Source organism: Curtobacterium sp. MCPF17_051, assembly GCF_003234595.1.
GTDB classification, from domain to species: Bacteria; Actinomycetota; Actinomycetes; order Actinomycetales; family Microbacteriaceae; genus Curtobacterium; species Curtobacterium flaccumfaciens.
In genome coordinates this window covers 1-54697 of record NZ_QKSE01000009.1, presented here as the reverse complement: position 1 = coordinate 54697, position 54697 = coordinate 1, and the positions used below count along the sequence as shown (strand labels likewise).

The window sequence follows — 54697 nt, the reverse complement described above, 5'->3', positions numbered from 1 at the left end:
GATCATGTCGAGGTACCCCTCGACGTCCTCGCGCGGTGCGAACGGGTGGATGTTCGCGAACTCCGGCCAGGTCACGGCGGCCATCTCGGTCGCCGCGTTGAGCTTCATCGTGCAGCTGCCGAGCGGGATCATGCCGCGGTCGAGCGCGTAGTCCTTGTCGGACAGGTGCTTGAGGTACCGCATCATGCGGGTCTCGCTACGGTGTGCGCTGAAGACGGGGTGCGTCAGGTAGTCGCTCTCGCGCTGCAGGGCGGCCGGGAGGCCCGTGGCCGCGTCGCGCACGGCCGTCTCGGTCGCGGGGACGGTCACGTCCACCGCCCCGAGCACGCCCGCCAGCGCCACGACGTCGTCGGGCGTGGTCGTCTCGTCGACGGACAGCTGGAACGTGTCGGCGTCCACGACGTGCAGCAGGTAGCCGGCGTCCTGCGCTGCCGCGACGATCGGCTCGGCGCGACCGACGGCCCGCAGGGTGAGCGTGTCGAAGAAGGCGTCGTGCACGACCTCGACCCCGGCGTCACGCGCCACGGCGGCGAGCGCACCGGTGGTCCGCGCGACCCGGCCGGCGATGAACCGCAGCCCCTCGGGCCCGTGGTAGACCGCGTACATCGAGGCCATCACGGCGAGCAGGACCTGCGCGGTGCAGATGTTGCTCGTCGCCTTCTCGCGGCGGATGTGCTGCTCGCGGGTCTGCAGGCTGAGGCGGTAGGCCATCGCTCCGTCGGCGTCGAAGGACACCCCGACCAGGCGACCGGGGAGCTGGCGCTCGAGGCCGGCGCGCACCGCGAGGTAGCCGGCGTGCGGGCCACCGAAGCCGAGCGGGACGCCGAAGCGCTGGCTCGTCCCGACGGCCACGTCGGCACCCAGGTCGCCGGGGCTGGCGAGCAGGGTCATCGCGAGCAGGTCGGCTGCGACGACGGCGATGCCACCACCGGCGTGGACCCGCTCGATGACGGACGACGGGTCGACGATGCGGCCCGAGGCGCCCGGGTACTGCAGGACGACGCCGAACGCGCCGTCGAGCTGGTCGTCGCTCGGGCCGTCGGCGGCGTCGAACGCGCGCAGCGTGATGCCCACGGCGTCGGCACGGTGGTCGAGCAGCGCACGGGTCTGCGGCAGCAGGTCGGCGTCGACGAGGAACGCGTCACCCTTGACCTTGGACGCGCGCCGGGCGAGGAGCATGCCCTCGACCACCGCGGTGCCCTCGTCGAGCATCGAGGCGCCGGCGGTGGCCATGCCGGTCAGGTCGGACACCATCGTCTGGAAGTTGATCAGTGCTTCGAGGCGGCCCTGCGAGATCTCCGGCTGGTAGGGCGTGTACGCCGTGTACCAGCTCGGGTTCTCGAGCACGTTCCGCTGGATCACCGCGGGCGTGTGGGTGCCGTGGTAGCCGAGGCCGATCATGGCGCGGCGGACGGTGTTGCGGCCGGCCTTCGCGCGGAGCTCGGCGAGCGCCTCGGTCTCGCCGACGGCGGCCGGGATCACCGAGTCGGCGACGGGGCCGACGTGGATGGACTCCGGGATCGCCGCACGGACCAGGGCGTCGAGCGACGGCTGCCCGACGACGTCGAGCATGGCCTGCTGGTCGGCCGGGGTGGTGCCGATGTGGCGGTCGGCGAAGGTCGTCTGGAGGTTCTCGAACGCGGTCATGCGATGGAGGCCCGGTACGCGTCGTGGTCCATCAGGTCCTCGGGGAACGAGGTGCCGTCGACCTTGATCTTCACGAGCCAGCCGGCACCGAACGGGTCCTGGTTGACGGTGTCGGGGGTGTCGACGACGGCGTCGTTGACCTCGACGACCTCGCCCTCGATCGGGGCGAAGAGCTCGCCGACGCTCTTGGTCGACTCGATCTCGCCGATCTGCTCACCGGCGGTGGTGGCGGTGCCGACGGCGGGGAGCTCGACGTAGACGACGTCACCGAGCTGCTCGGCGGCGTGGTCGGTGATGCCGACGGTGACGGTGTCGCCCTCGACGAGCAGCCACTCGTGGTCGGCCGTGTACTGGAGTGCGGTCTGGTCGGTCATTGGGTCAGCCTTTCGAGGCGCGGCGGTAGAAGGGGAACGCGGAGACCGTGCTGGGGACGGCAGTCCCGCGGACGTCGATGTGGAGGACCTGTGCCCCGTCCGACACGGCGGCGAGCGCGCCCGGGTCGACGAAGGCCATCGCGACCGGGTGTCCGAGCGTCGGTGAGAGCGCGCCCGAGGTCACGGTGCCGACGACCGTGCCGTCGAGCACGACGTCGTAGCCGGCTCGGGGAGCACGGCGGCCCTCGGTCACCAGGCCGACGAGCACCCGGGCGTCCGCGGACGGGGTGACGCCGGCCGCACCGACGAAGTCGCCGTCCTTCGCGACGACACGGCCGAGGCCGGCCTGGGCCGGACGGACGTCGGTGCCGAGCTCGTGCCCGTACAGGGGCATGCCGGCCTCGAGCCGCAGGGTGTCGCGTGCGGCGAGCCCTGCGGGGACGACCCCGCGGTCGGCACCGGCCTCGAGCAGGGCATCCCAGAGCACCGGGGCGGTGTCAGGGTCGGTGTAGACCTCGAAGCCGTCCTCGCCGGTGTACCCGGTGCGCGCGACGAGCACGTCGGCACCGTCGAACAGCGCGTGCAGCACCCGGTAGTAGCCGAGTTCGTCGAGCGGGGTCTCGGGCTGCAGGCGGTCGGCGACCACGAGGGCGTCGAGCGTGCCGGCCGCCGCTGGTCCCTGCACGGCGACGAGGGCTGTGGTGTCGGAGTCGTCGGAGACCTCGATGTCGAACCCGTCGGCCCGCGCGGTGAGCGCACTGACGGCGACATCGCGGTTGGAGGCGTTCGCGACGACGAGGAAGACGTCGTCGTCGGTCCGGTACACGACGAGGTCGTCGAGGATCCCGCCGTCCTCGGCGAGCAGCAGCGAGTACTTGGCGCGGCCGATCGGCATCGTGCCGAAGGACCCGGCGAGCGCGTGGTCGAGGAAGGCGACGGCCTCGGTGCCGGTCACCCCGATCTCGGCCATGTGCGACAGGTCGAAGACCCCGGCGGCCTGGCGCACGGCGTGGTGCTCGGCGAGGTCCGACGAGTAGCGCACGGGCATGCGGTACCCGGCGAAGTCGGTGAAGGTCGCTCCGGCGGCTTCGTGCACGGCTTCGAGCGGCGACGAACGCGGACCCGGCGTGGGCAGTGGGGACGGACTCATGGCGGAGTTCTCCTGGCATCGGCAGGACCCGGCGACGATCGCCGGGTGGAACTCCCCCTCTGTCATGGGCCTGAGAGTTTCACCGCGGCCCGTGAGGTCCGGCGGCTTTCACCGTGGGCGAGACGACCGAGCGTCTGCTTTTCAGAGTGGCCTGTCCGCTGCGGTGTGGGACCTGAGAGATTGACGGGGGGATTGCTCCTTCGGTGCCGTGCGTGCGCCCGGGGGCACGACGTACCCGGAGGTACGTGCACGGCGTCTCCCGCGACGGATGAGCGGCCGGTGTGTTCAGTTGTCCGCCCAGAGCATACCGAGACCGCGTTACGAGCGTGTGTCGTGGTCCAGCCTTCGACATCTCGTAGAATGCGGGGATGGCCGGACAACGATCGCGCCCCCGCGGGCAGCTGGAGCAGGCGGTGCTCGACGCACTCCGCTCCGCCGACGCAGGTCTCACCGCACGCCAGGTGCTCGACGCGTTCCCGGAGCCCCGCCCCGCGCTGACGACCGTCCTCACCGTGCTCGACCGGCTCGGCCGGAAGGGCCAGGTGGAACGGGAACAGCACGACGACGCTCCCCTGACGTTCCGCGCGGTGCACAGTCGCGACGAGCAGACCGCGTCCCTGATGTCGAGCGCGCTGGCCGCGTCGTCCGACCGCGAGGCCGCGCTGCTGCAGTTCACCGGCTCGCTCGCCTCGGACGACCTCGAGGCCCTGCGCCGCGCCCTCGACGCCCGCGCCCGCTCCTGACCGGCTGCGCACCGTGGTCGTCGCCGGCATCACGCTCATCGTCCTCGCACTCGCGGTGGTGGTGTTCGCGCCCCGGGTCCTGACCCGTTCCGCCTGGACGATCGACCTGCCCCGCACCGCGCTGGTCTGCTGGTCGGTCGCTGTCCTGCTCGGCGTCGTCGGCTTCGTGGCCGGCATCACCCTCGTGGTGCTCGCGGACCGTCCGGTCACGGAGCTGTTCGGCGGGGACGGCTCCCCCACGCACGGCTTCAACGTCGGCGTCGCGATGCTCGCGGTCGTCGCGTTCGTCGTCGCGGTCCGGGTGCGCCCCGGCCCGGAACACGAGGCCGTCCGGCAGGCGATGCGTTCCGGCGTGGCCCCGCACCGCGAGATCGACGGCACCCCCGTCGCCGTCGTCGAGGCCGACCACGCACTGGCGTGCGCCGTGCCGGGTCGGAGCGGTGGCGTCCTCGTCAGCACCGGCTTGGCAGACCGGTTGCGCACCGACGAACTGGAGGCCGTGGTCGCCCACGAACGCGCTCACCTGACCCAGCACCACGCGGCTGCGGTCGCGGTCGCGGAATCGATCGAACGTGCGGTGCCGTGGGTGCCCGGTGCGCGCGCCATGGCGCGGTCGACGCGTGTGCTCGTGGAGTTCGCCGCGGACGACGCGGCGGCCCGTCGCGTCGGACGCGACGCCCTGCGCCGGGCGGTGCTGGTGGCGGACGGGAGCAGCGCGCTCGGGGCGATCCGCGCCTCCAGGCTGTCGTAGCGCCCTGTCGGAGGCGAGGAATAGGGTGTCAGCACCGTGAAGCCACTGACCGAAGCCGACATCCGATCGTCGTTCGTGAACGCCACCCCCGACGAGCTCGCACAGCTGCCCATCCCCGGCCTGCACGAGACACTCTGGGACGAACGCGAGTTCCTGGGCTGGCGCGATCCACAGGCCGCCCGCCGCGGCTACATCGTGTCCTGGATCGACGAGCGCCCCGTGGGCATCGTCGTCCGGTCCGCCGGTGGCTCGCTGCGCCCCGGCATCGCCGCGATGTGCTCGTTCTGCCACTCGCCGCAGCCCGCGACCCAGGTCCGGCTGTTCTCCGCCGCACGTGCCGGTGAGTCCGGGCGCAACGGCAACACGATCGGCACGTACATCTGCGAAGACCTCGGGTGCCCGATGCTGATCCGCACCGCGCCCCCGCACCTGAACCCGCCGGCGACGATCGCGATGCGTGGCGCCTCCCTGCTGCAGCGCGTGCAGAACTTCACCGCGGACATCACCAAGACGGCGTGAGCCGGTTCGGCACCGCCCGCTGGGCCGTGGTCGAGGAGCTCGGCGACGGCCGGTGGCGGCTGACGCTGCGGGACGAGGCCGACGACGAACTCGGCGCGTTCGGCCTGGGCGTCGAGGGGCCGTGGGACCCCGACGTCGAGCCGCACGTCGGGTTCGTGCTCGTCCAGCTCGGCCTGACGCTGCGCGGGGCTCGGCCGTGGCGCATCGACGAGCTCGGTGACCACCGGGCGCCCGTCCTGTCGCTCGGCTGAGCGAGGATGCGCGACCGGCGTCCGCTCGCGCGCCCGGTCCGCTCGGTCAGTCCGCGGCGACGAAGTTGCGCAGGATCTCGCGGTCGTCGTCGGCGCGCATCGCCCAGGCGAGCTCGCTGCGGTGGTCGCTGCCCTCGAGCGGCAGGAGCGCCACCGTGTCGGGTGCGGCGAGCGCGGCACTCTCCGGCACCACCGTGACACCGAGGCCCACCCCGACCAGGTGCAGCACGGTCGCCCAGGTCGTGGCCTCCTGCACGACGACGGGCCGGCGGCCGCCGGCGGTGACCGGTGCCAGGTTGCGCTCGGTCGCCAGGCCCCCCGCGACCGCCGGGAAGAACACGAACGGCTCGTCGACCAGCTCGGTGCCGCGGATGCGATCCCGATCCGCCAACCGGTGGCCGCGCGGGACAGCGGCGACGAAGGCCTCGGACCGGAACGGCAGCAGTCGCACGGCGGGGTCAGGGTCGGCATCGCGGACGACGGCGAGGTCGAGCTCGCCGCGGACGATCCGGGCGAGCAGGGTCGACGAGTACCCCTCGGTCAGTTCCACCCGGACCAGCGGGTAGCGTTCCCGGAACGCCTGCACGCGTTCGATCGGACCGAGGGGCAGCGCGGAGACGACGAACCCGACGTCGAGCCGACCGACCTCGCCCCGACCGACCCGCACCGTCTCGTCGAGGTCCCGTCGTACCTGCCCGAGCAACGACCGCGCACGGCCCTGCAGCACCCGGCCGGCGGCGGTCAGGGCCACGCTGCGGCTGGTCCGGATGAACAGGTCGACCTCGAGCGCGCGTTCGGTCCGCCGGATCTGCTGGGACAGCGCGGGCTGGGCGATCCGCAGCTGCTCGGCAGCTCGGCCGAAGTGCAGCTCGTCGGCGACGGCCAGGAACGCCCGCAGCTGCCGGAGGTCGACGTCGGGTTCTCGATCCATGCACCTAGCGTATCGATCAGCGCGAACGAGTATTGGACGTGACTGCATCGTCCATCGAGGATGGTTGCATGCCCGAAGCGACCTCCACCGTCACCATCGCCGACCTCGCCACCCCCGCGGACGCCGAAGCGTTCCGCACGCTCAACGAGGCCTGGATCACCCGGTACTTCACCCTCGAGGACGAGGACCGCGTGTTCCTCTCCGATCCCGTCGGCCGGGTCGTGGAGCGGGGCGGGGCCGTCCTGGTCGCCCGGCTCGACGACCAGGTCATCGGGTGCATCGGGGTCGTGCCCACCACCCCCGGCGTGTTCGAGCTCGTGAAGATGGCTGTCTCCCCCGACCACCAGGGGCACGGCACCGGGCGGAAGCTCATCACCGCGGCACTCGACCGGGCACGCGAACTCGGCGCACGCCGCATCGACCTGGAGAGCAACGCGCAGCTCACCAGCGCCGTGCACCTGTACGAGGCGTTCGGCTTCCGGCACCTGCGCGAGGACGAGATCGCCCCGAGCCCGTACGTGCGGGCCGACGTGCACATGACCCTCGACCTGCACTGACGTTCGGCCTGCACTGACGTTCGGCCTGCGCTGATGTTCGGCCTGCACTGACGGCGGCCCGGTCCCGGTACGCTCGCGGCATGGCGACGTACGAGGTGCAGGCGGTCCGCGAGGCCGGCGCGTGGCAGGTCTTCATCGACGGCTTCATGGTGACCGAGGTGTCCCGGTGGCCGTCCGTCGGGTTCGTGGCCCGCGAGCTCCTCGCGATGGACCGCGACGACGACCTGCGCATCCGCGTCGTCGGCCGCAACCAGTACATCGACTGACGCCGGCGGGCTCGAGTGAGCAGAAGACATCGAGTGTGCGCCGCCGACCCGACGTCTTGTGCTCACTCGGTGCTGCGTAGCCGGCAAACGACGCCGTTCCGCAGGTCAGGCGACGTGCCAGACCAGCCCCTCCTGCGCGCTCGACGGGTACGCCGAGGCGATCCGGAACACGGCCTCGCGCAGGGTCTCCGGTGAGCACGCCAGGTTGAGCCGGACGAACCCGCGCCCCTCGGACCCGAACCCGAGCCCGGAGTTCAGCGCGACGAACGCGTTCTCACGCAGCGGCACCGCGGGGTCGTCGCCGAGGCCGATGCCCCGGAAGTCGAGCCACGCCAGGTACCCGGCGCGCGGCCGCGTGTAGACGACCCCGGGCAGGTGCTCGGCGAGGAGCTTGGCGAGCAGTCGGTCGTTCGCCACGATGCGCGCCACGACGTCGTCGAGCCAGTCCGTCGCCAGGGTGAACGCCGCCAGGTTCGCGTGCAGCCCGAGGATGCTCGTGCGGCAGGCGACCTCCTCCCACAGGGTGTCGAGGAGCGCGGCGGTCCGGGGATCGCCGGCGACGATGACCGAGCACTTCACACCGGCGAGGTTCCACCCCTTGCTCGCCGAGGTCACGCACACGCTGCGGGCACCGAGCGGCTCGGCGACGGCGGCGAACGGGGTGAACTGCACGCCGGGGTGGGTCAGGGGCGCGTGGATCTCGTCGCTGATGACGAGGACGTCGTACTTCGCGGCCAGTTCGGCGATCGCGACGAGGTCGGCCCGGTCGTGCACGAGTCCGACGGGGTTGTGCGGGTTGCAGAGCAGGAAGACGCCGACCCCGTCGGCGAACGCGCGCTCGAGGCCCTCGAGGTCGAGCCGGTACTGCCCCCACTGCTCGAGCAGCGGGACTTCCTCGACCTGACATCGAGCTTCTTCGACGAGCTCGAAGAACGGCGGGTACACCGGCGGCGTGATCGCGACGCGGCCGCCGTCGGGCAGCGCCAGCCGGAGCGACTCGACGATCCCGACGCTGACGTCGGTGGCCAGGTGGATCCGCGACGGGTCGATCTCCCAGCCCCAGCGGTCCAGCGCGAACTGCGCGAAGGCGGGAGCGAGCGGCCCGGGGCCGTCGAGGTACCCGAGGTCGGACTGCGAGACCCGCTCGATCAGGGCCTGCCGGATCGCCGGCGCGACGTCGTGGTCCATCTCGGCGACGAACAGGGGCAGCACGTCGGGCGCGTACCGCGTCCACTTGATGCTCGTCCGGACCCCACGGAGCGTGCCGACCGGGTCCTGCTCGTCGCTCGCCATGCGTCCCAGCATGCCCCTGCCCGGAGGCCCGGCGCGACTCCCGACGTCATCCCACGTCGTCTTCGGGTGGGCTCGCGGCCCGGCGCCGCCCCGTCGGCCTACGCTCGGCAGCATGAGCACGAGCACCGCCGACAAGGCCGTCACCCTCAAGCAACTGCACGAAGCCCCCGAGATCCTGCGCGTCGTGAACGTGTGGGACGCGATCACCGCCAAGGTCGTCAGCGACCTGCCCGGCACGAAGGCGATCGCCACCGCCGGGCACTCGATCGCCGCGTCGTACGGGTACGAGGACGGCGGCATGCCCCTCGACCTCGCGCTGTCCGGGGCGGCGATCGTCGCCGCCGCCACGGACCTGCCGGTCACCGCCGACCTGGATGACGGCTACGAGGATCCCGCCGAGACGATCCGCCGCGCCATCGGCTCGGGCATCGTGGGCGCCAACGTCGAGGACCGGCTTCGACCCTTCGACGAGGCGGTCGCCCGCGTCGCCGCGATCACCGCTGCGGCACAGGCCGAGGGCGTCGACTTCCAGCTGAACGCCCGCACCGACGCGATCGTGCGCGGCGGCGAGCGCCCGATCGACGAGAGCATCGAGGACGCGATCGCCCGCGGCAAGGCGTTCCTGGACAACGGCGCCGCCCTGGTCTTCGTGCCCGGGGCGATCGAGCGTTCCGTGGTCGAGCGACTCGTCGCCGGTCTGGGCCGCGGCAAGCTCTCGGTCATCGGCCTGCCCGGCGCACTGGCCGCCGCGGAGTACGAGGCACTCGGCGTCGCCCGCATCTCGTACGGCCCGCTCACGCAGCGGGTCGCGCTGCGCGCGCTCCGTGACCTGGCGACCGACCTGTACGCCGACGGCGTCGTACCGGAGGACACCCCGGTCCTGAACTGACGGAGCGGACGGACGGGAGGCCCGGTGCCAGCTGGCACCGGGCCTCCTGCGCGTCACGTGGTCGCGATCGCGACCCGCTCAGCTCAACCGAGCGCCGGGTACAGCGCGGGCGCGGTGCGCGCGTGCGTCTCCTGCTCGAAGGCGTAGCCGAGGCCGATGACCGTGCTCTCGTCGAACGAGCGGCCGAGGAACTCCAGGTTCACGCCGGCGCCGGTGATCGTGTTGTCGGCAGCGGTCGCCTGGCCCATCGGGACGGTGATCGCCGGCATGCCGGTGTTCGGGCTGAGGCGCATGTTCGTCGACTGCGTGCTGTACGGCGTTCCCGACGGGTAGACGAGTGCGTCGAGGTCCTGGTCGTCGAGCATCTGCGTCACGAGCTGCTTGCCGGTGGCGAGCTGCGTCGTGTGCGACCCCGTCGGGCCGGCCCACGCCTGGTACTGCGCGTCGGTGATCAGGTCACGCGACTGGTAGGTGCTCTTGCGGCTCGGCACGTACTCGCCCGAGGCCAGGATGCCCTGCAGCGAGCGTGCGGCGACGTCGGGGTCGAGGTGCTTCGCGACGTACTCGTCCAGGTCGTGCTTGAACTCGTTCGTGCTGCCGCTGCCCTCGGACAGGACCCGGTTGAAGGCCGTCGTCGCGGTGATCGGGACGACGGTGGCACCGGCGGCCTGGAGCTTCGCGACGGAGGCGTCGAACAGGCGCTTCGTCGTGGCGTTCGTGCCGACCATGCTCGTCACGTAGCCGATGCGGGCGCCCTGCAGGGAGTCGGCGTCGAGCGACGATGTGTACGACGTCGGCACCTTGCCGGCCTGCGCACTCGTCGCCGGGTCCGCCGCGTCCACGCCGGTCACGGCGTCGAGCGCGACCGCCGCGTCCGTCACCGAGCGGGTGATGGGGCCACCGGTGTCCTGGGACAAGGCGAGCGGGATGATCCCGTCGCGGCTGGTCAGGCCGACCGTGGGCCGGATGCCGACGAGCTGGTTGTACGTCGACGGCACGCGGATCGAGCCGCCCGTGTCCGTGCCGAAGCCGATCCCGGCGAGGTTCGCGGAGATCGCCGCCCCGGTGCCGCCACTCGAGCCGCCGGCCGTCTGCGCCGTGTTGTACGGGCTGGCGACCAGGAGCGACGAGCCGGCGGGCTGGTTCGACGAGAACTCGGAGACGAAGCCGAAGGCGAACTCGTCGAGGCTCGCCTTCGCCAGGATCACGGCGCCGGCGTCGCGCAGGCCGGAGACCATGGCGGCGTCGGTGTCGGTCTGGTTGTCGTCCCAGCAGCCGCAGCCACCGGTGGTCGGCATGTCCTTCGTGTCGTAGTTGTCCTTCACCGCGATCGGCACGCCGAGCAGCATGCTCGTCATCCCGTGCTCGGCGCGCTCGGCGTCCGCGGTCTTCGCGGCGGCCAGGGCGTCGGCGTTCGTGGTGACGATCGAGTTGAGCGGACGCCCGGTCGACGCGGTGTCGACCTTCGTGCGGTCGTACGCGGCAATGCGGTCGAGGTAGTCCTGCGTGATCGCCACCGACGTGGTGACGCCGGCGTTCATCGCGGCCTGCATGTCGATGGTCGACGCCTCGACGAGCTCGAACGGGCCGTCGTCGTAGATCATCCGCTGGGACAACCCGGCCAGGTCGGCGACGGTGATGGTGCCGTCGGCGTCGGTGTCCGCGGCGCTGACCGTCGCCCAGTCCGTGCTCGCGGTCGTCGCACCGAGGTGGTCGGTGAGCACGGCGAGGTCGGCCCGGGTGACCTGGTCGTCGCCGGTCAGGTCGAGGTCCGTGTAGTACGGCGCGAGCATGGCGGCGGGGCTGGCGTCGACGGCCGCGGGTGCTGCGGTGGCCGTGATCGCGGGGGTCGCGGCGAGGACGGTGCCGACGAGGGCGACGAGCGATGCGCCGGCGACGGCGGTGCGCTTCTTGCTGGGGGCCTGCTTGCGGGAGGCCTGCTTCGTGGCGGCCTGCTTCGTGGCGGCCTGCTTCGTGGCGGTCATGCGGAGGCTCCGGTGCGGTCGCGGCGGGCACGACGGGCCCGCAGGGTGATCAGGGTGCCGCCGGCTGCGAGCAGGGCGATGGACGCGGCGATCCACGGCGCGACGTCGGCGCCGGTCCAGGCGAGGTCGCCTCCGGTCGGACGGTCCCCGCCGGCTCCTGCCACGGCGGTGGCGCCGTCGGTCGGGTCGGCGCCCGGTGCGGTCGGGTCGCCGGGGCCGCCGCCCGTGCCGGTGCCGGGCTGCGTGGTCGCTCCCGGGGTCGGCGTGGCGCTCGGGGCGGGCGTCGGAGTGGCCGTTGCGGCCGCCGCGACCACGACGGTGGTGCTCGCCGGGTCGACGAGGGTCGTCGACGTGCCGTCGGAGCCGACGAGGGTGATGCTCGTGACGTCGAGGTCGACGCTGCCGACGGCCGTCGGGGTCAGCGAGATCGAGGTGGCCAGGTCGCCTTCGAGTGCCGGCGAGGTGCCGAGCCGGGTGTGCACGATCGTCAGGGCGCCGCCGTCCTGCTCGACGCTGTCGAAGCCGCCGTCCGGGCCGGTGACGCTGTCGTCCCGGTACTGCACGGAGTCGGCCTCGAGGGTGATCTCGTACGCGTAGACGTCGGCGGTGTCCGGGATCGTCAGGTCGACGTCGAACACCGTGCCGACGGTCACGGTGGCCGGGGCGTCGATGGTGGCGGTGGTCGCGGTGGGTGCTGCCTGGGCCGGAGCGGCCGTCAGGACGGCGAGGCCGAACGCCCCGGCGGCGACGAGCGTCGAGGAGACGATCGTCGCGCGGGGGCGCAGCCGTGGTCGGTGCTGCATGGGCGCAGTTCCTTCGGGTGGGGTGGAGGGGTGCTGAGCGGGTACTCAGTGAACCGAAAGCTAACGTGGCGCTGTTTCCGGTTCTGGCCCGGCACGTTTCCGCCCCGTTACGGCTCGTTCCTGCCGCTACTGTCGTGCCATGTCGCTCGACGTCGAAGCCCTGCTCACCCCGCCCTCCCCCGTAGCTGCGCGCGCACTGGACGTCGTGCGGGCATGGTCCGAACCCGCCCTCGTGCACCACTGCCTGCGCTCGTGGGCCTGGGCCGTCCTGCTCGCCCCGACGGTCGACCTCGAACCGGACCCCGAGCTGCTCTTCGTCGCGACGATGCTGCACGACCTCGGCGTCACCCCGTCGTTCGACGCCCACCGGGTGCCCTTCGAGGACGCCGGCGGCGCCGTGGGTTCGGTCTTCGCGCTCGGTGCCGGGTGGGACGCCGTGCGAGCCCGTCGGGTCGGGGAGATCATCGAGCGGCACATGTGGCGATCCGTCGACCCGGAGCTCGACGCCGAAGGGCACCTGCTCGAGGTGGCGACCTCGCTCGACGTCTCCGGTGTCGGCTTCGACAAGTGGTCGTCGGACGACCTGCGGGACGTCACGGCCGCGCTGCCCCGCCTGGACTTCTCGGCGTCGTTCGACGGGCTGATCCACGAGCAGGCTTCGCGCAAGCCCTCGTCGGCTGCAGCCCGCCTCGACGGCTCGGGCAACGTGGCCGCCGGCGGGGACCGCTGGGCGGCTTTCCTGGCATCCTGACGCTCGGTCCGGTCGCTCGCTGGACTTCTCGGCGGAGTGGGCGTATAGTCTCTGGTTGGTGCACTGCAGCGAACCCATCTGACTCGCGCACACCAATCTCTCGACACCGACTCACCCGAGTCGCATTCCACTCGAGACACCGCTCGATCCGAACGGACGAGCTGCACGTTGAAACTCGACGTGCGCGCCCCGCACTCGATGCGTCGCGCTGGACTGAGACGTCCGCCGACACCGAGTCGCCCTGGCGCCGAATGACCAGGAAGTACAGCACCATGACCAGCAACGAACGAATCACCGTGTTCGGGACCGCACTCGCGGCCCCGACGATCACCCCCGACCGCATCGCCGAGTTCCCGGTGCGCGACGACCGCTCGCAGCGCGAGTACCTCGTGCGCATCGCGGCCGACGACCTGGGGACCTTCGTCACCCGGGGCACCCGGCTCGACGCCGTCGGCGAGGCCGGCTGGACCGTCCCGGGCCGCTCCTGGGCGGGCGAGGCCAGCCGCACCCTGCTGCAGGCACAGTCCGTGCAGGCGGGCGAGATGGCCCTCGCGGCCTAGGTCCCACCAGCACCACCACGAAGCGCCGCCGAGTCCGCTCGGCGGCGCTTCGTCGTTCCCGGGGCAGCCCCGGTGCGACGCGTCAGTACTCGCCCTTGATCACGAAGAACGAGCCGCGGATCGTGCCCGCGAGCTTCGACCGCTGCCGGGCGAACTTGAACTTGTCGGCGAGCTCCTCCGGCACGTCCATGCCGTCGGAGAGCTTGAACCCGACCGCTCGCTTGCCGCCCGGTTCGAGTGTGTAGAGCACGTTGATCACCAGGCCGGACTCGTAGAAGACGTAGGTCCAGCGGACGCCGTCGACCACTGCTTCGGTGGCCTCGAGTGGCGGGGACGCGATCACGAGCCCCCGCTCCTCCACGAGTACGCGGGCGACGTACTCGACCAGCTCGGGAGCCTCGGCGGCAGGACGCGTAGTGAGGTCGTGGTCGTACTTGTTCTTGAAGTAACGGGCCTCGTTCGCACGGAGTCCGGCGAGCGCATCCACCACCGGCGATGTCTCGAGCCCCACCGTGGACACGTTCACGAAGTCGACGACGTACGGCATGGGGGCCTCCTCGGGCACTGGACGAGCCGAATCTAGTCCCCCATGCCACTTCAGCAGCAAGGGCGCGTCCTCTATAGTCGAGAGCTATAGGGAGGTCGTCATGCGGGTCGATCGTGCCGCGGAACTCATCCGCGCTGCCCGCGAGGACCTCGGTCTCTCGCAGACCGGTCTCGCTGCCGCCGCCGGCATGCAGCAGCCCACCATCTCGGCGTACGAGAGCGGACGGAAGCGGCCGCGCCCGGAGTCGCTCCGGCGGATCCTCGAAGCGGCCCACACCCGCCCGAGCATCCCGCTCGCCGTCTACGCCGACGCGATCCTCGACGAGGCGAAGCGCTTCCACCTCGACGACGTCCGCGTCTTCGGCTCCGCGGTCCGCGGGCAGGACACCGAACGCAGTGACATCGACCTGCTGGTCCACCTGACCCCCGCGGCATCGCTGTTCGATCTCGGTGGATTCGCGCACGAGGTCGAGCGCATCACCGGTTTCGAGGTCGACGTCCTCACCGACGACCTCGAAGACGACGAGCACTTCACCCACGTCCTCGACGAAGCCGTGCCGCTGTGATGCCGGCTCCCCGGTTCACGCCTCGGCCCCGCAACGACCGTGACCCTGCTGCCCTCGAAGAGCGGTGGCCGTCGCTGCAGACTAGCTTCCTCGACCTGCTCGCCGAGTGCTCCATGATCGTCGAGCACGGGCGGAGCGAGTTCGACGCGACCCGCAGCCTCACCTACCGAGCAGCCGAAGCGGTCATCATCCACTTCGACGACCTGCTCGGTCGCATCCCCCAGGACCGGGAGGCACGACTCCCGTCCGACCTGTCACTCGCGGCCGTCCGCAAGACCCGCAACATCCTGTCGCACGACTACCGAAAGGCACGGAAGGAGATCGTCTGGGACGCGATCGAGCACCGCATCCCCGCGGTGATTCTGGCGCTCGTCGACTGACCCCACCGGGCGTCCCGACGACTCGGACCGCTCGCCTCAGTTCAGGCGCTCGAAGACCATCGTGGCCTGCACCCGGTCCCCGCCACCGAAGCCAGTGCTCCCCGAGGAAGCCGTCGTGATCGTGTGCAGCCGGTACCCGAGCGCAGCCTGCGCGTTGATCGCCTTCTCGAGCTCGGTGAGGTTGCCCGAACCCGTGCCGAAGAACTTCTCCTTGAGCACCACCTGCAGCACGACGTAGCTCATGCCGTTCTGCGCCGGACGCGGCTGACCACCCGAAGCGGCTTCGGCCTGGATCCGGCCGATCACTCCACCGACACCCGACGCCACGGGTGCCTGCTGCTGCACCTGCTCCGTCCACGCGGAACCGTCCCACCACCGCATGGTGCCGGAGCCGTCGTCGTACCACCCTGCCTGTGCATTCGTCATGCGCTCATCCTGGCGCACGACGAACCACGCCGGCAGATCAGTTGTTGAAGCGGAACTCCACCACATTCCGCGGAACCTGGACATGACAGCCCCCACGCTTGGGCGCGCCGCACCTCCCCCGACCCTGCACTGCTGTAAACATGAGGCCACCACGCTTTGCAGGAGACTTGATGGCCCCGAAGAACTACGTACGACGCACTGTCCAGTACTGGCGTCTGGTCGATGCTCGCACATCGCTGAACGCGCCCGAGGTGGACTGGCACACGGTCATCACCAAACGGCTCTACGGCAAGCGCCACACGTTCGACCTTGAGGGTCGCGAGCACGCCGGGACCGTGATGGCGTTGAACGTCGGTGGTGCCTGGACTGACGCGTTCGACCTCTCCGACGTCCCGAAGGCGCCGCCCCTGCTCGACCCGGAAACCACCTACGGCATCGTCCTTGCGGCAGGCAAGGACTACGTTCCGAACCAAGCGAACGTCTCTGACGGGTCTCAGGCACCGATGAGTCTGAACGGGGACGAGTGGGAGCCGGTCGACAACCTGTTCGTCACGTTTCTCCCCTTCGGCAACTTGATTGGCGTACTCGCGGAGTCGACGTCATCGTCCCGAGCGACGAAGTTCGTCGACTGGCTCAATCGCGCGACAGCCGGGATGTGGGCCGAAACGGACTTTGCTTGGGCGGTACGTCCCGTTGTTGACCCCTCCCGAGCCAATCTGCTCGGCCAGGCGCACGGCCTCAAGTCTGCTGTGTTCGCGGGCGAGCTAGGCAGCCAGGTCAACCCGGCATCTGGCATCCGCGACATCTTCTTCCCAAGCGATGACGACGCCCCGAACGTGCAGCAGATACGCATCGAGGTCAAGGCGAGTGTGGTCAGGGGTAAGAGCGGGCCCGAGGACGAGCAGGCAATCCTCGACTGGTTCAACGACAACTTCGGCTCCCTCGATGGAGCGGTCGACAAGGCTCAGGTCACCATCGCCCCGTCTGATTCCACTGGCCCCACCGAGGTTGACCTGCTTCGACACCGCCTTACGAGGAAGTCGAACGTGATGCTCGCAACGGGAGCATCCAGGGCCTTCGCCGGAAAGACGGCGGTCGAGGCTATCGTCGACGCGTTCGTACTTGACCGAGCTGACCTGCTCCGACTCAGGAACGCGGACATCTGAACCACCGACGAGAGGACACGAGACGATGAAGTCATCGAACAGGTCCCTCATCGTCCTGTTCGTTGCTCTCACGGTGCTCGCAGCCGGAGCAACGTTCGGCATCCGACTGTTGATGGGTGACGTCTGCGACGAGACCGTGAAGGACGCCATGCAGGCTGTCGGGACAACTGGCGGCATCATCAGCGGCTTGTCAGTCAACGGGACTGCGGTGCTTGCTCTCTCTGGCCGCTACCGAGAGGCAGTGCTGACCCGCTGGGGCACCGCGGTCAGAGTCGTGCTGTTCGGTGGCTTCTTCGTAGTCGTATCAGTCTCCCTTGGGGCCGCTATGAGCGTGGTCTGGGTCTCCGAACCTTGGACACGCTGGCTGCTGGCCGCATCTGTACCGCTCTACTTGCTCGTCTTCGTCATGACAGCACTCCTTGTAAGCGCGGCCTTCAAGTGGGAGTCGAAACCAGCGAAGCAGTCCACAAATGACCGACCAAACCCGCTTAAGGGCGACTTGCCCGAAGAGTGAGCGCACCTTCGTGTCAGCCATGAATGGGCACGTGACGAGCGGAAGACCGCCCGGTAAGTCAGAAAGTGCGTGTCGATGGAACAGAAGTCGGCTGGACGTAGCCGATCGAACGACCTCATCGCAAGCCCGGCGCCCCAAACAAAGTCGAGAGCGCTCGCGGCCTTGGGGCACAGTTGAATCCTCGTTGTAGGTTCGACAGCACCGTCACCCCTCGAAGTGGGGGTCTCTCGCAGCCTCGAGTTCACACGGCTGGGGAGATGCTCCGCGCATAGGGACGGCATGACCGTCGAAACGCTCGCCGCCCTCCGTTCCATCGCACACTCCGCTCCCGCGCTGACCCCGACTTCCGCCTCGCGCCTGCGAGCACTCCTGCCCACCCCGACGGCGTCCGAGGTGGCGCTGGCTGCGTAGCACTCGGGTCGCCCGTCGCCATTCTTCGAGGCTGAGACGGCTTTGCGAACCACGACGAAGGGGAGGGACACCTGTCCCTCCCCTTCTCCCACTCGCGTGCCTACTGCGGAGCGACCACTTGCTCGACCTCGACGGAGACGGTGAGGTAGGCGAAGGGCCGACCGGTGAAGTTGTTCACCGAGTCGGCAGTCGCACGGTAGGTGATGGTGGTCTGACCGGAGCCAACGAGGAAGCCGCCGAACTGCAGTTCGGGGAGAGTGGAGGTCGTGCTCGTGATACGGCCCTCGTGACGCTGCCCGTTCACCTGCAGCAGCGCGTCGAAAGCGAACACCGGCTGCCCTCTGTCGTTCACCCGCTGCGTGTTGGACCGCTTGCCGTCCACGTAGGCGTAAAAGGCCTTCGGGTCTGACTTCGGAACAATGAGCACTGCCTGCGTCGCCGCGACGGTCAAGCTGTTGAGGTTCGCCATGTTGTTACTTTCGGATTGAGGGTTACCGGGACCGTTCGCCCGGCACCCATCCCATTCGGCAACGGCTTGAGAACCGTAGTCGTGTTCCCTCTGATTTCTCGAGGTCCGTCGGCAGTCCTGGCGCGGCGGGGCTTCCGCAGCCCCCCGGCACCCCCTGCGCCAGCGCACCGGCGCTGGACCCGGCCCCGCAGCTGGAGGCACGTCAGTCGCGGTTGAGTTACGTTTGGCCTCGTCAGCAGACTTCGGTTCGGTCGGTTTCGCCTCGCTTCGTTGAGATTTTCTATTCCAACTTGAAGAGGCGCTCCGCGCCTGCCCGCGGCCGAGTGCTCCCGTCTTCGTCGCTCCGCTTCGCTACGCTCCGGCGACGTGCGCATCGGACTCGCGGATTGAGGAACCGAACGCTGCATCGAAGGATGCCTCTGCCCAGGCCGCCCGTTCTTCCTTTTCCGCTTGCTTCCTCGCCCACTCGCGCCGACTGTCCCGCTGCTTCGTCCTGTTCAACCCGTCGAAGGCCCAGCCTCTGGACGCCCAGACCTGCTTCTGGCGCAAGCCATAGCGTTCATGCACCTTCGAGGGACAGATAGCCCTGTCAGGACGATACGGAAGTCCACCCGGTATGACCACGCCGTAGCCTGGCTCGCACGGCTCGCCCAACTTGTTCACACGTCCGCATGGCATCAGCACAGCCGCACGGTCCATCCGGTCGGCGTGGGCTCGTCGTTCTTCGCTCTGCCCATCGTGCTCCCTGCCCCAGTCCTTCGCCGCGTACTGCAAAACTTTGCTGATGTATCCCGTTGTCGAGAGACTTCCCTGCGCCGTGTCGTGGGAGCTGATGAGGTGCCCTTCCGCCTGTTCTCCCCACGCCACGAATGTCCCGTCGACGGGGCTTGTGGAGGTCACAGAACGGAGCGTCGCGGCAATGTTTGTGAAGACGTCACCGTCTGCGAGCGGAACGCGCACGACCAAGTGCAGGTGGAGGGCGAGTCGTGCCTGCCACTCCAAGACGCCCACGAACTCCGCGTTGGGGTAGTTGCGCTTCATGCGCTGCCGAGTTGCATTGAACAGGTAGCCAACGTCGCGGTTGAACCGGACGGACCCCGCGTAGTCGTATCCGTGGGGCTGGAGTGGTACGCCTGCAAGCTGTTGGTGCTGATAGCGATGGGTCGTGCCACATCCACAACCACTTCTGGCGCTCTCCGGGTGTTTCGGCACACGGTGGACACGTCCGAAGCTGGGCGCGGTCAGCGTCACCAGACCCCAGAGATAGCCCGTTGCTGGCCCTGTGCGTTCAGTCCCCGGGGGGAAGATGCCCGCACGCATGATGGCCAGCCAGTCGTTGCGGTAGACGGCCGAGCAGTGCTTGCAAACGGCAACGAACCTACTGCCGCAGTTCACGGGCAGGCCGGAGGCTTGGTCAAGGAGCGGTCGCGAGCATGGCACGCACCTCCCAGATGCGGCGCTTTCCCGGACTTCGACTTTTTCGCCGCATGTGGCAGTCCTGTCCCGTTCCCACAACTGCCCAGGAGGCAAACATGGACAACAGACAGCGTGAGCCAGAGGTTCAGCTGCGCTTCCCGACGACGGCTTACGGCCTCCCTTGGCTCGCCAAGCAGTACCGCGACTGCCTGGAAAGTCTGCACGACGACCTCGACTTGTTGGTGACGTCCGCGGAGTTGGAGGACCAAACCCTTCACGCACTCATCTCAACGCTCGCACGTGTCGAGCGGCTCATTGACGCGCCCGGCAACGACGATGAGCCACGACTTCGTTCAGTCGTCGAGGACCTCCGATGGGAGGCCCTCCAGCATCATCCGGAGGCCGTCGACACGAAGCCGGAGCAAGCGCATCTCTCTGCGACCTCATGGCGGGCCTACTCGGCTCTCGTGTACCTGGCACTCATCGTGCGGGCGTCCTAGTCCTGCTTCCACTCGAAGCGGATACTGAAGGGGTCGAAGACGCTACGCTGCTTCGGCCCCTTTCTGCCCGTCTTCAGAAGTACGACGTCACACAACAGACGGACGATGGCCTGCTTCGTTTCGACGCTAGCGTTGTCCCATCGCTCAACCGGGTCCGTTCCGAGAAGAATAGACGCCGCGGTCGGCGCGAGGAGCGCATTCTGCTCGCCATGAAGCTTCTGAAGGTCCGCCTTCGCTCGTTCATCGAGTGAACGGTGGACGGCTGGGTCCATGCGCTCCTCGTATACGTCGTCGAGCCACTTCCGGCGACGGGCCGAAAGTGCCGCAATCTGCTCTCTAACCTTCGTGAGCTGGGGCTTCACATCGGGGCGGTCAGCGAGTGCTTCCAGCACATCCGGACGACTCAGCCGCTCTCGCATCACGAACTCGACAGCCTCGTCAATCTTGGCGCGCGTTCTACTGACATGCCCTCTGCAGTAGTAGACCGTCCCTGTCTGCGTCATTGGACGGCGGCACTCCACCCCGCTCTCGTCCTCTCCACCGCAGAGATAGAGGCCGGCTCCGAGGTGCCGCTTTGCCGTGCCTGTATGAGTCAGGCGCGTCGGGTCCGCTAGCACCGCCTGAACCGCGTCGTAGACGTCCTCATCGACCAGCGCCTCCCACGTAGTCGCGACATCGATTGGCTCCCCGCGATATGCGGTACGGCCTGCGTACCGCGGGTTTGAGAGTATTCCTCGGATGGTACTTGGGCTCCACGGTCCGCCCCGCCGACTCGGTATCCCGTCGCGGTCGAGTTCGCGGCTTATCGAACGGAGGGTCAACCCGGCGGAGAACAGGTCAAACATCCGCATGACCTGCGCAGCCTCGTCCCGGCGAACCGTCACTCCGTCATTCTCGAAGCCATACAGTCGTTTCCCCGAAGGAGGTTTGCCGTTGTGAGCGCGGGCTCGGTTCGCGTCCCGCTGCCGCCGGGCCTTGCCAGCCGTCTCTTGCGCGGAAACAGCCGCCTTCATTCGAGCAAAGAACTGCCCGTTGTCGTGAGAAAGCTCGTAGTCACCGTTCGACGAGGCGATGTGCAGCGGCCGGTTTTCGTCCGTTGCTTCGAGAATCCACTGTTCGAGTTCGGTCCCTTGGCGGGTGAATCGGTCGAGGTCATAGACAACGACCTTCTCGAAATGTCCTGCCGTCCAATCCGCACGCATGCGCTCGTAGTCAGGACGGACGACCTTGCGCTTGGACGCGCTCGCCTCGTCCTTGTAGACGGCGACGACTTCCCAGTTGCGCTTCGCAGCGATGTCCCTGCAGAGCGGTTCTTGCCGCTCCCAGGCCTCGTGCTCTCCTTTCGCATCGCGGGAGATGCGGAGGTAGATGGCTGCCTTTTCCACGTCAGAAGGCTAGCCGACGTCATGTCTAGGAGTGACGGAACTCCACCACGTCGCCGTCCTGCATGACGTAGTCCTTGCCCTCGATGCGGGCCTTGCCGGCAGCGCGGGCCTCGGCGATCGAGCCGGTCGCGACCAGGTCGTCGAACGAGATGACCTCGGCCTTGATGAAGCCCTTCTCGAAGTCGGTGTGGATGACGCCGGCAGCCTGGGGAGCCTTCCACCCCTTGCCGATCGTCCACGCACGGGCTTCCTTCGGACCGGCCGTCAGGTAGGTCTGCAGCCCGAGGGTGTCGAACCCGATTCGGGCGAGCTGGTCGAGGCCCGACTCGGTCTGACCGGTCGACTCGAGCAGTTCGGCGGCGTCGGCCGGGTCGAGGTCGATGAGCTCCGACTCGACCTGGGCGTCGAGGAACACGGCCTGCGCCGGGGCGACGAGCGCGGCCAGTTCGGCCTTGCGGGACTCGTCGGTCAGGATCGCCTCGTCGACGTTGAACACGAAGATGAAGGGCTTGGCACTGAGCAGGCCGAGCTCGGCGATCGGCGACAGGTCGATCTTGGTGGCGGACAGCAGCGTGCCCTGCTCGAGCGCGGCACGGGCCTCGCGAGCGGTCTCGAGCACGATCGGCTCGGCCTGCTTGAGCTTGAGCATCTTCTCGTACCGCGGGAGCGCCTTGTCGATGGTCTCCATGTCGGCGAGGATCAGCTCGGTGTTGATGACCTCGAGGTCGTCCTTCGGGGAGACCTTGTTCGCGACGTGCACGACGTCGTCGTCGGTGAAGCCGCGGACGACCTGCGCGATGGCGTCGGCTTCGCGGATGTTGGCGAGGAACTTGTTGCCCAGGCCTTCGCCCTCGCTCGCGCCCTTGACGATGCCCGCGATGTCGACGAACGACACCGGCGCCGGAACGGTCTTCTCCGAGTGGAAGAGCTCGGCGAGCTGGTCGAGCCGCGAATCGGGCAGGTTCACCACCCCGACGTTCGGCTCGATCGTCGCGAACGGGTAGTTCGCGGCGAGGACCTGGTTCTTGGTCAGGGCGTTGAACAGGGTCGACTTGCCGACGTTCGGGAGACCGACGATTCCGATGGTGAGAGCCACGGGAGCACAGCCTACCGGCGGCGGCCTGTCGGAGCCGACCCGGGCCTCCAGTCCGTCCGTCAGACCAGGGGACGCGACCCGCCCGTCCGGGGCCGCAGGGTCGTGACGCGCCGCTCGACGACGTCGAAGACGTCGGCCTGCAGCCGCTGCGAGCGCCGCCAGTCGCCGGCCACCTGGAGCGAGTGGTCGGCACGGTCGACGGTCTGGAGGCACGCAGCAGTCCCCGAGACCCGCTCGGGGCGCCACATGGTGTCGTCGCCACCCCCGATCGCGACGTGCACGTCGGTCGCGGCGGCGAGTGCTGCCACGACGTCATCGTGGGTGAGGACCGGCGTCAGCCAGACGCCGGGCACCTCGTGGCGGATCGCCCACGGCAGGGCGAAGCAGCCGAACGACTTCGCGACGACGAGGTCGGGCAGCCGGTCCGCCAGCGCCGCGGCGACAGCGGTCTCGACGAACCCGACCGGATCGGCACCGGCAGCGTCGTCGACGTGCCATCGTGGCGCAACGACCTCGCAGCCCGCCGCGGCGGCGATCTCGCTCGTCCACCAGAGCAGCGGCGCCTGCTGCCCGTAGCCGGCACCGGCGAGCACCAGGACGAGCGGACGTCGGTCGGCCTCGTTCCCCATGTGGCGAGGGTAGCCACACGCAACGCCGACGGGAACGGAGGGCGATGTCGGCACCCCGTGCGACGATCGGGACCGTGCCGTTGAACTTCACCGCGATCGACTTCGAGACCGCCAACAGCTCGCCCGCCAGCGCCTGCTCCGTCGGGCTCGTGAAGGTCCGAGCCGGCCGGGTCGTCGATCGGGCGTCGTGGTTCATCCGCCCGCCGTTCGGGCACGACGCGTTCCTGGAGTGGAACACGCGGATCCACGGCATCGTCGCCGAGGACGTCACGCACGCCAAGACGTGGGAGCAGCAGTACCCCGACCTGGTGGCCTTCGCCGAGGGCGACGTCCTGGTGGCGCACAACGCCCGCTTCGACATGGGCGTCATCGCCGGTGGGTGCTCCGCGACGGGGATCGACCTGGCCGAGCACCACTCGCTGTGCTCCCTGGCGGTCGCCCGCAAGACCTACACGCTCGACTCGTACCGCCTGCCGGTCGCCGCGATGGCGGCCGGGTTCGAGGGGTTCCAGCACCACGACGCCGCCGCCGACGCCGAGGCCTGCGCCGCGATCGTCGTGCACGCCGCCGGGCACCACGGCGTCGAGACGGTCGAGGCGCTCGGCGCGGTGACCCGGGTGACGATCGCCCCGGTCCGCGCGCGCGCCGAGAAGCCGAAGGGCGCGAACCAGCCGCGGCTGTCGAACCGACCGATGGTGTTCGCCGACTGACGGTCTGCGCTGACTGACGGTGTTCGCCGACTGACGGTCTGCGCTGACTGACGGTGTTCGCCGACTGACGCAACGCCCGCTGCGCGCGGCCGGGGCGCCACATCCCCGGTGGTATTGTCACGACAATGCCGTCGGCACCGACGCCGGCATCTCCGCACGTGTGAAGGACCGCGATGACCAACGAAGGCCAGCTGCCGTCCGACCTGTTCATGGACCTGGACCGGTCGGGTCCCATGCCCCTCTACTTCCAGGTCGCCTCGCGCATCGAGGAGTCGATCCGCTCCGGCGCGATGCCACCAGGGGCCCGGCTCGAGAACGAGATCGCCCTCGGTGAGCGTCTCGGTCTGTCGCGGCCGACGATCCGTCGCGCGATCCAGGACCTCGTCGACAAGGGTCTGCTGGTGCGCCGCCGCGGCATCGGGACCCAGGTCGTGCACGGGCCGGTGACCCGCAAGGTCGAGTTGACGAGCCTGTACGACGACCTGGCGCAGGGTTCGCAGGCTCCGGCGACGAAGCTCCTGCAGCGCAACGACGTCCCCGCGTCCGACGAGGTCGCCGCGGCACTGAGCATCGAGCCCGGCACGACCGTCGCGCACATCCGGCGGGTGCGGTTCGCCGAGGACGTCCCGATGGCGATCCTCGAGAACTACCTGCCGCCGGAGTTCCTCGACCTGACCGACGAGGACCTGCAGGCGTACGGGCTGTACCAGCTGCTGCGCGGCCGAGGTGTCACGATGCGGGTGGCGAAGCAACGGATCGGGGCCCGTGCGGTCACCGACGAAGAGGCCGGCCTGCTCGAGATCGAGGACGGCGACCCGGTGCTCACGATGAGCCGCACCGCGTACGACGCCTCGGGCCGTGCGGTCGAGTACGGCGTGCACTGCTACCGCCCGGACCGGTACTCGTTCGAGGTCACGCTCGTCGACAAGTAGGCCGACCGGTCACTCGGCCGAGCGGTCACGTTCTGTCGCCCGGGGCTGCTCGGCGAGGGGTCACGACACACTGTCGGCGGTGTGCCGAGTGGTCACGAACTGTCGCCCGGAGGCCCGGCAACCGACAGTTCGTGACCACTCGGCGGAACTGAGCGGGGTGTCGTGACCAACCCGCACCACCCCGCACCCGCACCCGCACCGCGCCCACGCCCGCACCACCTCAACCGAGCGCGGGCACCCCGAGCTCGCCCGTGACGTACTGGGCACGGCCGAAGCCGAACGACCAGTCCTGCGGCCCGTTCTCGACGTAGCCGATGAAGACGTCCTCGGACGCGACACCGATCGCCGCGAGGGCGTCGTGGATCGCCAGGTACAGCGCGGCCTTCGCCTCGTCGGTCCGCCCGCGCTGCGTGAACACCTGGATGACGATGACGCCCTCGGTGCGCTCGAACCCCAGCCCGGCGTCCTCGGCGATGATCTGCTGCGCGGGGTGCTCGGTGATCACCTGGAACCGGTCCCGCACCGGGATCCCGTACACGTCGACGATGGCCTGGTGGATGGCGTCGGCGATGCCACGGACGGCCTCCGGCGTGCGGCCGGTGGCGAGGTCGATACGGACGAGCGGCATGGTGCCTCCTGGTTGCTCGGACTTTGTCCTTACATACTAACAAGCAAGGACGGCCAGGTGTCTAGAACCTCGGCGTCGGCGCCCCGTACGTCAGCGGCCCGTCGACACGAGCGACGTCGTGCCACGAGCCGTCGACCAGCGAGGCCTCCGCGGCCTCGACGATCGACGCGGCAGCCAGCCCGTCGGCGACCGAGGGCGCGAGCTGTTCCCCGCGCTGCACGCTCGCGATGAACTGCGCCGCCTCGATCGTCTTCAGGTCGTCGTAGCCCATCGCGGTGCCGGCGCCCGGCTGGAACCGGGCGAACTCGCCGTCCCCGGGAGCGACGTAGTGCGTCGCGTACCCGTCGGCCTCTTGGCCGTCCAGGTACACCTCGAGCTCGTTGAGGCGCTGGAAGTCCCACCGGACCGAACCGCGGGTGCCGTAGATCTCGAGCGTGTACTCGGCGTGCGGCCCACGCATGACGCGACTCGAGTCCATCGTGCCGACCGCACCGTCCTCGAACCGGAACAGCAGCGCGGCGTAGTCCTCGTTCTCGACGGCACCGAGCTCACCGGTCGCAGCGGCACTGCGGTCGACGATGCCGGCAGCCGGGCGGGGCCGCGACTCGATGAACGTCTCGGCGAGCGCACTGACCGAGGCGATCCGCCCGACCACGTACTGCGCCAGGTCGAGTCCGTGCGACAGCAGGTCGCCGAGGACACCCGATCCGGCGCGCTCACGCTCGAAGCGCCAGGTCAGCGGGGCCGCCGGGTCGGACGAGTAGTCGGCGAGCAACGATCCGCGCACGTTCGTGATCCGGCCGAGCCGCCCGTTGCGGACGAGTTCCCGGGCGCGCTCGATGGCCGGGGCGTGCCGGTAGTTGAAGCCGACGCTCGTGATGACGCCGGCGCGCTGCACCGCTTGGTGGATGGAGCGCGAGTCGCTGGCGTACCGCCCCATCGGCTTCTCGATCCAGAACGGCTTGCCCGCCTCGGCCGCGGCGACGGCCATCTCGCGGTGCAGGAAGTTCGGCGAACAGATCGACACGACCTCGACCGCCGGGTCGGCGAGGACCTCGTGGTAGTCGGCGACGGCACGCTCGTACCCGAGCCGCGTCACCGCCTGGTCGCGTGCCGCCTCGATCGGGTCGGCCGCGACGACGAGCCGCGGCTGAACGCCGAGCTCCGGGAAGTGGTCCGGCAACGCTCGGTAGGCACGCGAGTGCAACCGCCCCATCCAGCCGACCGAGATCAGCCCGACGCCGATGCTGTCCATGGAGAACTCCTTCGTTCAGGTGACGCGCATTGGAGCGCGACAACGAGCGTAGCCGATGCGGCCGACTTTGTCAGCACATGAAGCAACCGCCTGGAGGCCCGGTGCCGGTCTCGGGGACCGGCACCGGGCCTCCAGGCTGGTGCGTCAGCGCGCGGGGCGCGACCCGTCATTCCGACCGCGGATCGCGCCGCGCATCAGGTCCCGTCTCAGACAGCGGGGACGATGATGTCGCGGACCAGTGCGTCGAGCTTCGCGTCGGCGTCCAGGAACTGCCGGAGCGTCGTCACGGTCGCACCGAAGCGGTCGAACTCGTCGATCGTCATGCCGTCCACGTCGTAGCCGCGGGCGAACTCCGGCGTCGCGGCCCGGAGCGCCTCGATGACGTGCACGGGGACCTCGTCGTCGATGGCGTGCGGACGGAACGGGAACGCGTTGTCGTTGATGTCCTTCGTCCACTGGAACGGCGGCGACACGACCAGGTCGCCGCCCTGGAACTCCGACCACTGCAGTGCGTTGCGGAACGCGGCGACCAGCACCCGCGAGCGGAACCCACGCTCCTGGAAGACGCGGTAGGCGTTCTTCACCGCGGCGACACCGGCCCACTCGAGGATGCCCGGGTCCACCATCACGTGGTCGCGCTTGACGACGGTCTTCAGCCAGTCGTCGAAGCGGCCGGCCATCAGGGTGACGACGTGGCCGAACTCCTGCTCCGGCAGGCCCTCGGCAGCACGGCGGTCGAGTGCCCGCTCGATGGCCTCGCCCACGGCGACGACCTGCGGCACGGTGAAGGACACCGTGGCGTTGATCGAGACCCCGCGGTAGGCGGCTTCCTCGATCGCGGCGATGCCGACCTTGGTGGCGGGGATCTTCACGATGATGTTCGGCGCGAGCTGCGAGAACCGGACGGCCTGCTCGACGAGCGCGTCGGCGTCGCGGTGGAACCGGGGGTCGGTCTGCATGGAAAGTCGACCGTTCCGTCCGCCGGACGCCTCGAACGCGGGCAGCAGCTGCGCCGCGGCGGCGATGGAGAGCGCCTCGACGGCCTTCCAGCCGATCCAGGACTCCCCCGCCGTCGGGTGCTCCTCGGCGATCTCGCGGATGCGCGGGACCCAGGTCTCCGGGTCCTGCTGGATGCAGGTGTACGCGATCACCGGGTTGCAGGTCGCACCGACGGCACCGTACTCGTGGATGGCGGTCGACAGTTCGCGCGGGTCGGCGGAGTCGTTCCACAGGGCGGTCGGGGTCTGCTCCGCGGCCTGCAGGGTGACGGGACGGGAGTCGGCGTCGGTGGACGCCTGCGTTTCGAGGGTGGTGGTCATCGGTAGAGCCCCTTCGTGATCGTGTCGAGCTGGAACCGCGACACCGCGTCGGCGTTCTCGTCCTCGGCGAAGACGCTCGAGACCGCGACGGTGTCCTCGCGCGCCGAGAAACCGACCCGGTCGAGCGCCGCCCAGAAGGCGTCGAAGTCGACGTCCGCCTGGCCGACCGGCAGGTGCTGGTGCACGCGGACCGGATTGCCGGGCGGGTTCGTGATGTAGCGCAGGCCGTGTGAGCGACGGTGGTCGTACGCGTCGGCGACGTGGACCAGCTGCAGCGAGTCCCCGGCAGCGTCGATGATCTCGTCCATGTTGCCGCCGTAGTGGAACGTGTGGCACGCGACGTAGACGAAGCCCACGTGCTTCGAGTTCAGGCCGCGGATCACCCGGAGCGCCTCGAGCCCGTCCTCGACGAAGTCGTCGGGGTGCGGGTCGATGAGCACGCGGATGCCGGCGTCCTCGATGATCGGCAGCAGTTCCTCCATCGACCGGTAGAACTGGTCCTCGGACTCCTCAGCGCGCTCGGGGCGGCCGGAGAACTCCGTGTTGATGGTGTCCACGCCGAGGCGCTTCGTGATCTCGATGACCCGCTTCCACTTCCGCACCGCAGCCTGTCGGGCGTCCTCGTCCGGGCCCGACCAGCGCAGCACCGGCAGCACGCTCGCCACCTGGACCCCGGCGTCACGGCAGGCCGCGGCGAACGCGTCGACCAGGTCGTCGTCGGCCTTGGGGTGCCGGTAGAAGGGGATGAAGTCCTTGTGCGGCGTGAGCTGCAGGTACTCGTAGCCGAGCTCCGCGACCTTGCGCGGGAACTCGAGCAGCGACAGGTCGTGGTGGAACGGGGTGGGGTCGAGCGCGATCTTCGGCATCGATCAGGCCCCGGCGAGCGCGGCCGGCGCAGTCGCGTCGCTCGTCTCGTCGTAGAACGCCGGCTTCGTGACCGCGTACTCGACCACTTCGTGCGCGCCGGACTGCTGGGCCCGGACGGCGACCTCGGCGACGACCGAGGCCGTGTAGCCGTCCCAGGCACTCGGCCCGTCGATGCCGCCGGTCCGGGCCGCGTCGACCCAGCGCTGCACCTCTTCGTCGTAGGCGGCGGCGAACCGCTCCTTGAACGAGGGCGTGACGCCCTGCGAGGTCGCCCCGGCTGCGGCGAGCGAGAGCGAGGTGTCGCGGCCGATGTAGGCGACACCGGACTCGAACACGGCGTCGGTGGTGACCTGGTAGCCGAACTGGGCGTTCACGTTGATCTCGACGATCGCCATGGTGCCGGACTCGGTGGTGAACAGGACGAACTGCGGCTCGGGCAGGTCGGCCGGCGCGAGGGAGTTCTTGCGCGGCTTCTTCACCTCGACGCTCGTGATCGCTTCGCCGGTCAGGAACGGGATGATGTCGATCTCGTGGATCACCGAGTCGTGGATGAGCATCGACTCGCTGAAGTTCGGCGGCGTCGTCGGGTTGCGGTGCGCGTGGTGCAGGGCGAGCAAAGCGCCGTTCGCCCCCGACTCGCGCAGGGCCTTGAGCTCCTGGTAGCCCGTGTCGAACCGGCGCATGAAGCCGACCTGGATGACGGGTCGGGCGGCGTGCTGCTGTTCGAGCTCCACGATGCGCAGCGAGTCCTCGGCGCTGGTCGTCAGCGGCTTCTCGCACAGGACGGTGAGCCCGCGCTCGAGCGCCGTCACCAGGATCGGCTCGTGCAGGAAGCCCGGCGTCGCGATGATGACGGCGTCGATCTCGGTCTGCTCGAGTGCCTCGTCGAAGGACGCGGCGGTGATCGCGCCGGGTGCCAGGGCCGCTGCCGCGGCGGCACGGGCCTGGTCGGGCTCGACGACGGCGACGACGTCGGCGTTCGAGATCTTGGCGGTGATGCGGCGGACGTGGTCCGCGCCCATCATGCCGGCGCCGACGACGGCGACGCGGAGGTTCTGCGTGGTGGTCATGGTGGTGTTCTCCTGGGGTTTGTTGACGCTGCGTGGACGGCGCGTCAGGAGGCGCGGGCGGCCGAGGTCGAGCCGAAGATGTGCTGGAAGGTGCGCTCGGCGATCGGGCCGGGGGCGTCGACGGAGCAGCCGTACATGTCCTGCTCGACGATGCCGAAGACGTCCGGGTTGATCGCGGCGACGGCCTCGATGATCGGGGCGAGTTCCGGGGTGCCGTGCGGCGGCTCGGTCATGATGCCCTGCGACACGGCGGTCGCGAACGGCACGTCGTTCTTGAGCACGTCGAACAGCAGGTCGGTGTCGACCTGCTTGAGGTGCAGGTAGCCGATGCGCTCCGGGTGGGCGGCGATGAGCTTGAGGTTGTCGCCGCCGTAGTAGGCGAAGTGGCCGGTGTCGAGGCAGAGGTTGGTGTACTCGGGGTTCGTGACCTCGAGGAACCGCACGGTCTCCTTGTAGGTGCCGACGTGGCTGTCCGCGTGGGTGTGGAACTGCTGGTGGACGCCGTACTCCTCGAGCAGCGCCTTGCCGAGCTGGTCGTGGCCCTTGCCGAGACGCTCCCACTGCTCGTCGGTGAGCGTGCGTGGCTCGAGCACCTCTTCGGTGGCGTCCGAGCGCCACAGGTCGGGGATCGTCACCAGGTGCTCGGCGCCGAGCTTCGCTGCCAGGCCCGCGACCGCGACGGCCTGGTCCCACGCACGCTGGAACTGGTCCTCGCCCTTGTGGAACCCGGTGAAGACCGTGCCCGCCGACAGCTTGAGCCCGCGGGACTCGAGCTCGTCGGACAGCTGGGACGGGTCGGTCGGCAGGTACCCGTACGGGCCGAGCTCGATCCACTCGTACCCGGCGGCGGACGCTTCGTCGAGGAAGCGCTGCCACGGCACCTGCTTCGGGTCGTCCGGGAACCAGACGCCCCACGAGTCCGGGGCGGTGCCGATGCGGATCGAGGCGGGCGCCGCGTCGGTCGCGGGGCTGCCGATGGGGGTGGCGGTGTCGGTCATGACGTCGCTGTCGCTTTCTGTCTCGTGAACGGTTCAGCCGAGCAGCGGACGCTGCGTGGCGACCTGCTGCTCGTACTCGGCGCGGGCGGCCTGGGTGCTGGGGAGGGTGGAGGTCTGCGCGACCGGCACGTCCCACCAACCGTCGCCCTCGGGGGCGTAGACCAGCGGGTCGGAGTTGATGTGCACCAGGGTGGTGTGGTCGTTCGCCTTCGCCTGACGCAGCGCGGCCTTCAGGTCCTCGATGCTGTCCGGGCCGGGCTGCACCTCGATGACGTCGACGCCGTACGAGCGGGCGTTGGCGGCGAGGTCGACGGGCAGCGGCTCGCCGTTCTCGAACGACTCGGTCTCGTCGAGGTAGCGGTACTTCGTGCCGAAGCGCTCCGAGCCGACGGTCTCGGACAGGTGCCCGATCGACGCGTACCCGTGGTTCTGGATGAGCACGACGATGATCTTGATGCCCTCGGCCACGGCCGTGACGAGCTCGGTGTGCAGCATGAGGTAACTGCCGTCACCGACCATCACGATGGCGTCGCGGTCCGGAGCTCCGCGGCGGACCCCGATGCCACCGGCGATCTCGTAGCCCATGCACGAGAACGCGTACTCGACGTGGTACCCGAGCTCGTCACGCACCCGCCAGAGCTTGTGCAGGTCGCCGGGCAGCGAACCCGCCGCCTGGATGACGACGTCTCGGGGATCGGAGACCGACTGCACGGCGCCGATGATCTCGGGCTGGCCGGGCAGGTCTGCGCCGGACGGCGCGAAGGCACCGTCGACCGCAGCGTCCCACGCCGCCTTCAGCGAGGCGATCTCGGAGGCGTAGCCGGGCTCGACGACGTACGCCGCGTCCGAGGTGAGCGACTCGGTCAGGGCGACCAGCGCCTCCTTTGCGTCGGCAATCAGCGGCAGCTGCGAACCGTGCTTGTAGGCGTCGAACGCGGCCACGTTGACGTTGACGAACGTGACGTCCGGGTTCTGGAACGCGGTTCGGGACGCCGTGGTGAAGTCGCTGTAGCGGGTGCCGATCCCGATGACGACGTCGGCCTGGGCGGCGATCGCGTTGGCCGCCGCGGTGCCCGTCGCGCCGATCCCGCCGAGGTACTGCGGGTGGTCCCAGACCAGGGATCCGCCGCCGGCCTGCGACGTGCCGACCGGGATCCCGGTGGCCTCGACGAAGGCGCGGAGCTCGTCGGCGGCGTCGGAGTACAGCACCCCGCCGCCGGCCACGATGACCGGACGCCGGCCGGCACGGATCGCGGCCACGGCACGCTCGAGCGGGCCGCGCTCGGGCAGCGGGCGGCGGATGTGCCACTCGCGCGGCTGCAGGAACGCGACGGGCACGTCGAGCTCCTCGGCCTGGACGTCCTCGGGCAGCGCGATCGTCACCGCACCGGTCTCGGCCGGATCGGTCAGCACCCGCATCGCGGCGAGGGCGATCGAGAACAGCTGCTCCGGACGCTCCACACGGTCGAAGTAGCGCGACAGCGGACGGAACGCGTCGGTGACCTGCAACGACGTGTCGTGCGGCAGCTCGATCTGCTGGAGCACCGGGTCCGTGGTGCGCGTGGCGAAGGTGTCCGACGGCAGCAGCAGTGCCGGCAGCCGGTTCGTGGTGGCGAGTGCCGCGGCGGTCAGCATGTTGGCGGCGCCCGGGCCGACCGACGCCGTCGACGCGTAGGTCGCGCGGCGGCGGTGCATGCGGGCGAAGCCGACGGCCTCGTGCACCATCGCCTGCTCGTTGCGGGCCTGGTGGTACGGCAGCAGACCGGGCTGCTCGACGTGGAGCTGCTTGATGGCCTGACCGACCCCGGCGACGTTGCCGTGCCCGAAGATGCCGAAGATCCCCGGGATGGTGCGTTCGCGGACGTCGCCGTCGACGGTCCACTGGTTGGCCAGGAACTCGACGAGTGCCTGGCCGACCGTCATCTTCCGCGTGGTGGTGGTCACGCCTGCTTCCTTTCGTAGGGCAGTCGTGGGTCGATCGATTCCGATGCCCACGCCTGCCGGACCCACCCGTGGGCCGGGTCGTCGGTGATGTTCCAGACGCGCTCCGGGTCGGGCCCGGCCATCACGTTCAGGTAGTACATGTCGTAGCCCGGAGCGGCGACCGCCGGACCGTGCCAGCCGTAAGGCACCAGGGCGACGTCGCCGGTCCGGACCTGCCGGAACTCGTCGATGGCGCGGTCGTCCGAGGCGTACGTGCGGTGCAGGGCGAACGGGTCGGCGGCCTCGGGCGCGATCGATTCGAGCCCACGGGACACCGCGGCCTCGTAGTAGTAGATCTCCTCGAGGTTCGACTCTGAACCGGGCACGTTCGTGTCGTGCTTGTGGGGCGGGTACGACGACCAGTTGCCGGCCGGCGTGATCACTTCGCACACGATGAACTTGACGGCGTCGAGCGCGGCCGGGGTGCCGAAGTTGTGCACCTGACGGCTTGACTGCCCGGCGCCGCGGAGCTCCACCGGCACGTCCGTCCGGGCCACGTAGGTGGTCGGCTTGACGGTGTCGGTGGGCGCCTCGGCGACGGCCAACCGGCCGCTGCCGGTGATGGTGGCCGCGGAGCCCGAGCCCAGGTACAGGACGTCGGTGGGGCCGTCGAAGACGCTCCTACGACCCTGCAGGGTCTGCTCGCCGTCGCCGGCAGCGCCCGAGTGGGTCACGTGGAACGACCCGGCGAGCGGCACGACGATGCGCTCCACGGCGTCGGCCGGGAGGCGCAGCTCGCCCCCGTCGGTCAGCGCGCCGGTCCGGAGCCCGGTGTGCGCCCACCCCTCGATGCGACCGTCGACCACGTCGGTCCAGCCCGCCTCGGGCCGGGAGCCCGCCGGGATGAACCACTGGTCGTGCTGGTGCTGTTCGTTCGCCATGCTGCGGGTCAGTTGTTCGACGGAAAGCCGAGGTTGATGCCACCGTGCGACGGGTCGAGCCACCGGCTCGTGATCGCCTTCTGACGGGTGAAGAAGCTCACGCCGTCGGCCCCGTACGCCTTGTGGTCGCCGAACAGCGAGTTCTTCCAGCCGCCGAACGAGTAGTAGGCGACGGGCACGGGGATCGGGACGTTGATGCCGATCATGCCGACCTGCACGTCACGCTGGAAGCGTCGAGCGGCGCCACCGTCGTTCGTGAAGATGGCGGTGCCGTTGCCGTACGCGCCGGAGTTGATGAGCTCGAGGCCCTCTTCGTAGGTGGCGACCCGCACGACGCTCAGCACCGGACCGAAGATCTCCTCGGTGTAGACGCGGCTGGTGGTGGGCACCTGGTCGATCAGCGTCGGACCCAGCCAGAAGCCGTTCTCGTCGCCGTCGGGTCGGACGGTGCGGCCGTCCACCACAACCACCGCACCGTCCTGCTCTGCGACCTCGATGTACGAGGCGACCTTGTCACGGTGCTGCTCCGTGACGAGCGGCCCCATGTCGCACCCGCGACGACCGTCGCCGATGCGCAGGGTCGCCGCGCGGTCCTTGATCTTCTGGATGAGCTCGTCCGCCACCGGCTCGACGGCGACGACGACCGAGATCGCCATGCAGCGTTCACCGGCCGAACCGAAGCCGGCGTTGATCGCGTTGTCGGCGACCAGGTCGAGGTCGGCGTCGGGCAGGACCAGCATGTGGTTCTTCGCGCCGCCGAGGGCCTGCACGCGCTTGCCGTGCTTCGTGCCGGTCTCGTAGACGTACTGCGCGATGGGCGTGGAGCCGACGAACGAGATCGACTCGACGTCGTCGCTGGTGAGCAGGCCGTCGACGGACAGCTTGTCGCCGTTGAGCACGTTGAAGACGCCGTCGGGCAGCCCGGCCTCCTTGAACTTCTCGGCGAGCCAGATGGCGGCCGACGGGTCCTTCTCGCTCGGCTTCAGCACGACGGTGTTGCCCGCGGCGATCGCGATCGGCAGGAACCAGAGCGGCACCATCGCCGGGAAGTTGAAGGGGCTGATGATGCCCACGACACCGAGCGGCTGGCGGATCGAGTAGACGTCGATGCCGGTCGAGACCTGGTCGGAGAACTCACCCTTCATCAGGCTCGGGATGTTGGTGGCGAGCTCCACGACCTCTTGACCACGGGCGATCTCACCCAGGGCGTCGTCGATGACCTTGCCGTGCTCGCTCGTGATGATCTCGGCCAGCTCGGCCTTGTCGCGGTTCAGGATCTCGCGGAACGAGAACAGGATCGCCTGGCGCTTGGCCAGCGACAGGTTGCTCCAGCCGGGGAACGCCGCCTTGGCGCTGCCGATGGCCGCCTGGATCTCGGACTCGTCGGCCAGCGCGACCTGCTTGGTCGCGACGCCGAGCGCTGGGTCGTACACGGGGGCGGTGTTGCCCGACGCGGATTCGACGCGCTTGCCGTCGATCCAGTGCCCGACGGTCGTGTTGGTCGTGTCGGTGAGCGTCATGCGTTGCTTCCTTCCGAGATGGACGAGTCCATGGTGGTGGCGCCCGCGAGCCGAGCGGCTGGGTCGTGGGCATCTGTGGAGAACCCGCCCCGGGCCTCCTGGCTGTGGACGAGACCGGCGGCCACGTCCACGGCGGCGGCGACGTCGCCGTCCGAGGGGTAGAGCAGGGTGCGTCCGACGACCAGGCCGCGGACGCCGGGCAGGGCCAGGGCGTCAGCCCACTTGGCGTACGTCTCCAGCGGGCGCGAAGCCGGGTCGCCGCCGAGCAGCAGCGTCGGCAGCGTCGTCGCGGCCATCACGCGCTCCATGTCGTCGACGACGGGGATCTTGAGCCAGCTGTAGGCGCTGGACTCGCCGAGTCCCGCAGCGATCGCCATCGAGGTGATCACGGCGTCGGCCGACAGGTCGTTGACGACCCGGCCGTCCCGCCACTCGGACATGAACGGCTCGAGCATGATCGGCAGCTGGAGCGCAGCGGCCTCGCTGACGGCGCGGGCCGTGGCCTCGAGCGTCGGCGCGGTGCCCGAGTCCTCCAGGGCGATGCGCACCAGCAGCTTGGCGAAGTCGAGCCCGGAGTCCTTGATCGCCTGCGCCGAGTACGCCGTGTACCGGTCGTCCATCTCGAACGTGGCGCCGCGCAGCCCGCCGCGGTTCATCGACCCGACGACGACCTTGCCGTCGAGGGCGCCGAGCAGCGCGAGGTCCTCCAGGATGTCGGGGGTGCCGAGCACCCCGTCGACCCCCGGACGGCCGAGGGCCGTGACGAGCCGCTCGAGCAGGTCGTAGCGGTCCGCCATCGCGGACTCGTCGTCGCGCACGGCCAGCGCACCGCGTGCGGGGTGGTCGGCGGCGACGATGAAGAGCTTGCCGTCGTCGGCGAGCAGGGAGCGCTTGCGGCGGGCGTCGAGCGTGGCACGCACCAGGTCGGGCTGGCCGGCACGGATGTCGCGGAGGCGCTGGAAGTCAGCGGGGCTGAGCTCAGGCATGGGTCTTCTCCTCGGTGTGTGTCTCGCCCGTGTGGTTCGTGCCCTCGGCGGGGTTGTCGGTCAGGAACTGCTCGATCTCGTCGCTCGTCGGCATCGCCGTCGAGCACTCGAACCGCGTCGCGACGATCGCGCCGGCTGCGTTGCAGAACGCCAGGATCCGCTCGAGGCTCCAGCCCTGCAGCAGCCCGTGGGTCAGTGCGCCGCCGAAGCCGTCGCCCGAGCCGAGCCCGTTCACGACGTCGATGTGGTGCGGACGGAACTCGACGAACTCGTCGCGGGTCTTCGCCAGCACGCCCTTCGGTCCCTGCTTGACGATCGCGATCTCGACGCCGCGGTCGAGCAGGGCGTCAGCGGCGCGGACCGGGTCGGTCTCCCCCACCGCCACCTCGCACTCCTCGCGGTTGCCGACGGCGACGGTGGCGTGCTCGAGGGCGATCGCGACCTCGCGGGTCGCGGCCTCGGGGCTCGACCAGAACATGGACCGGTAGTCCAGGTCGAGCACGGTGTGGGTCTTCGTGCTGTTCTGCGCCGCGGACCGTGCTTCGTAGGCGACGTGGTGCGCCTGTCGGCTCGGCTCCTCGCTGAGGCCGGTCACCGTGGTCCAGAAGATCTTCGCGCGCTCGATCTCGTGCAGCGGCAGGGACTTCGCCGTGATCATCAGGTCCGGCGCCTTCGGGGCCCGGTAGAAGTAGAGCGGGAAGTCGTCCGGCGGGAAGATCTCGCAGAAGGCGACGGGGGTGTTCAGCCCCTCCACCGTCTCGACGAAGGCGTTCGCGACGCCGTACTCGGGCAGCGTGCGGGCGATGTACCGGCCGAAGGGGTCGTTGCCCGTCCGGGTGATGACGGCGGCGTCCGCGCCGTGGCGAGCAGCGGCGATGGCGACGTTCGTGGCGCTGCCGCCGACCGACTTCGAGAAGGTCGAGACGTCCTCGAGCGGGCCGGTCTGCTGCGGGTAGATGTCGACGCTGACGCGTCCCATCGTGATCACGTCGTAGGCGTGGGGAGCTTGGTTCGTCATGCGACGCGGTGGACCTTCCGTGCGGCTTCATCGGCGGACGATCACGACTGTACACCCTGTTTGCCCTAATGTCATGACATGGATTCCGAGGTCCGTCACGCTGGTCCGGCGGGTCGCCTCGGGATGCCGGGAGGCGCGGTGTCGGTGGGTTCTGCCAGGGTCGCGACATGCAGATCCTCGCCCTGGTCATCGGTCTCGTGATCGGCATCGCCGTCGGTGCGGTCGTCGCCTGGTCGCTCGCCCGCTCGCGCGCGGGCGTCGACGCCGCGTCGGCCCGCGCCACGGCCGAGGCTCTGCGCGGCCAGCTCGAGGCGGTGCGGCGCGACGCCGAGGAACGCCTCGACGCCCAGGACACGCAGTACCGCCGCCAGGTCGACTCGCTCGAACGGCGCTCCGCCGAGCTCGAGCACCTGGTGCAGCGCATGCACGGCGTCGACGCTGCGCGCAACCAGAACGAGTCGAAGGTGCTCTCCGCGCTCAGCCCCGTGGCGCAGACGCTCGACGTGATGCGCACGAAGATCGCCGAGCTCGAGCAGTCGCGGAGCGAGCAGTACGGCGCGCTGTCGGCGCAGCTCCGGTCGGCCGCCGAGTCGGAAGAGCGCCTGCGCGCCACCGCCGACACCCTGGCCAGCGCCCTGTCGTCGAACAGCACGCGCGGCGTCTGGGGCGAGACGCAGCTGCGCAACGTGGTCGAGGCCGCCGGGCTGCTCGAACGGGTCGACTTCGACGTGCAGTCCTCCGTCACCACCGCCGTCGGCTCCGCCCGGCCGGACATGGTCGTGCACCTGCCCGGCGGCAAGACCATCGCCGTCGACGCCAAGGTGCCGTTCAGCGCCTACCTGCAGGCCGCCGAGATCCCGGCGACCGCCACCGGCGCCGAGGCAGCCCGACGCGACCAGCTCATCGCGCAGCACGTCAAGGCCCTCCGCGCGCACGTCGACGCCCTCGCCGCACGGGAGTACTGGACCGGCTACGACGCCTCACCCGAGCTCACCGTCGCCTTCATCCCGTCCGAGTCGCTCATCTCGAGCGCCCTCGCCGCCGACCCCGGGCTGCTCGACCACGCCTTCCGCAAACGCATCGCCCTCGCCTCACCCGTGACCCTGTGGTCCGTGCTCAAGACCGTGGCGTTCTCGTGGCAGCAGGACGTCGTCTCGCAAGAGGCGCACGAGCTCTTCAAGGTCTCCCGCGAGCTCTACGGCCGGCTGTCCACGATGGCCGGGCACGTCGACAAGCTCGGCAGGTCGATCCGGGGCTCCGTCGTCGACTACAACCGGTTCGTCGGGTCCCTCGAACGCCAGGTGCTGCCGAGCGCCCGTCGGCTGTCGCTGCTCGACGAGTCGAAGGTCATCGCGGACCCGTCCTCGATCGAGGACGAGCCGCGGCTGCTCACGGCGCCGGAGCTCGTCGGGGCGGTCGACGAGGACTGACGGCGGAGCACCGCTCCGCACCGCACCGCACCGCACCGCACCGCTCCGCACCGCACCGCACCGCACAACGAAAACCCGTCCGAACCACGGGATCACGTGGTTCGGACGGGTTTCAGTGGTTCAGCGCGGATCTGCGCCGATCAGGACCGCCTGGGGCTCAGAACCACTTCTCCGCACGGTGGTCCGCCTGGATGCGGCGGATGGTGTTCGAGCGCGAGCGGAGCACGAGCGAGTCCGTGTGGATGACGCCGCGCGAACGACGCACGCCGTCGACCAGGACCCCGTCGGTGACGCCGGTGGCGACGAAGAACGTGTTGTCGCCGGTGACCAGGTCGTCCTGGTCGAGGACCTTGTCCAGGTCGTGGCCGGCGGCGATGGCGCGCTCGCGCTCCTCGTCGTCCTTCGGCTGGAGCTTGCCGAGGATCACGCCGCCGAGCGCCTTGATCGCGCACGCCGTGATGATGCCCTCGGGGGTGCCGCCGACCCCGACGCACATGTCGATCGTCGAGCCGGGCAGGGCGGCGGCGATGCCACCGGCGACGTCACCGTCGAGCAGCAGTCGCGTGCCGGCACCGGTCGCGCGGATGGCGCGGATCAGCTCGTCGTGGCGCGGACGGTCGAGCACGGCGACGACCATGTCCTCGAGGTCCTTGCCCTTGGCCTTCGCCAGCGCACGGATGTTGTCACCGATCGGCTTCTCGAGGTCCAGGACACCGCGACCCTCGGGGCCGGCGGCGATCTTGTCCATGTAGAACACGGCAGACGGGTCGTACATCGAGCCGCGGTCCGAGACGGCCATGACGGAGATGGCGTTCTGGCGGCCGGCGGCGGTGAGCGAGGTGCCGTCGATCGGGTCGACCGCGATGTCGCAGGCCGGACCGTGACCGTTGCCGACGTGCTCGCCGTTGTAGAGCATCGGGGCGTTGTCCTTCTCGCCCTCACCGATGACGACGACACCGTCGAAGTTCACCGTGCCGAGGAACTTGCGCATCGCGTCGACCGCGGCGCCGTCGGCGAGGTTCTTCTCACCACGCCCGACCCACGGCTGCGCACGGATCGCGGCGGCCTCCGTCGCACGCACGAGCTCGAGCGCGAGGTTGCGGTCGGGCTGGAGGAACAGGGAGCCGGTTTCGGTAGTGGGAGTCACGATCCGAGCCTACCGACCGGCGGCCGACCGACGGTCCGGACGCCGGGCCCGTGCACGCATGTGCACGCCGGACGTGAGCCGACCACGTAACCCGGACCGCGCCTCCAGAGCTTCTGACTACGATCGGCGGGGACATCACCGAAGTCGAAGGAGATCCACGTGCCCATCGCAACGCCGGAACAGTACGCCGAGATGATCGAACGCGCGAAGGCGGGCAAGTTCGCGTACCCCGCGGTCAACGTCTCCTCCTCGCAGACCATCAACGCGGTCCTCCAGGGCCTGCAGGAAGCCGGTTCCGACGGCATCCTCCAGGTCACGACGGGCGGTGCCGACTACTTCGCCGGCCACACCATCAAGAACCGCGCAGCGGGTGCCCTCGCGATGGCCAAGTTCGCCCACGAGGTGGCCAAGAACTACGACATCACGGTCGCGCTGCACACCGACCACTGCCCGAAGGACGCCCTCGACGGCTTCGTCCTGCCGCTCATCGCGGCGAGCGAGGAAGAGGTCCGTCAGGGTCGCAACCCGATCTTCCAGTCGCACATGTGGGACGGTTCGGCCGTGCCGCTCGACGAGAACATCGAGATCGCGAAGACCATGATCGAGAAGACGCGGAACATCAACGCGATCCTCGAGGTCGAGATCGGCGTCGTCGGCGGCGAAGAGGACGGCGTCCAGCACGAGGGCACGAACGACGCGCTCTACACCACCCCGAACGACGTCGAGAAGGTCGTCGACGCCCTCGGGCTCGGCGACAAGGGCCGCTGGATCGCGGCGCTCACCTTCGGCAACGTGCACGGCGTCTACAAGCCGGGCAACGTCAAGCTCCGCCCCGAGCTCCTCGGCGAGATCCAGGCGTCGGTCGCCTCGAAGCACGGCACCGGCGAGAACCCCCTCGACCTCGTGTTCCACGGCGGCTCCGGTTCGACCGACGACGAGATCCACGAGGCCGTCCGCAACGGCGTCATCAAGATGAACATCGACACGGACACGCAGTACGCGTTCACCCGCTCGATCGCGGACTCGATGTTCCGCAACTACGAGGGCGTCCTGAAGATCGACGGCGAGGTCGGCAACAAGAAGCAGTACGACCCCCGCGCCTGGGGCAAGGTCGCCGAGACCGCCATGGCGGCCCGCGTCGTCGAGGCCGCGAAGGTCCTCGGCTCGGCCGGTCACGCCAAGGGCTGAGCAGGTCCGTCGGGTCGGGTCCACCGGCCTGGAGGAACGGGGTGCGTCCGACGGACGCGCCCCGTTCTGCGTCGGGTCGCCACCACCGCGTGCCACGATGGGCGGGTGACCGTCGACGCCATCGCCTCCGAGTTCGCCCAGTTCGTCACCGACTCGCCCACCGCGTTCCACGCGGCGGCGGCGACGCGTGACCGTCTCGTCGCTGCCGGGTTCACCGAGCTGTCCGAGCTCGACGCCTGGCCGACCGAAGCCGGTGCGTACGTGGTGGTCCGCGACGGCGCCGTAATCGCGTGGCGCCTGCCCGACGGTGCCGGCCCGACGACGCCGTTCCGGATCCTCGGCGCCCACACCGACTCCCCCGGCTTCCGCGTGAAGCCGAACCCCGGCGTCCGCACCGGCGGCTGGGAGCAGCTGGGCGTCGAGGTCTACGGCGGCGCGCTCCTGTCGACCTGGTTCGACCGCGACCTGCGGATCGCCGGCCGGGTCGTCGACGCCGACGGCAGTGTGCGGCTCGTCAGCACCGACGCCGTCGCGCGGATCCCCAACCTGGCGATCCACCTGGACCGCGGGGTCAACGACGGCAAGGAGATCGACCGCCAGCGCCACACCCTGCCGATCGTCGGGGTCGACGGCGACGCCGGTGGGACCTCCGTCGTGGAGTGGCTGCTCGCCCGGCTCGGCGAGGGTGCGGTGTCGTGGGACCTGTTCCTCGCCGACACCCAGGCGCCGGCCCGGATCGGCATCGAGCGGGAGTTCCTGGCGTCCGGCCGGATGGACAACCTGACGAGCGTGCACGCCGGGCTCCGAGGCATCGTCGACGCCCCGACCGACGGTGACCACATCCCGGTGTTCGCGGCGTTCGACCACGAGGAGATCGGGTCGTCGACGCCGTCCGGTGCCGGTGGTCCGTTCCTCGAGGACGTCCTCGGCCGTGTGCAGGAGGGCCTCGGCGCCACCCGCTCCGAGGCCGCCCGGGCGTTCCGTGCGTCGTGGCTGCTGTCGAGCGACGCCGGGCACCTGGTGCACCCGAACCAGCCGGAGAAGCACGACCCGACGAACCGTCCGCGCCCCGGAGCCGGACCGCTGCTGAAGATCAGCGCGAACCAGCGCTACATGACCGAGGCGAAGGGCGAGGCCGTCTGGGCAGCCGCGTGCGAGACCGCCGGTGTGCCGTGGCAGCCGTTCGTCAACGTGAACACGATCCCCGGCGGCTCGACCATCGGCCCGATCGCGGCGACCCGGCTCGGGATCCCGACGATCGACATCGGCGTCGGGCTGCTGTCGATGCACTCGATCCGGGAGCTCGTGCACGTCGACGACCTGGCTGCCCTGCACGGAGCGGTCGCCGCCTTCCTGGCCGGCTGACCTCCGGGCGGCGTCGGCGGGCTGGGGTGGGGTGGGGTGGTCGTGACTCCCCGCGTGCACCGGCCGAGGGGTCACGAACTGTCGCTCGCGCCGGTGCCGGACGACACTTTCTGACCGCTCGACGGCAGCCCCGGCGCGGGCGGTCGAGTGGTCACGACTCCCCGTACGAGCAGGGCCGAGGGGTCACGAACTGTCGATCGCGCCGGTGCCGGACGACACTTTCTGACCGCTCGACGGGGGACCCATGGCGTGTTGCGACCACACCGCAGTTGGGGCTGCGCGCGCCCGCGAGGCTGACGACGATCGCCGGAAGGGCTCCCCACCGCGACTGGCCGACGGAAGGGCTGCCGAGAGGTCACAACTCCCCGTACGCGCAGGGCCGAGAGGTCACGAAGCGTCGGTCACGCCGGTGCCGGACGACACCTCGTGACCACTCGACGGCGGGCCCGCGGCGTGTTGCGACCACTCGGCGCGCGGAGGCCGGCGCCGCGAGCAACCAGGCCGTCAGGCCGTCAGGCGGTCAGGCCGTCAGGCCGTCAGGCCGTCAGGCCGTCAGGCAGTCAGGCGGTCAGGGGGTCAGGCGCCGGACTGTCGCAGCATGAAGTCGACGAAGGCCTGGTCCTGCATGACCACGACGACGAACGCGATCGTGCTGATCGCCGTGGCGACGACGGCTCCGACCAGCGGCACCCAGAACGTCCTCTTCCGTGCTCGGAGCCGACGGATGGACCACCAGGCGACCAGGGCGAAGACGACCACGTTGGTGATCGCGGCGATGGCGGCGGCCGTGCTGAGGGCACTCGGGTCGTTGAGCGCCGTGTACTGGGTCTCGAGGGTGCGCCGCACGGTCGAGGCGACCTCGCCGACCGACAGGGACTGCACCACGGAGACGAGCCCGAAGGCGAGCAGCCCGACGGTGAGCACGAAGTCGGCGGGCGTGCGCCCGAACCGGCTGCGGGCCATCGACCGCTGCGCCCCAGCAGGGACTGCACCGGAGCGAACATCGGTACCGGCACGGTCGCCGTGGACGCCGTCGTTCGGAGTAGCGTCGCGCACCCCGCTGGCGGAGGCCTGGTCCTGCCGTTCCCGTGCCTGACGCTCACGCTCCTGGCGTTCCTGCTCGACGAGCACCGGGTTCACCCAGCCCTCCGGCGCGTACTCGCCGTACCCGGGGGCGGGACGGCCCTGGGGCCGGCCGCTCGCGGGGCTGGCGGCCGACGTCGAGGACGCGCCCCGGGCCTCCTGGCCGGCACCGGCACCGGCGTCGACGTGGTTCGCCGGGTCGCGACGCGGGACCGAGGACCAGCCGTCCGCGCCGCTCATGCCCGACGCCCGCCGAGCGCGCGCGTCGGGTTGCCCGAGGCGTCGGTGCGGAGCTCCTTGGGGAGCGAGAACATCAGGTCTTCGTGTGCGGTGACGACCTCTTCGACGGCGGCGTACCCGGCGTCGGCGAGCTGCTCGAGCACCTCGGCCACGAGTTCTTCCGGCACGGACGCACCGCTGGTCACGCCGACCGTCTCGACACCGTCGAGCCACTCCTGCTGGATCTCTTCCGCGTAGTCGACACGGTGGGCGGCGCGCGCACCGTGCTCGAGCGCGACCTCGACCAGGCGGACGCTGTTCGACGAGTTCGCCGAGCCGACCACGATCACCAGGTCGGCAACGGGCGCGACCTTCTTGATCGCGACCTGGCGGTTCTGGGTGGCGTAGCAGATGTCGTCCGACGGGGGGTCTTGGATGGCCGGGAACTTCTCGCGCAGCAGCCGCACGGTCTCCATCGTCTCGTCGACGCTGAGCGTGGTCTGCGACAGCCAGACGAGGTTGTCCGGGTCGGGGACCGAGAGCGCGGCGACGTCGTCGGGGCCGTTCACCAGGATCGTGCGGTCCGGAGCGTGCCCCATCGTGCCTTCGACCTCTTCGTGGCCGGCGTGCCCGATCAGGATGATGGTGCGCTCGGCCTTGGCGAACCGGGTGGCTTCGCGGTGGACCTTCGTGACGAGGGGGCAGGTGGCATCGATGGCGTGCAGGTCGCGCTCGGCGGCACCCGCGACGACGGCCGGCGACACACCGTGCGCGCTGAAGACGACGTGCGAACCCCGTGGGACCTCGGCCACGTCGTCGACGAAGACGGCACCGCGCTGCTCGAGCGTCGACACCACGTGCACGTTGTGGACGATCTGCTTTCGGACGTAGACGGGCTCGCCGTACTGCTCCAACGCCTTCTCGACCGCGACGACCGCGCGGTCCACCCCGGCGCAGTAGCCACGGGGGGCCGCGAGCAGCACCTTCTTGGGGCCGGCGACCGGTTCGTCACGCAGTCGGCCCCGTGCCGCGTGCACACGCGGCGGGGCGAGCGGGACCGTGTGGCCGTTGGTGATCGTCACGTCCCCGATGATAGGTGAGCAGCACGCACGCGACCTGGGCGCGCGGGGCGCCTGTGGAGAACACGACGGCCGTCCCCTGTCACCGGTCTCGGGCACGATGGACGTCCCAGCAGGACAAGGAGCGACATGGCGATCGAACAGGGCCCGCCGACGGCCGACAACCCGTGGCCGGTCGCGCTCCTCGGCGCGAAGCTCCGCGACTGGATCGACCGGCTCGGCACCGCGTGGGTCGAGGGCGAGATCACGCAGTGGAACGTCGCCGGCGGCAACGTGTACGGCAAGCTCAAGGACGTCGAGGTCGACGCCACCGTGTCGTTCTCCATCTGGTCGAGCGTGCGCTCCCGGGTGCCGGCGGACATCAAGCAGGGCGACCGTGTCGTCGCCGCGCTCAAGCCGAACTACTGGGTCAAGGGCGGCTCGCTGACCATGCAGGTCGTCGAGATGAAGCACGTCGGCCTCGGTGACCTGCTCGAACGCCTCGAGCGCCTTCGTCGCACCCTCGCCGAGGAAGGACTGTTCGACCCGTCCCGCAAGCTGCGTCTGCCGTTCCTGCCGCACCGCATCGGCCTGATCACCGGCAAGGACTCCGACGCCGAGAAGGACGTCAAGCGGAACGCGCAGCTGCGGTGGCCCCAGGTGGAGTTCCGCACCGTGCACACCGCGGTGCAGGGCGAACGGACCGTGGGCGAGGTCACTGCGGCGATCCTCGAGCTCGACGCCGACCCCGAGGTCGACGTCATCATCATCGCCCGCGGCGGCGGTGACTTCCAGAACCTGCTCGGCTTCAGCGACGAGGGACTCGTCCGTGCCGCGGCCTCGGCGTCGACTCCGATCGTCTCGGCGATCGGGCACGAGGCCGACCGCCCGATCCTCGACGAGGTCGCCGACCTGCGCGCCTCGACCCCCACAGACGCGGCCAAGCGGGTCGTGCCCGACGTCGCCGAGGAACTCGCCAACGTCCGGGCGGCCCGCGCCCGGCTCGGGCTGCGGCTCTCGCACACGCTGTCGGTCGAGGCCGACCGGCTCGCCGCGCTGCGGTCTCGGCCGGCCCTGGCGTCGACCGCGTGGCTCGTCGACACGCGTGCGGAAGAGGTCGCGCGCGACCTGTCCCGTGCCCGCGAACTGCTCGACCGCCGGCTCGAGCGCGGGCACTCCGAGGTCGGCCACCTGACCGCCCGCCTCCGCGCGCTCTCGCCCCGCGACACCCTGCGCCGCGGGTACGCCATCGTGCAGCGTGCCGACGGGGGTGTCGTCCGCGGCACGGACGACCTGTCCGGAGCGACGCCGGTGCACGTCACGCTCGGTGCCGGCACGGCCACGGGCACACTCGAACCGGACGGCCCCGGCCCGGACGGCTCCTGACCGCCACGGGTGTTCTCCACAGCCTGGGTCCGGGCGGCGGATCGTCGGTGGACGCTCGGTAGGATCGTCCCGTGCCATCCCAGCAGGAACCCGAGCAGACCGACGTCCAGTCGCTGAGCTACGAAGCGGCCCGCGACGAACTCGTGCGCGTCGTGAGCGAGCTCGAACAGGGCTCCGCGACCCTCGAGCGTTCACTGGCGCTCTGGGAGCGGGGCGAAGCCCTCGCCGCCCGGTGCGAAGAGTGGCTCGTCGGTGCCCGCGCACGGCTCGACGCGGCCCGTGCCGCCAGCGACGCCCAGGACGGCTCCGGGCGATGACCGACCCCAACGGCCGCCCGATCGTCGCCGAGCTCGGTCGCCCCGAGACGGCAGAGGAGACGTGGGCCCGGAAGGACGCCGCCCGCACCGCCCGCCGGCAGCACCAGACCGCGTTCAACCTGGTCATCGCGCTCATCGCCTCGCTCGGCATCGTCCTGTTCCTGGTGGCGGTCGTCGTCCGGCCCGACACCACCGTCGACCGCACCGTCGACTACCAGCAGATCGCGGCGAAGGCGAACGTCGACGACGTCACCCTGGTGGCGCCGCCGCTGCCCGACGGCTACAGCGCCAACCGCGCGGACTTCGCGAGCAAGACCACGGACGGCGTGGACGTCTGGACCGTCGGCTTCGTGACGCCGGACAAGCAGTACCTCGGCCTGCAGCAGGGGATCGACGCCAACGCCTCGTGGGTGTCGAACCAGCTCGACCAGCGCCCGTCCACCGGTGACCGCACGATCGGTGACACTGAGTGGACCGTCTACGACCGCCGCGCCGAGGGCACCGACGCCGGCAACCACGCGTACTCGCTCGTCTCGACGTTCGGCAAGAACACGATCGTGCTCTCCGGTACCGCCGACGACAAGGCCTTCCGGACCGTCGCGACCGCCGTCTCCCGAGAACTGACCGAGTAGACGACGACTGACCGAGTAGACGACGACGGGCATGGTCCCGCCAGTCACCACCCCGTCCCACCCGAACCGAGGAGCCCCATGCCCGACCGCGCCGCCTCCACCCCGTCCGACGCCCTGCGCCTGCTCGTCGACGGCAACGCCCGTTTCGCCGCCGACAAGCGCCGGATGGGCCGCGTGGACCCGGACCGCCGCACCGAGCTCGAAGGATCGCAGTCGCCGTTCGCGACCGTCCTCGGTTGCTCGGACTCGCGGGTGCCGTTCGAGCACGTCTTCGACGCCGGCATCGGTGACCTGTTCGCGATCCGCAACGCCGGCCAGATCGTCGACGACGTCGTGCTGGGCTCGATCGAGTTCGCGGTCGTCGCCCTGGGCACACCGCTGGTCGTCGTGCTCCGGCACACGCGGTGCGGTGCCGTCGCGGCAGCCCGCTCCGGTGAGCCCGTCCCCGCCCCGCACCTGCAGGCTCTCGTGGACGCGATCGCCCCGAGCGTCGAGAAGGTCCGGCTCACCGACGCCGAGCTCCCGCAGGAAGCCGTCGGCGCCGCACACCTCGAAGCCACCCTCCGCCAGGTGATCGAGCGCTCCGGCGCGGTCTCCGATGCCGTGGCCGAGGGTAGATTGGCCGTCGTCGGGGCGACCTACGACCTCGCCACCGGAGAAGTCACCATCGACACCGTCGTCGGCCAGGTCTGACCGGCCCAGACGAAGATCAAGTCAGACGAAGATCGACCCAGACGAAGATCGAGCCAGACAGATATCGAGCCAGACAGATATCGAGCCAGACGAAGACCGACCCGACGACGACCGCCCCGGCGACCCCGGGGCACGGGCCGGCGCGACCGCGACCGGCGAGCACCCCAGGAAGGACCACGACGACGTGACCGACACCACCCCGACCGAGTTCCGCATCGAGCACGACACCATGGGCGAGGTACGGGTGCCGAAGTCGGCGCTCTACCGTGCCCAGACCCAGCGCGCCGTCGAGAACTTCCCCATCTCGGGCACCGGGCTCGAGTCGGCGCAGATCGTGGCGCTCGCGCGGATCAAGCGTGCGGCAGCCATCGTGAACGGTGAACTCGGCATCGTCGAGCCTGCCGTCGCCGACGCCATCGCCGGCGCGGCCGACCTGATCATCGGCGGCCAGCACCACGACCAGTTCCCGGTCGACGTCTACCAGACCGGCAGCGGCACGTCGTCGAACATGAACATGAACGAGGTGCTCGCGACACTGGCGTCCGACATCGCGGGTTCGGCGGTGCACCCGAACGACCACGTCAACGCCTCGCAGTCGTCGAACGACGTCTTCCCCACCTCCGTGCACGTCGCCGTGACCGAGGCGCTCCTCCGCACCCTCGTGCCCGCCCTCGAGCACCTCGCCGAGTCCCTCGAAGCGAAGGCCACGCTCTGGGCCGACGCCGTGAAGTCCGGCCGGACGCACCTGATGGACGCCACGCCCGTCACCCTCGGGCAGGAGTTCGGCGGCTACGCACGCCAGATCCGCCTGGGCATCGAGCGTGTCCAGGCGACGCTCCCCCGCGTCGCCGAGGTCCCGCTCGGCGGCACCGCGGTCGGCACCGGCATCAACACCCCCAAGGGCTTCCCGCAGCGGGTCATCGCCCAGCTCGCGAGCGACACCGACCTGCCGATCACCGAGGCCGTCGACCACTTCGAGGCGCAGGGCGCGCGTGACGCCCTGGTCGAGGCCTCCGGTGCGCTCAAGGTGCTCGCCGTCAGCCTGACGAAGATCAACAACGACCTGCGCTGGATGGGTTCGGGTCCGAACACCGGCCTGGGCGAGCTGCACATCCCCGACCTGCAGCCCGGCTCCTCGATCATGCCCGGCAAGGTGAACCCGGTGATCCCCGAGGCCACCCTGATGGTCGGCGCCCGGGTCATCGGCAACGACGCCACCATCGCCTGGGCGGGTGCCTCGGGTGCGTTCGAGCTCAACGTCGCCATCCCGGTGATGGGCACGGCGCTGCTCGAGTCGATCCGCCTGCTGGCGAACAGCTCGCGCGTGCTCGCGGACAAGACCATCGACGGGCTGCAGGCGAACCTCGAGCGCGCCCGCGCCTTCGCGGAGTCCTCGCCGTCGATCGTCACCCCGCTCAACCGGGTCATCGGCTACGAGGCGGCGGCGAAGGTCGCGAAGCACGCCGTCGCCGAAGGCCTCACCGTGCGTGAAGCCGTCGTGGCCCTCGGCCACGTCGAGCGCGGCGAGGTCACCGAGGCGCAGCTCGACGAGGCGCTCGACGTCCTCAGCATGACCCACCCGAACTAGCGGGGCGCGCTCCGGTCGCAACCACGGCCAGGAGGCGCGGTGCGGCTCCGACCCGCACCGCGCCTCCTGGCGGTTGCCCGTTCAGAACGCCGCTACACCAGGTCCGGCGAGTCCAGCAGGTCCGTCACGAGGGCGGCGATCGCGGAGCGCTCGGAGCGCGTCAGCGTGACGTGCGCGAACAGCGGGTGCCCCTTGAGCCGCTCGATGACCGACGCGATCCCGTCGTGCCGGCCGACCCGCAGGTTGTCGCGCTGCGCGACGTCGTGGGTGAGCACGACCCGCGAGTTCTGGCCGATGCGCGAGAGCATCGTGAGCAGCACGTTCCGTTCGAGCGACTGCGCCTCGTCGACGATCACGAAGGCGTCGTGCAGGGAGCGGCCGCGGATGTGGGTCAGGGGCAGCACCTCGATCAGGCCCCGCTCGATGACCTCGTCGAGGACGTTGTCCGAGACCACCGAGCCGAGGGTGTCGTAGACGGCCTGCGCCCACGGGTTCATCTTCTCGCCGGCGTCACCGGGCAGGAAGCCCAGGTCCTGCCCGCCGACGGCGTACAGCGGCCGGAACACCATGATCTTCTTGTGCTGCTGCCGTTCGAGCACCGCCTCGAGTCCGGCGCACAGGGCGAGCGCCGACTTGCCGGTACCCGCGCTGCCGCCGAGCGAGACGATGCCGATCTCGGAGTCGAGCAGGGCGTCGATGGCGAGCCGCTGCTCGGCCGAGCGTCCGCGGAGTCCGAAGACCTCGCGGTCGCCTCGCACCAGGGCGACGGCTCCGGCGACGTGCACGCGGCCGAGGGCCGATCCGCGCTCGGAGTGGATGACGACCCCGGTGTTCACCGGGACGCCGTCGAGCTTCGCGGAGCGGATCTCCTCCTTCTCGTACAGGTCGGACATCTGCTCGCCGGAGACCTGCAGGTCAGCGATGCCGGTGTAGCCCGAGTCGACCGCGAGCTCGGCGCGGTACTCCTCCGCCGCCATGCCGATCGACGACGCCTTGACCCGGAGCGGCAGGTCCTTCGACACGACGACGACGTCGAGCCCGTCGTTCTTCAGGTTCGACGCGACGGCGAGGATACGGGAGTCGTTGTCGCCGAGCTGCAGGCCCGACGGCAGGACGGACTGGTTGGAGTGGTTCAGTTCGACGCGGAACGAGCCGCCGTCGCCGATCGCGATCGGGAAGTCGAGCCGCTCGTGCTCGATGCGCAGTTCGTCGAGCAGCCGGAGGGCCTGCCGGGCGAAGTACCCGATCTCCGGGTCGTTGCGCTTCGACTCGAGTTCGCTGACGACCACCACGGGCAGGACAACGGCGTGCTCGGCGAAGCGGAACAAGGCCCGTGGATCGCTGAGGAGCACCGATGTGTCGAGCACGTACGTGCGCTGGGCGACCGATGTGGACGAGTCCGCGGTGTGCTGCTGCTGTGCTCCGCGAGAGACGTTCTGAGAGGTCACGACCACTCCATCCCCGGGCCGCGACGGGCCCGGTCCTGTCCTCGAACGCGGCCACGGAGCGGGTCCCGAAGCACCGACTGTGGCCGCTTCGATCGGGCGCGGTGCCCGATGGGGACAACGTACGTCCGGCCCCCGACACCCCGACAGCGACACGCGGTTTCCGGAGTTACGGTCGCGTGAACAACGCGAGCGCGCCTCGCGCCGCTCGCTGCGGTGACGCCGGCTGGTCACGAACTGTCGGCTGCGACCGCTCCGGCCGACAGGTGGTGACCACTCGGCGGACGTGAGCGGGGTGTCGTGACCGCTCGCGAGCTTCGGACGGGAGGCCCGTGGCGGCCTGGCACCGCGCCTCCAGTCCGTCCGTTGGTCGCGACTCGTGGCGCGGGCGGCCCCGGCTGGTCACGAACTGTCGGCTGCGGCCGCTCCGACCGACAGTTCGTGACCACCCGGCGGACCTGAGCGGGGTGTCCTGACCGCTCACGTGCTGCGGACGGGCTCCGGACGGGGGGGCAGCAGGCGCGCCGCTGCTACTGCATGGTGGCGTACGAGACGCAGGCGTCCCGGAACATGTCCAGGGTCTCGTCGGTGGTCGACGGGAACACGGACACGCGCGCGACCCCGAGCCGGGTGGTCGCGGTGACGCCGTGGTTGTGCATCGCGGCGGACAGGGCCGTCACGCGACCCTGCGTCGGCCGGAGCACCACGATGCCGGCACGCTCGGCCGGGTCACGGCTGGACTCGACCTCGAGCCCGAACTCGTCGGCGATGGCGAACACGCGCTCGACGCGATCGGTGACACGCTCCTGCACGGCGGCGACGCCGACCGCGGTGAGGCGCTCGAGCGACACCGCGAGCCGGGCCTGCGCGACCGGGTCGATGCGGGACATCTGGAAGCCGGCGGCCCCCGGACGCACCGCCGGGACCTCGGTGGGCCAGCCGGACGTGCCGTGCGGGCCGGACAATGCCGGACGGATCCGGTTCAGGGCACGGTCGCTGAACGCCACGAACCCGGTGCCCCACCCGGCGTGCAACCACTTCTGCCCGCCGGTGGCGACGACGTCGGCGACCTCGTACGGGGCATCGACGACGCCGAAGCCCTGGATCGCGTCGACGATGAGCAGGCGGTCGCCGATGACCTCGCGGATGGCGGCGAGGTCGGTCAGGTAGCCGGTGCGCCAGTCGACCAGGGACACCGCGACGGCGGTCACCTCGTCGGTCAGGCGCTCACGGATCAGCTCGGGGGTCACCCAGCCGGCACCCGACTCGATGACGACGGGCTGCACCCGTCCGCCGGTGGCCGAGGCGGCGCTGGCCAGTGCGAGCGGCAGCGACGGGTACTCGTCGGCGGACACGAGCACACCGCCGGTCAGGCCGAAGGCGGTGTGCAGCAGGCCCGGGGTCGTCGCGGCCTGCGAGACGACCTGGTCCTCGCGGCGGCCGACCAGGCGGGCGGCGACGGTGCGGACGCGGGCGTCCTGCTCGTCGAGGGTCTCCATGGCACCGAAGCGCATGTGTGCCTGGATGGTGCCGAGCACACGCTGCTCCTCGAGCACGGCGGTCTGCACGGGGCCGAACGCAGCGTGGTCGAGGTAACCGGGGTCTTCGGAGAAGCCGGCGGCGTACTCGTCGATGTTCACAGGTGGTGCACCTTTCACGGGTTGAACCCTGAGAGCCTACTGGGACGCGGCTCCGCCGACGAACCCGGTGCGGGAGGTGGCTGGTGGCTGGTCGCTGGTTGCTGGTTGCTGGTTGCTGCGCTGGTTGCTGGTTGCTGGTTGCTGGTTGCTGCGCTGGTTGCTGGTTGCTGGTTGCTGCAGCCAGCCGCGTCCGACGGCGCTCAGCCGCCGAAGCGACGCGACCGGAGCCCGAAGTCGCGGACCGCCCGGAGGAAGTCGACCTCGCGCAGGTCCGGGTAGAACGCCTCGACGAAGTAGAACTCGCTGTGCGCGCTCTGCCACAGCATGAAGTCGGACAGGCGCTGCTCGCCCGAGGTCCGGATCACCAGGTCGGGGTCGGGCTGGCCCTGCGTGTACAGGTGGTCGCCGATCAGCTCCGGCGTCAGCACCTCGGCCAGGGTGTCGATGGTCCCGCCACCCGCGCCGTGCGCCTGCACGATGCTGCGCATGGCGTCCGCGATCTCGCGACGGCCCCCGTACCCGACGGCCAGGTTGACGTGCAGCCCCGTGCGGCCGGCGGTGCGCTGCTCGGCCTGTTCCAGCGCGGTCACCAGGTTCTCCGGCAGCCCCTCGTTCGAGCCGACGTGCTGCACGCGCCAGTCACGGTTGTCGGCCAGGACCCCGGCGAGGTCCGCGATGATCCCCACGAGTTCCTCGAGCTCCTCGCCGCCACGACCCGTCAGGTTGTCGGCCGACAGCAGGTACAGGGTCACGACCTCGATGCCGAGGTCGTCGCACCACGTCAGGAACTCCGGGATCTTCGCGGCACCCGCTCGGTGGCCGTGCGCGGCGGACTCGAGCCCGAGCTGCTTCGCCCAGCGGCGGTTGCCGTCCACGATCATGGCGACGTGCTTGGGCTTCGCTGCACCCTCGAGCTGGCGGCGGATCCGGCGCTGGTAGGCGCGGTAGAGGATCCCCCGCCCTGTCCATCCCGCCGTCCCGGTCACGCACCGAGCGTAGTGCACCACCGGCACACGCTCCCTGAGGCGCCCGCTCGGCGGACACGTGGCTGTCGTTCGGGGTCAGGCCCTATGGTCGGGATCATGCAGGACGAGCACGAGACCGGAACACTCCCCCACGTCCCGTTCACGGAAGAGGCGTCGGCGAGCCCGACCACGACCGCTGCCGAACCCCGTCCGGCCTGGCGCGGATGGATCCACCTCGGCGCGTTCCCGTTCGCGATCGCGATGGGGATCGTGCTGATCACCCTCGCCGACAGCACCGCAGCGAAGGTCGGCAGCGCGGTGTTCATGGCGACGTCGCTCGCGATGTTCGGTGTCTCCGCGACCTACCACCGGTTCCCGTGGGGGCCGAAGGTGAAGGCCGTGCTGAAGCGCATCGACCACACCAACATCCTGCTGCTCATCGCGGGTACCTACACGCCCGTCGCGATCTGCGCCCTGCCGCACACGCTCATGGTCGTCGTGCTCTGGGTGATGTGGTCGGGTGCCGCGCTCGGGATCGCGTTCCGGGTGCTCTGGATCAACGCGCCCCGCTGGCTGTACGTACCGATCTACCTGGTGCTCGGGTGCGCTGCCCTCGGGCTGCTGCCGCAGTTCTTCGCCGCGAGCGTCCCCATGACCGTGCTCATCCTGTCCGGCGGCGTCGCGTACATCATCGGCGCGCTGGTCTACGGCTTCAAGCGGCCGAACCCCGTGCCGACGCAGTTCGGGTTCCACGAGGTGTTCCACGCCCTGACCGTGGTGGCCTTCGGTGCGCAGTGGGTCGGCGTGCTCATCGTCGCGCTGGACCCGGTGCGCTGACCGTCGCACGTTCCTTCCCACAACGCGCGCGATGCCTGGTGGTTCCGGGCGTACTCACCAGGAACTTCTGACCAGGTACGCCCGGTTCAACCAGGTACGCCCGGTTCGACCAGGTACGCCCGGTTCGACCAGGTACGCCCGGTTCCGGTAGGCGCGTCCAAGGCGGACTGGAGGCCCGTGGCGGGATCACCACGGGCCTCCAGTCCGCCTCGGAGTCGCGTCAGCCGCGCTCGGTGTCGTCGCCGACGTCGGCCCGGCCGTCCTCCGCCGCCCGCCGCTCCGGCTCGTCCGTCGCGGCGCCGTCACCCGCGGTGCCGTTCTCCTCAGCCTCGAGCCGCTCGCGCACCTCGGCGCGGTAGCGGGTCCGACGGATGCGTCGGGTCATGTCCACCACGAGCAGGATCGTCACGATCGCGACGAGCGCGATCGCGATGAACCCGACGACGCCCGGGGTGACGTCGACGTCGGGGACGACACCGAGCGCGGCTGACGCGACTCCGAGGCGGACTGGAGGCCCGTGGTGATCCCGCCACGGGCCTCCAGTCCGCCTTGGACGCGCCTAC

58 protein-coding genes and 1 riboswitch (1 of these 59 cut by a window edge) are annotated in these 54697 nt (G+C 70.1%); of the genes, 26 read left to right on the top strand and 32 right to left on the bottom strand.

The genetic code is table 11. The features are described from left to right. The 3 genes in view from gcvP to gcvT are tightly spaced (at most 4 nt apart) and all read right to left on the bottom strand, a layout consistent with a single transcriptional unit that may run on beyond the window. Positions 1-1647 carry the 5' portion of an aminomethyl-transferring glycine dehydrogenase gene (gene gcvP / locus DEJ35_RS08605; protein WP_111192575.1) on the bottom strand. It extends 1275 nt beyond the left edge of the window, so 1647 of the gene's 2922 nt are visible here — the first part of the coding sequence; it begins with the start codon at positions 1645-1647; its stop codon lies beyond the left edge, outside the window. Next, positions 1644-2021, bottom strand: a complete 378-nt coding sequence (gene gcvH, locus DEJ35_RS08600; RefSeq protein WP_110860585.1) for a glycine cleavage system protein GcvH — start codon at positions 2019-2021, stop codon at positions 1644-1646. The genes gcvP and gcvH overlap by 4 nt, the downstream gene beginning before the upstream one ends. A gap of 4 nt (positions 2022-2025) precedes the next feature. Beyond that, entirely contained in the window at positions 2026-3171 is a 1146-nt protein-coding gene (gene gcvT, locus DEJ35_RS08595; protein ID WP_110860587.1) for a glycine cleavage system aminomethyltransferase GcvT, read from the bottom strand. A 151-nt stretch (positions 3172-3322) separates the two neighbouring features. Next, positions 3323-3443, bottom strand: a riboswitch (glycine riboswitch). A gap of 96 nt (positions 3444-3539) precedes the next feature. On the opposite strand from gcvT, the gene DEJ35_RS08590 reads away from it, so the two are divergent. From DEJ35_RS08590 to DEJ35_RS08575, 4 genes are read left to right on the top strand one after another with little or no spacing between them, the layout of a single operon-like run. Continuing rightward, positions 3540-3914, top strand: a complete 375-nt coding sequence (locus tag DEJ35_RS08590; RefSeq protein ID WP_027464548.1) for a BlaI/MecI/CopY family transcriptional regulator — start codon at positions 3540-3542, stop codon at positions 3912-3914. 13 nt (positions 3915-3927) lie between these two features. Next, positions 3928-4665 carry a M56 family metallopeptidase gene (locus DEJ35_RS08585; RefSeq protein WP_111192574.1) on the top strand — a complete coding sequence of 246 codons (738 nt, stop codon included), beginning with the start codon at positions 3928-3930 and terminating at the stop codon, positions 4663-4665. 36 nt (positions 4666-4701) lie between these two features. Continuing rightward, the gene (locus DEJ35_RS08580) at positions 4702-5184 is read left to right on the top strand and encodes an FBP domain-containing protein (protein ID WP_027464546.1); all 483 of its coding nucleotides are present in this window, start codon (positions 4702-4704) and stop codon (positions 5182-5184) included. Then, positions 5181-5435 (top strand): hypothetical protein, encoded by a 255-nt coding sequence (locus tag DEJ35_RS08575; RefSeq protein ID WP_017887084.1) that lies wholly within the window; start codon positions 5181-5183, stop codon positions 5433-5435. Before DEJ35_RS08580 ends, DEJ35_RS08575 begins: the two co-directional genes overlap by 4 nt. Before the next feature lie 46 nt (positions 5436-5481). On the opposite strand, the gene DEJ35_RS08570 is transcribed toward DEJ35_RS08575, so the two are convergent. Further along, entirely contained in the window at positions 5482-6366 is an 885-nt protein-coding gene (locus tag DEJ35_RS08570) for a LysR substrate-binding domain-containing protein (protein ID WP_111192573.1), read from the bottom strand. Between the two features lie 68 nt (positions 6367-6434). Here DEJ35_RS08570 and DEJ35_RS08565 point away from each other — a divergent pair, with 68 nt between their 5' ends. Both DEJ35_RS08565 and DEJ35_RS08560 read left to right on the top strand, forming a co-directional pair. Next, positions 6435-6923: a GNAT family N-acetyltransferase gene (locus DEJ35_RS08565; protein WP_110860595.1), complete on the top strand. Its 489-nt coding sequence runs from the start codon at positions 6435-6437 to the stop codon at positions 6921-6923. An 80-nt stretch (positions 6924-7003) separates the two neighbouring features. Beyond that, positions 7004-7189 (top strand): hypothetical protein, encoded by a 186-nt coding sequence (locus DEJ35_RS08560; RefSeq protein WP_110860597.1) that lies wholly within the window; start codon positions 7004-7006, stop codon positions 7187-7189. Between the two features lie 105 nt (positions 7190-7294). Here DEJ35_RS08560 and DEJ35_RS08555 read toward each other — a convergent pair whose 3' ends face one another. After that, positions 7295-8482 carry a MalY/PatB family protein gene (locus DEJ35_RS08555; protein ID WP_258369884.1) on the bottom strand — a complete coding sequence of 396 codons (1188 nt, stop codon included), beginning with the start codon at positions 8480-8482 and terminating at the stop codon, positions 7295-7297. A gap of 112 nt (positions 8483-8594) precedes the next feature. Between DEJ35_RS08555 and DEJ35_RS08550 the strand changes: the two genes are divergently transcribed. After that, positions 8595-9371, top strand: coding sequence for an isocitrate lyase/phosphoenolpyruvate mutase family protein (locus DEJ35_RS08550; RefSeq protein WP_110860601.1), 777 nt, complete (start codon positions 8595-8597; stop codon positions 9369-9371). Positions 9372-9454: 83 nt separating this feature from the next. Here the strand turns inward: DEJ35_RS08550 and DEJ35_RS08545 are convergent, their stop codons facing one another. Both DEJ35_RS08545 and DEJ35_RS08540 read right to left on the bottom strand, forming a co-directional pair. Continuing rightward, the gene (locus DEJ35_RS08545) at positions 9455-11356 is read right to left on the bottom strand and encodes an amidase family protein (RefSeq protein WP_181435547.1); all 1902 of its coding nucleotides are present in this window, start codon (positions 11354-11356) and stop codon (positions 9455-9457) included. Then, complete coding sequence (locus DEJ35_RS08540; RefSeq protein WP_111192572.1) at positions 11353-12159, bottom strand: hypothetical protein; 807 nt, start codon at positions 12157-12159, stop codon at positions 11353-11355. The genes DEJ35_RS08545 and DEJ35_RS08540 overlap by 4 nt, the downstream gene beginning before the upstream one ends. Positions 12160-12298: 139 nt before the next feature. Here DEJ35_RS08540 and DEJ35_RS08535 point away from each other — a divergent pair, with 139 nt between their 5' ends. After that, positions 12299-12910 (top strand): HD domain-containing protein, encoded by a 612-nt coding sequence (locus tag DEJ35_RS08535; protein ID WP_111192571.1) that lies wholly within the window; start codon positions 12299-12301, stop codon positions 12908-12910. A 272-nt stretch (positions 12911-13182) separates the two neighbouring features. Continuing rightward, positions 13183-13470 (top strand): hypothetical protein, encoded by a 288-nt coding sequence (locus DEJ35_RS08530; protein ID WP_017887091.1) that lies wholly within the window; start codon positions 13183-13185, stop codon positions 13468-13470. A gap of 82 nt (positions 13471-13552) precedes the next feature. Here the strand turns inward: DEJ35_RS08530 and DEJ35_RS08525 are convergent, their stop codons facing one another. Continuing rightward, on the bottom strand, positions 13553-14017 hold the full coding sequence (locus DEJ35_RS08525) for a phage tail protein (RefSeq protein WP_110860608.1): 465 nt from the start codon (positions 14015-14017) through the stop codon (positions 13553-13555). 100 nt (positions 14018-14117) lie between these two features. On the opposite strand from DEJ35_RS08525, the gene DEJ35_RS08520 reads away from it, so the two are divergent. Then, positions 14118-14582, top strand: a complete 465-nt coding sequence (locus tag DEJ35_RS08520; RefSeq protein WP_110860610.1) for a helix-turn-helix domain-containing protein — start codon at positions 14118-14120, stop codon at positions 14580-14582. Next, positions 14582-14962: a HepT-like ribonuclease domain-containing protein gene (locus tag DEJ35_RS08515; protein ID WP_110860612.1), complete on the top strand. Its 381-nt coding sequence runs from the start codon at positions 14582-14584 to the stop codon at positions 14960-14962. The genes DEJ35_RS08520 and DEJ35_RS08515 overlap by 1 nt, the downstream gene beginning before the upstream one ends. Positions 14963-14998: 36 nt before the next feature. Here the strand turns inward: DEJ35_RS08515 and DEJ35_RS08510 are convergent, their stop codons facing one another. Further along, a complete protein-coding gene (locus tag DEJ35_RS08510; protein WP_110860615.1) occupies positions 14999-15388 on the bottom strand; it encodes a DUF2510 domain-containing protein in 390 nt (129 codons plus the stop codon). A 170-nt stretch (positions 15389-15558) separates the two neighbouring features. Here DEJ35_RS08510 and DEJ35_RS08505 point away from each other — a divergent pair, with 170 nt between their 5' ends. The 3 genes from DEJ35_RS08505 (at position 15559) to DEJ35_RS17565 (ending at position 17479) form a co-directional block, all read left to right on the top strand. Next, on the top strand, positions 15559-16554 hold the full coding sequence (locus DEJ35_RS08505) for a hypothetical protein (RefSeq protein ID WP_111192570.1): 996 nt from the start codon (positions 15559-15561) through the stop codon (positions 16552-16554). Positions 16555-16579: 25 nt separating this feature from the next. Next, positions 16580-17068 carry a hypothetical protein gene (locus DEJ35_RS08500; protein ID WP_111192569.1) on the top strand — a complete coding sequence of 163 codons (489 nt, stop codon included), beginning with the start codon at positions 16580-16582 and terminating at the stop codon, positions 17066-17068. 279 nt (positions 17069-17347) lie between these two features. Then, positions 17348-17479 (top strand): hypothetical protein, encoded by a 132-nt coding sequence (locus DEJ35_RS17565; RefSeq protein ID WP_258378453.1) that lies wholly within the window; start codon positions 17348-17350, stop codon positions 17477-17479. 100 nt (positions 17480-17579) lie between these two features. On the opposite strand, the gene DEJ35_RS17030 is transcribed toward DEJ35_RS17565, so the two are convergent. Together DEJ35_RS17030 and DEJ35_RS17660 are read right to left on the bottom strand one after the other, a co-directional pair. Then, on the bottom strand, positions 17580-17948 hold the full coding sequence (locus tag DEJ35_RS17030) for a hypothetical protein (protein ID WP_146244768.1): 369 nt from the start codon (positions 17946-17948) through the stop codon (positions 17580-17582). A 351-nt stretch (positions 17949-18299) separates the two neighbouring features. Beyond that, a complete protein-coding gene (locus DEJ35_RS17660) occupies positions 18300-19388 on the bottom strand; it encodes a replication initiator (RefSeq protein WP_309147148.1) in 1089 nt (362 codons plus the stop codon). A gap of 92 nt (positions 19389-19480) precedes the next feature. On the opposite strand from DEJ35_RS17660, the gene DEJ35_RS08485 reads away from it, so the two are divergent. Then, positions 19481-19864 carry a hypothetical protein gene (locus DEJ35_RS08485; protein WP_111192566.1) on the top strand — a complete coding sequence of 128 codons (384 nt, stop codon included), beginning with the start codon at positions 19481-19483 and terminating at the stop codon, positions 19862-19864. Here DEJ35_RS08485 and DEJ35_RS08480 read toward each other — a convergent pair. Genes DEJ35_RS08480 through DEJ35_RS08470 form a run of 3 tightly spaced genes read right to left on the bottom strand, consistent with a single transcriptional unit; the run spans position 19861 to position 22974 of the window. Then, positions 19861-21249: a recombinase family protein gene (locus tag DEJ35_RS08480; protein WP_111192565.1), complete on the bottom strand. Its 1389-nt coding sequence runs from the start codon at positions 21247-21249 to the stop codon at positions 19861-19863. The genes DEJ35_RS08485 and DEJ35_RS08480 overlap by 4 nt on opposite strands. 25 nt (positions 21250-21274) lie before the next feature. Next, positions 21275-22345 (bottom strand): redox-regulated ATPase YchF, encoded by a 1071-nt coding sequence (gene ychF / locus DEJ35_RS08475; RefSeq protein WP_111192564.1) that lies wholly within the window; start codon positions 22343-22345, stop codon positions 21275-21277. 59 nt (positions 22346-22404) lie between these two features. Then, positions 22405-22974 (bottom strand): hypothetical protein, encoded by a 570-nt coding sequence (locus DEJ35_RS08470; RefSeq protein WP_111192563.1) that lies wholly within the window; start codon positions 22972-22974, stop codon positions 22405-22407. Positions 22975-23018: 44 nt separating this feature from the next. On the opposite strand from DEJ35_RS08470, the gene DEJ35_RS08465 reads away from it, so the two are divergent. Beyond that, the gene (locus DEJ35_RS08465) at positions 23019-23684 is read left to right on the top strand and encodes an exonuclease domain-containing protein (protein ID WP_181420073.1); all 666 of its coding nucleotides are present in this window, start codon (positions 23019-23021) and stop codon (positions 23682-23684) included. A 173-nt stretch (positions 23685-23857) separates the two neighbouring features. Beyond that, positions 23858-24616: a GntR family transcriptional regulator gene (locus tag DEJ35_RS08460; RefSeq protein ID WP_027464530.1), complete on the top strand. Its 759-nt coding sequence runs from the start codon at positions 23858-23860 to the stop codon at positions 24614-24616. Positions 24617-24836: 220 nt separating this feature from the next. Here DEJ35_RS08460 and DEJ35_RS08455 read toward each other — a convergent pair whose 3' ends face one another. The 11 genes from DEJ35_RS08455 to iolC all read right to left on the bottom strand — a co-directional run bounded on the left by DEJ35_RS08455 (position 24837) and on the right by iolC (position 37141). Beyond that, complete coding sequence (locus tag DEJ35_RS08455; protein ID WP_110860663.1) at positions 24837-25244, bottom strand: tautomerase family protein; 408 nt, start codon at positions 25242-25244, stop codon at positions 24837-24839. A 61-nt stretch (positions 25245-25305) separates the two neighbouring features. Further along, entirely contained in the window at positions 25306-26499 is a 1194-nt protein-coding gene (locus DEJ35_RS08450) for a Gfo/Idh/MocA family protein (RefSeq protein ID WP_111123392.1), read from the bottom strand. A gap of 206 nt (positions 26500-26705) precedes the next feature. Then, a complete protein-coding gene (locus DEJ35_RS08445) occupies positions 26706-27818 on the bottom strand; it encodes a transaldolase family protein (protein ID WP_110860667.1) in 1113 nt (370 codons plus the stop codon). Beyond that, a complete protein-coding gene (locus tag DEJ35_RS08440) occupies positions 27815-28684 on the bottom strand; it encodes a sugar phosphate isomerase/epimerase family protein (protein WP_110860669.1) in 870 nt (289 codons plus the stop codon). Before DEJ35_RS08440 ends, DEJ35_RS08445 begins: the two co-directional genes overlap by 4 nt. 3 nt (positions 28685-28687) lie before the next feature. Continuing rightward, the gene (locus DEJ35_RS08435) at positions 28688-29755 is read right to left on the bottom strand and encodes a Gfo/Idh/MocA family protein (protein ID WP_110860671.1); all 1068 of its coding nucleotides are present in this window, start codon (positions 29753-29755) and stop codon (positions 28688-28690) included. A 44-nt stretch (positions 29756-29799) separates the two neighbouring features. Beyond that, the gene (locus DEJ35_RS08430) at positions 29800-30753 is read right to left on the bottom strand and encodes a sugar phosphate isomerase/epimerase (protein WP_110860673.1); all 954 of its coding nucleotides are present in this window, start codon (positions 30751-30753) and stop codon (positions 29800-29802) included. Positions 30754-30786: 33 nt separating this feature from the next. Further along, entirely contained in the window at positions 30787-32676 is a 1890-nt protein-coding gene (gene iolD / locus DEJ35_RS08425) for a 3D-(3,5/4)-trihydroxycyclohexane-1,2-dione acylhydrolase (decyclizing) (protein ID WP_111123424.1), read from the bottom strand. A 17-nt stretch (positions 32677-32693) separates the two neighbouring features. Beyond that, complete coding sequence (iolB, locus tag DEJ35_RS08420; RefSeq protein WP_111192562.1) at positions 32694-33617, bottom strand: 5-deoxy-glucuronate isomerase; 924 nt, start codon at positions 33615-33617, stop codon at positions 32694-32696. 8 nt (positions 33618-33625) lie between these two features. Continuing rightward, on the bottom strand, positions 33626-35137 hold the full coding sequence (locus DEJ35_RS08415; protein WP_111192561.1) for a CoA-acylating methylmalonate-semialdehyde dehydrogenase: 1512 nt from the start codon (positions 35135-35137) through the stop codon (positions 33626-33628). Beyond that, positions 35134-36123 carry a class I fructose-bisphosphate aldolase gene (locus tag DEJ35_RS08410; RefSeq protein ID WP_035807563.1) on the bottom strand — a complete coding sequence of 330 codons (990 nt, stop codon included), beginning with the start codon at positions 36121-36123 and terminating at the stop codon, positions 35134-35136. Before DEJ35_RS08410 ends, DEJ35_RS08415 begins: the two co-directional genes overlap by 4 nt. Further along, positions 36116-37141, bottom strand: coding sequence for a 5-dehydro-2-deoxygluconokinase (gene iolC, locus DEJ35_RS08405; RefSeq protein WP_110860679.1), 1026 nt, complete (start codon positions 37139-37141; stop codon positions 36116-36118). The genes DEJ35_RS08410 and iolC overlap by 8 nt, the downstream gene beginning before the upstream one ends. Before the next feature lie 167 nt (positions 37142-37308). Between iolC and DEJ35_RS08400 the strand changes: the two genes are divergently transcribed. Further along, entirely contained in the window at positions 37309-38571 is a 1263-nt protein-coding gene (locus DEJ35_RS08400) for a DNA recombination protein RmuC (protein WP_111056968.1), read from the top strand. 157 nt (positions 38572-38728) lie between these two features. Here the strand turns inward: DEJ35_RS08400 and glpX are convergent, their stop codons facing one another. Beyond that, positions 38729-39718 carry a class II fructose-bisphosphatase gene (gene glpX / locus DEJ35_RS08395; RefSeq protein ID WP_017886722.1) on the bottom strand — a complete coding sequence of 330 codons (990 nt, stop codon included), beginning with the start codon at positions 39716-39718 and terminating at the stop codon, positions 38729-38731. 159 nt (positions 39719-39877) lie between these two features. Here glpX and fbaA point away from each other — a divergent pair, with 159 nt between their 5' ends. Beyond that, the gene (fbaA, locus tag DEJ35_RS08390) at positions 39878-40906 is read left to right on the top strand and encodes a class II fructose-bisphosphate aldolase (protein ID WP_110860683.1); all 1029 of its coding nucleotides are present in this window, start codon (positions 39878-39880) and stop codon (positions 40904-40906) included. Positions 40907-41011: 105 nt separating this feature from the next. Further along, positions 41012-42271, top strand: coding sequence for a M18 family aminopeptidase (locus DEJ35_RS08385; protein ID WP_110860685.1), 1260 nt, complete (start codon positions 41012-41014; stop codon positions 42269-42271). A gap of 576 nt (positions 42272-42847) precedes the next feature. Here DEJ35_RS08385 and DEJ35_RS08380 read toward each other — a convergent pair. Both DEJ35_RS08380 and DEJ35_RS08375 read right to left on the bottom strand, forming a co-directional pair. Beyond that, complete coding sequence (locus tag DEJ35_RS08380) at positions 42848-43594, bottom strand: DUF6264 family protein (protein ID WP_111192560.1); 747 nt, start codon at positions 43592-43594, stop codon at positions 42848-42850. Next, the gene (locus tag DEJ35_RS08375) at positions 43591-44655 is read right to left on the bottom strand and encodes a 4-hydroxy-3-methylbut-2-enyl diphosphate reductase (RefSeq protein WP_375231874.1); all 1065 of its coding nucleotides are present in this window, start codon (positions 44653-44655) and stop codon (positions 43591-43593) included. Before DEJ35_RS08375 ends, DEJ35_RS08380 begins: the two co-directional genes overlap by 4 nt. A 126-nt stretch (positions 44656-44781) precedes the next feature. Here DEJ35_RS08375 and xseA point away from each other — a divergent pair, with 126 nt between their 5' ends. From xseA to DEJ35_RS08350, 5 genes are all read left to right on the top strand, one after another. Continuing rightward, positions 44782-46017 (top strand): exodeoxyribonuclease VII large subunit, encoded by a 1236-nt coding sequence (gene xseA, locus DEJ35_RS08370; protein ID WP_110860689.1) that lies wholly within the window; start codon positions 44782-44784, stop codon positions 46015-46017. A 71-nt stretch (positions 46018-46088) separates the two neighbouring features. Continuing rightward, on the top strand, positions 46089-46334 hold the full coding sequence (locus DEJ35_RS08365) for an exodeoxyribonuclease VII small subunit (RefSeq protein ID WP_017886728.1): 246 nt from the start codon (positions 46089-46091) through the stop codon (positions 46332-46334). After that, positions 46331-46966: a DUF4245 domain-containing protein gene (locus DEJ35_RS08360; protein ID WP_110895430.1), complete on the top strand. Its 636-nt coding sequence runs from the start codon at positions 46331-46333 to the stop codon at positions 46964-46966. The genes DEJ35_RS08365 and DEJ35_RS08360 overlap by 4 nt, the downstream gene beginning before the upstream one ends. Before the next feature lie 78 nt (positions 46967-47044). Then, complete coding sequence (locus tag DEJ35_RS08355; RefSeq protein ID WP_027464510.1) at positions 47045-47659, top strand: carbonic anhydrase; 615 nt, start codon at positions 47045-47047, stop codon at positions 47657-47659. A 184-nt stretch (positions 47660-47843) separates the two neighbouring features. Further along, positions 47844-49247 (top strand): aspartate ammonia-lyase, encoded by a 1404-nt coding sequence (locus tag DEJ35_RS08350; RefSeq protein WP_111192559.1) that lies wholly within the window; start codon positions 47844-47846, stop codon positions 49245-49247. A gap of 92 nt (positions 49248-49339) precedes the next feature. Here the strand turns inward: DEJ35_RS08350 and DEJ35_RS08345 are convergent, their stop codons facing one another. The 3 genes from DEJ35_RS08345 to DEJ35_RS08330 all read right to left on the bottom strand — a co-directional run bounded on the left by DEJ35_RS08345 (position 49340) and on the right by DEJ35_RS08330 (position 53318). Next, positions 49340-50701 carry a PhoH family protein gene (locus DEJ35_RS08345; RefSeq protein ID WP_173035851.1) on the bottom strand — a complete coding sequence of 454 codons (1362 nt, stop codon included), beginning with the start codon at positions 50699-50701 and terminating at the stop codon, positions 49340-49342. Positions 50702-51222: 521 nt separating this feature from the next. Then, positions 51223-52332, bottom strand: coding sequence for an aminotransferase class V-fold PLP-dependent enzyme (locus DEJ35_RS08340; RefSeq protein WP_110860697.1), 1110 nt, complete (start codon positions 52330-52332; stop codon positions 51223-51225). 200 nt (positions 52333-52532) lie between these two features. Next, on the bottom strand, positions 52533-53318 hold the full coding sequence (locus tag DEJ35_RS08330; RefSeq protein ID WP_027464506.1) for an isoprenyl transferase: 786 nt from the start codon (positions 53316-53318) through the stop codon (positions 52533-52535). Between the two features lie 96 nt (positions 53319-53414). Here DEJ35_RS08330 and DEJ35_RS08325 point away from each other — a divergent pair, with 96 nt between their 5' ends. After that, positions 53415-54134, top strand: a complete 720-nt coding sequence (locus DEJ35_RS08325; RefSeq protein ID WP_258369886.1) for a hemolysin III family protein — start codon at positions 53415-53417, stop codon at positions 54132-54134. Between the two features lie 220 nt (positions 54135-54354). Here DEJ35_RS08325 and DEJ35_RS08320 read toward each other — a convergent pair whose 3' ends face one another. Beyond that, entirely contained in the window at positions 54355-54543 is a 189-nt protein-coding gene (locus DEJ35_RS08320) for a hypothetical protein (RefSeq protein ID WP_375342437.1), read from the bottom strand. Between the last annotated feature and the right edge of the window lie 154 nt (positions 54544-54697).

Bases quoted from the DNA above. Each gene is read 5' to 3' on its own strand.
- gcvH (WP_110860585.1), bottom strand. From the start codon at position 2,021: ATGACCGACCAGACCGCACTCCAGTACACGGCCGACCACGAGTGGCTG.
- gcvT (WP_110860587.1), bottom strand. From the start codon at position 3,171: ATGAGTCCGTCCCCACTGCCCACGCCGGGTCCGCGTTCGTCGCCGCTC.
- DEJ35_RS08590 (WP_027464548.1), top strand. From the start codon at position 3,540: ATGGCCGGACAACGATCGCGCCCCCGCGGGCAGCTGGAGCAGGCGGTG.
- DEJ35_RS08570 (WP_111192573.1), bottom strand. From the start codon at position 6,366: ATGGATCGAGAACCCGACGTCGACCTCCGGCAGCTGCGGGCGTTCCTG.
- DEJ35_RS08565 (WP_110860595.1), top strand. From the start codon at position 6,435: ATGCCCGAAGCGACCTCCACCGTCACCATCGCCGACCTCGCCACCCCC.
- DEJ35_RS08560 (WP_110860597.1), top strand. From the start codon at position 7,004: ATGGCGACGTACGAGGTGCAGGCGGTCCGCGAGGCCGGCGCGTGGCAG.
- DEJ35_RS08555 (WP_258369884.1), bottom strand. From the start codon at position 8,482: ATGGCGAGCGACGAGCAGGACCCGGTCGGCACGCTCCGTGGGGTCCGG.
- DEJ35_RS08550 (WP_110860601.1), top strand. From the start codon at position 8,595: ATGAGCACGAGCACCGCCGACAAGGCCGTCACCCTCAAGCAACTGCAC.
- DEJ35_RS08545 (WP_181435547.1), bottom strand. From the start codon at position 11,356: ATGACCGCCACGAAGCAGGCCGCCACGAAGCAGGCCGCCACGAAGCAG.
- DEJ35_RS08540 (WP_111192572.1), bottom strand. From the start codon at position 12,159: ATGCAGCACCGACCACGGCTGCGCCCCCGCGCGACGATCGTCTCCTCG.
- DEJ35_RS08535 (WP_111192571.1), top strand. From the start codon at position 12,299: ATGTCGCTCGACGTCGAAGCCCTGCTCACCCCGCCCTCCCCCGTAGCT.
- DEJ35_RS08530 (WP_017887091.1), top strand. From the start codon at position 13,183: ATGACCAGCAACGAACGAATCACCGTGTTCGGGACCGCACTCGCGGCC.
- DEJ35_RS08525 (WP_110860608.1), bottom strand. From the start codon at position 14,017: ATGCCGTACGTCGTCGACTTCGTGAACGTGTCCACGGTGGGGCTCGAG.
- DEJ35_RS08520 (WP_110860610.1), top strand. From the start codon at position 14,118: ATGCGGGTCGATCGTGCCGCGGAACTCATCCGCGCTGCCCGCGAGGAC.
- DEJ35_RS08515 (WP_110860612.1), top strand. From the start codon at position 14,582: ATGCCGGCTCCCCGGTTCACGCCTCGGCCCCGCAACGACCGTGACCCT.
- DEJ35_RS08510 (WP_110860615.1), bottom strand. From the start codon at position 15,388: ATGACGAATGCACAGGCAGGGTGGTACGACGACGGCTCCGGCACCATG.
- DEJ35_RS08505 (WP_111192570.1), top strand. From the start codon at position 15,559: ATGGCCCCGAAGAACTACGTACGACGCACTGTCCAGTACTGGCGTCTG.
- DEJ35_RS08500 (WP_111192569.1), top strand. From the start codon at position 16,580: ATGAAGTCATCGAACAGGTCCCTCATCGTCCTGTTCGTTGCTCTCACG.
- DEJ35_RS17565 (WP_258378453.1), top strand. From the start codon at position 17,348: ATGACCGTCGAAACGCTCGCCGCCCTCCGTTCCATCGCACACTCCGCT.
- DEJ35_RS17030 (WP_146244768.1), bottom strand. From the start codon at position 17,948: ATGGCGAACCTCAACAGCTTGACCGTCGCGGCGACGCAGGCAGTGCTC.
- DEJ35_RS08485 (WP_111192566.1), top strand. From the start codon at position 19,481: ATGGACAACAGACAGCGTGAGCCAGAGGTTCAGCTGCGCTTCCCGACG.
- DEJ35_RS08470 (WP_111192563.1), bottom strand. From the start codon at position 22,974: ATGGGGAACGAGGCCGACCGACGTCCGCTCGTCCTGGTGCTCGCCGGT.
- DEJ35_RS08465 (WP_181420073.1), top strand. From the start codon at position 23,019: ATGTCGGCACCCCGTGCGACGATCGGGACCGTGCCGTTGAACTTCACC.
- DEJ35_RS08460 (WP_027464530.1), top strand. From the start codon at position 23,858: ATGACCAACGAAGGCCAGCTGCCGTCCGACCTGTTCATGGACCTGGAC.
- DEJ35_RS08455 (WP_110860663.1), bottom strand. From the start codon at position 25,244: ATGCCGCTCGTCCGTATCGACCTCGCCACCGGCCGCACGCCGGAGGCC.
- DEJ35_RS08450 (WP_111123392.1), bottom strand. From the start codon at position 26,499: ATGGACAGCATCGGCGTCGGGCTGATCTCGGTCGGCTGGATGGGGCGG.
- DEJ35_RS08445 (WP_110860667.1), bottom strand. From the start codon at position 27,818: ATGACCACCACCCTCGAAACGCAGGCGTCCACCGACGCCGACTCCCGT.
- DEJ35_RS08440 (WP_110860669.1), bottom strand. From the start codon at position 28,684: ATGCCGAAGATCGCGCTCGACCCCACCCCGTTCCACCACGACCTGTCG.
- DEJ35_RS08435 (WP_110860671.1), bottom strand. From the start codon at position 29,755: ATGACCACCACGCAGAACCTCCGCGTCGCCGTCGTCGGCGCCGGCATG.
- DEJ35_RS08430 (WP_110860673.1), bottom strand. From the start codon at position 30,753: ATGACCGACACCGCCACCCCCATCGGCAGCCCCGCGACCGACGCGGCG.
- iolD (WP_111123424.1), bottom strand. From the start codon at position 32,676: ATGACGGTCGGCCAGGCACTCGTCGAGTTCCTGGCCAACCAGTGGACC.
- iolB (WP_111192562.1), bottom strand. From the start codon at position 33,617: ATGGCGAACGAACAGCACCAGCACGACCAGTGGTTCATCCCGGCGGGC.
- DEJ35_RS08415 (WP_111192561.1), bottom strand. From the start codon at position 35,137: ATGACGCTCACCGACACGACCAACACGACCGTCGGGCACTGGATCGAC.
- DEJ35_RS08410 (WP_035807563.1), bottom strand. From the start codon at position 36,123: ATGCCTGAGCTCAGCCCCGCTGACTTCCAGCGCCTCCGCGACATCCGT.
- iolC (WP_110860679.1), bottom strand. From the start codon at position 37,141: ATGACGAACCAAGCTCCCCACGCCTACGACGTGATCACGATGGGACGC.
- DEJ35_RS08400 (WP_111056968.1), top strand. From the start codon at position 37,309: ATGCAGATCCTCGCCCTGGTCATCGGTCTCGTGATCGGCATCGCCGTC.
- DEJ35_RS08380 (WP_111192560.1), bottom strand. From the start codon at position 43,594: ATGAGCGGCGCGGACGGCTGGTCCTCGGTCCCGCGTCGCGACCCGGCG.
- xseA (WP_110860689.1), top strand. From the start codon at position 44,782: ATGGCGATCGAACAGGGCCCGCCGACGGCCGACAACCCGTGGCCGGTC.
- DEJ35_RS08360 (WP_110895430.1), top strand. From the start codon at position 46,331: ATGACCGACCCCAACGGCCGCCCGATCGTCGCCGAGCTCGGTCGCCCC.
- DEJ35_RS08355 (WP_027464510.1), top strand. From the start codon at position 47,045: ATGCCCGACCGCGCCGCCTCCACCCCGTCCGACGCCCTGCGCCTGCTC.
- DEJ35_RS08325 (WP_258369886.1), top strand. From the start codon at position 53,415: ATGCAGGACGAGCACGAGACCGGAACACTCCCCCACGTCCCGTTCACG.